The organism is Lelliottia sp. CFBP8978, from assembly GCF_034046055.2.
Taxonomy (GTDB): domain Bacteria; phylum Pseudomonadota; class Gammaproteobacteria; order Enterobacterales; family Enterobacteriaceae; genus Enterobacter.
This window is the reverse complement of the sequence record NZ_CM188253.1, coordinates 1,207,781-1,265,451: the sequence shown is the minus strand read 5'-3', so window position 1 is coordinate 1,265,451 and position 57,671 is coordinate 1,207,781. Positions and strand designations below refer to the sequence as shown.

General features: G+C 56.6%; 54 protein-coding genes (2 of these 54 running past the window's edge). 26 read left to right on the top strand and 28 right to left on the bottom strand.

All coding sequences use genetic code 11. The features are described 5' to 3' along the window. Both yldA and uspG read left to right on the top strand, forming a co-directional pair. Positions 1-11, top strand: partial view of a small membrane protein YldA gene (yldA, locus tag SOM82_RS05835; RefSeq protein ID WP_414672109.1) — the final stretch only. Its footprint begins 79 nt before the window's first position; 11 of the gene's 90 nt are visible here — the last part of the coding sequence; the start codon falls outside the window, past its left edge; its stop codon occupies positions 9-11. Between the two features lie 134 nt (positions 12-145). Beyond that, a complete protein-coding gene (uspG, locus tag SOM82_RS05830; RefSeq protein ID WP_154126646.1) occupies positions 146-574 on the top strand; it encodes a universal stress protein UspG in 429 nt (142 codons plus the stop codon). Positions 575-639: 65 nt separating this feature from the next. On the opposite strand, the gene ahpF is transcribed toward uspG, so the two are convergent. Then, positions 640-2,205, bottom strand: a complete 1,566-nt coding sequence (gene ahpF, locus SOM82_RS05825) for an alkyl hydroperoxide reductase subunit F (protein WP_154126645.1) — start codon at positions 2,203-2,205, stop codon at positions 640-642. Between the two features lie 150 nt (positions 2,206-2,355). Beyond that, positions 2,356-2,919: an alkyl hydroperoxide reductase subunit C gene (gene ahpC / locus SOM82_RS05820; protein WP_154126644.1), complete on the bottom strand. Its 564-nt coding sequence runs from the start codon at positions 2,917-2,919 to the stop codon at positions 2,356-2,358. A 635-nt stretch (positions 2,920-3,554) separates the two neighbouring features. On the opposite strand from ahpC, the gene SOM82_RS05815 reads away from it, so the two are divergent. Together SOM82_RS05815 and SOM82_RS05810 are read left to right on the top strand one after the other, a co-directional pair. Next, entirely contained in the window at positions 3,555-4,778 is a 1,224-nt protein-coding gene (locus tag SOM82_RS05815) for a phosphoadenosine phosphosulfate reductase (RefSeq protein ID WP_320459885.1), read from the top strand. Beyond that, positions 4,763-5,389, top strand: coding sequence for an IbrB-like domain-containing protein (locus tag SOM82_RS05810; protein ID WP_320459884.1), 627 nt, complete (start codon positions 4,763-4,765; stop codon positions 5,387-5,389). Before SOM82_RS05815 ends, SOM82_RS05810 begins: the two co-directional genes overlap by 16 nt. On the opposite strand, the gene SOM82_RS05805 is transcribed toward SOM82_RS05810, so the two are convergent. Next, positions 5,390-6,550: a pyridoxal phosphate-dependent aminotransferase gene (locus tag SOM82_RS05805; RefSeq protein ID WP_320459883.1), complete on the bottom strand. Its 1,161-nt coding sequence runs from the start codon at positions 6,548-6,550 to the stop codon at positions 5,390-5,392. It lies immediately after the preceding gene. Positions 6,551-6,675: 125 nt separating this feature from the next. Between SOM82_RS05805 and SOM82_RS05800 the strand changes: the two genes are divergently transcribed. From SOM82_RS05800 to SOM82_RS05790, 3 genes are read left to right on the top strand one after another with little or no spacing between them, the layout of a single operon-like run. Then, entirely contained in the window at positions 6,676-7,290 is a 615-nt protein-coding gene (locus SOM82_RS05800; protein WP_320459882.1) for a methylthioribulose 1-phosphate dehydratase, read from the top strand. Next, positions 7,287-7,976, top strand: coding sequence for an acireductone synthase (gene mtnC / locus SOM82_RS05795; RefSeq protein WP_320459881.1), 690 nt, complete (start codon positions 7,287-7,289; stop codon positions 7,974-7,976). Before SOM82_RS05800 ends, mtnC begins: the two co-directional genes overlap by 4 nt. Next, on the top strand, positions 7,973-8,515 hold the full coding sequence (locus tag SOM82_RS05790) for a 1,2-dihydroxy-3-keto-5-methylthiopentene dioxygenase (RefSeq protein ID WP_320459880.1): 543 nt from the start codon (positions 7,973-7,975) through the stop codon (positions 8,513-8,515). Before mtnC ends, SOM82_RS05790 begins: the two co-directional genes overlap by 4 nt. A gap of 90 nt (positions 8,516-8,605) precedes the next feature. On the opposite strand, the gene SOM82_RS05785 is transcribed toward SOM82_RS05790, so the two are convergent. Together SOM82_RS05785 and mtnA are read right to left on the bottom strand one after the other, a co-directional pair. Further along, positions 8,606-9,052, bottom strand: coding sequence for a hypothetical protein (locus SOM82_RS05785; protein WP_320459879.1), 447 nt, complete (start codon positions 9,050-9,052; stop codon positions 8,606-8,608). An 836-nt stretch (positions 9,053-9,888) separates the two neighbouring features. Then, complete coding sequence (gene mtnA, locus SOM82_RS05780) at positions 9,889-10,905, bottom strand: S-methyl-5-thioribose-1-phosphate isomerase (RefSeq protein WP_320459878.1); 1,017 nt, start codon at positions 10,903-10,905, stop codon at positions 9,889-9,891. A 105-nt stretch (positions 10,906-11,010) separates the two neighbouring features. Between mtnA and mtnK the strand changes: the two genes are divergently transcribed. Beyond that, on the top strand, positions 11,011-12,210 hold the full coding sequence (mtnK, locus tag SOM82_RS05775) for an S-methyl-5-thioribose kinase (protein WP_320459877.1): 1,200 nt from the start codon (positions 11,011-11,013) through the stop codon (positions 12,208-12,210). A 571-nt stretch (positions 12,211-12,781) separates the two neighbouring features. Here mtnK and SOM82_RS05770 read toward each other — a convergent pair. Then, positions 12,782-13,267 (bottom strand): GNAT family N-acetyltransferase, encoded by a 486-nt coding sequence (locus tag SOM82_RS05770; RefSeq protein ID WP_320459876.1) that lies wholly within the window; start codon positions 13,265-13,267, stop codon positions 12,782-12,784. 178 nt (positions 13,268-13,445) lie between these two features. On the opposite strand from SOM82_RS05770, the gene SOM82_RS05765 reads away from it, so the two are divergent. Continuing rightward, complete coding sequence (locus SOM82_RS05765) at positions 13,446-13,814, top strand: DUF596 domain-containing protein (protein WP_320459875.1); 369 nt, start codon at positions 13,446-13,448, stop codon at positions 13,812-13,814. A 226-nt stretch (positions 13,815-14,040) separates the two neighbouring features. Next, positions 14,041-14,517: a GNAT family N-acetyltransferase gene (locus SOM82_RS05760; RefSeq protein ID WP_320459874.1), complete on the top strand. Its 477-nt coding sequence runs from the start codon at positions 14,041-14,043 to the stop codon at positions 14,515-14,517. Here the strand turns inward: SOM82_RS05760 and SOM82_RS05755 are convergent. From SOM82_RS05755 to SOM82_RS05735, 5 genes are all read right to left on the bottom strand, one after another. Continuing rightward, entirely contained in the window at positions 14,507-14,647 is a 141-nt protein-coding gene (locus tag SOM82_RS05755) for a hypothetical protein (protein WP_320459873.1), read from the bottom strand. The two genes, SOM82_RS05760 and SOM82_RS05755, sit on opposite strands and share 11 nt — an antisense overlap. A 124-nt stretch (positions 14,648-14,771) precedes the next feature. Beyond that, entirely contained in the window at positions 14,772-16,016 is a 1,245-nt protein-coding gene (locus SOM82_RS05750) for an LVIVD repeat-containing protein (RefSeq protein ID WP_320459872.1), read from the bottom strand. 84 nt (positions 16,017-16,100) lie between these two features. After that, positions 16,101-17,165: a sugar ABC transporter substrate-binding protein gene (locus tag SOM82_RS05745; RefSeq protein WP_154126629.1), complete on the bottom strand. Its 1,065-nt coding sequence runs from the start codon at positions 17,163-17,165 to the stop codon at positions 16,101-16,103. 20 nt (positions 17,166-17,185) lie between these two features. After that, a complete protein-coding gene (locus SOM82_RS05740) occupies positions 17,186-18,181 on the bottom strand; it encodes an ABC transporter permease (RefSeq protein WP_320459871.1) in 996 nt (331 codons plus the stop codon). Continuing rightward, a complete protein-coding gene (locus SOM82_RS05735) occupies positions 18,178-19,680 on the bottom strand; it encodes a sugar ABC transporter ATP-binding protein (RefSeq protein WP_320459870.1) in 1,503 nt (500 codons plus the stop codon). Before SOM82_RS05735 ends, SOM82_RS05740 begins: the two co-directional genes overlap by 4 nt. Before the next feature lie 162 nt (positions 19,681-19,842). Here SOM82_RS05735 and SOM82_RS05730 point away from each other — a divergent pair, with 162 nt between their 5' ends. The 4 genes from SOM82_RS05730 to SOM82_RS05715 all read left to right on the top strand — a co-directional run bounded on the left by SOM82_RS05730 (position 19,843) and on the right by SOM82_RS05715 (position 22,615). Continuing rightward, the gene (locus tag SOM82_RS05730; protein WP_320459869.1) at positions 19,843-20,931 is read left to right on the top strand and encodes an oxidoreductase; all 1,089 of its coding nucleotides are present in this window, start codon (positions 19,843-19,845) and stop codon (positions 20,929-20,931) included. Between the two features lie 57 nt (positions 20,932-20,988). Then, positions 20,989-21,732 carry an SDR family NAD(P)-dependent oxidoreductase gene (locus SOM82_RS05725; RefSeq protein ID WP_320459868.1) on the top strand — a complete coding sequence of 248 codons (744 nt, stop codon included), beginning with the start codon at positions 20,989-20,991 and terminating at the stop codon, positions 21,730-21,732. 66 nt (positions 21,733-21,798) lie between these two features. Further along, a complete protein-coding gene (locus tag SOM82_RS05720; RefSeq protein WP_320459867.1) occupies positions 21,799-22,236 on the top strand; it encodes a type II toxin-antitoxin system RelE family toxin in 438 nt (145 codons plus the stop codon). Then, on the top strand, positions 22,211-22,615 hold the full coding sequence (locus SOM82_RS05715; RefSeq protein ID WP_320459866.1) for a helix-turn-helix domain-containing protein: 405 nt from the start codon (positions 22,211-22,213) through the stop codon (positions 22,613-22,615). Before SOM82_RS05720 ends, SOM82_RS05715 begins: the two co-directional genes overlap by 26 nt. Here SOM82_RS05715 and SOM82_RS05710 read toward each other — a convergent pair. The 7 genes from SOM82_RS05710 to entC all read right to left on the bottom strand — a co-directional run bounded on the left by SOM82_RS05710 (position 22,612) and on the right by entC (position 30,407). After that, positions 22,612-22,809 (bottom strand): YbdD/YjiX family protein, encoded by a 198-nt coding sequence (locus SOM82_RS05710; protein WP_100777263.1) that lies wholly within the window; start codon positions 22,807-22,809, stop codon positions 22,612-22,614. The genes SOM82_RS05715 and SOM82_RS05710 overlap by 4 nt on opposite strands. Positions 22,810-22,911: 102 nt before the next feature. Then, positions 22,912-25,017, bottom strand: coding sequence for a pyruvate/proton symporter CstA (cstA, locus tag SOM82_RS05705; protein ID WP_320459865.1), 2,106 nt, complete (start codon positions 25,015-25,017; stop codon positions 22,912-22,914). Between the two features lie 560 nt (positions 25,018-25,577). Further along, a complete protein-coding gene (gene entH, locus SOM82_RS05700; RefSeq protein ID WP_154126622.1) occupies positions 25,578-25,991 on the bottom strand; it encodes a proofreading thioesterase EntH in 414 nt (137 codons plus the stop codon). Next, positions 25,992-26,747: a 2,3-dihydro-2,3-dihydroxybenzoate dehydrogenase EntA gene (gene entA, locus SOM82_RS05695; protein WP_320460077.1), complete on the bottom strand. Its 756-nt coding sequence runs from the start codon at positions 26,745-26,747 to the stop codon at positions 25,992-25,994. Continuing rightward, entirely contained in the window at positions 26,747-27,601 is an 855-nt protein-coding gene (locus SOM82_RS05690; protein WP_154126620.1) for an isochorismatase, read from the bottom strand. The genes entA and SOM82_RS05690 overlap by 1 nt, the downstream gene beginning before the upstream one ends. A 10-nt stretch (positions 27,602-27,611) precedes the next feature. Next, a complete protein-coding gene (gene entE, locus SOM82_RS05685) occupies positions 27,612-29,222 on the bottom strand; it encodes a (2,3-dihydroxybenzoyl)adenylate synthase EntE (RefSeq protein WP_320460078.1) in 1,611 nt (536 codons plus the stop codon). Between the two features lie 9 nt (positions 29,223-29,231). Beyond that, complete coding sequence (entC, locus tag SOM82_RS05680) at positions 29,232-30,407, bottom strand: isochorismate synthase EntC (RefSeq protein ID WP_154126618.1); 1,176 nt, start codon at positions 30,405-30,407, stop codon at positions 29,232-29,234. A gap of 188 nt (positions 30,408-30,595) precedes the next feature. Between entC and fepB the strand changes: the two genes are divergently transcribed. Further along, entirely contained in the window at positions 30,596-31,555 is a 960-nt protein-coding gene (gene fepB, locus SOM82_RS05675) for a Fe2+-enterobactin ABC transporter substrate-binding protein (protein WP_320460079.1), read from the top strand. Positions 31,556-31,604: 49 nt separating this feature from the next. On the opposite strand, the gene entS is transcribed toward fepB, so the two are convergent. Then, on the bottom strand, positions 31,605-32,849 hold the full coding sequence (gene entS / locus SOM82_RS05670) for an enterobactin transporter EntS (protein ID WP_320460080.1): 1,245 nt from the start codon (positions 32,847-32,849) through the stop codon (positions 31,605-31,607). A 111-nt stretch (positions 32,850-32,960) separates the two neighbouring features. On the opposite strand from entS, the gene fepD reads away from it, so the two are divergent. The 3 genes from fepD to fepC are packed head-to-tail and all read left to right on the top strand — an operon-like array spanning position 32,961 to position 35,751. After that, complete coding sequence (gene fepD, locus SOM82_RS05665; protein ID WP_320460081.1) at positions 32,961-33,965, top strand: Fe(3+)-siderophore ABC transporter permease; 1,005 nt, start codon at positions 32,961-32,963, stop codon at positions 33,963-33,965. Beyond that, positions 33,962-34,954 (top strand): iron-enterobactin ABC transporter permease, encoded by a 993-nt coding sequence (gene fepG, locus SOM82_RS05660; protein ID WP_320460082.1) that lies wholly within the window; start codon positions 33,962-33,964, stop codon positions 34,952-34,954. The genes fepD and fepG overlap by 4 nt, the downstream gene beginning before the upstream one ends. Beyond that, a complete protein-coding gene (gene fepC, locus SOM82_RS05655; protein WP_154126614.1) occupies positions 34,951-35,751 on the top strand; it encodes an iron-enterobactin ABC transporter ATP-binding protein in 801 nt (266 codons plus the stop codon). Before fepG ends, fepC begins: the two co-directional genes overlap by 4 nt. A 178-nt stretch (positions 35,752-35,929) precedes the next feature. On the opposite strand, the gene entF is transcribed toward fepC, so the two are convergent. Genes entF through fes form a run of 3 tightly spaced genes read right to left on the bottom strand, consistent with a single transcriptional unit; the run spans position 35,930 to position 41,256 of the window. Continuing rightward, complete coding sequence (gene entF / locus SOM82_RS05650) at positions 35,930-39,805, bottom strand: enterobactin non-ribosomal peptide synthetase EntF (protein WP_320460083.1); 3,876 nt, start codon at positions 39,803-39,805, stop codon at positions 35,930-35,932. Continuing rightward, positions 39,802-40,014, bottom strand: coding sequence for an MbtH family protein (locus SOM82_RS05645; protein WP_320460084.1), 213 nt, complete (start codon positions 40,012-40,014; stop codon positions 39,802-39,804). The genes entF and SOM82_RS05645 overlap by 4 nt, the downstream gene beginning before the upstream one ends. A 36-nt stretch (positions 40,015-40,050) precedes the next feature. Continuing rightward, entirely contained in the window at positions 40,051-41,256 is a 1,206-nt protein-coding gene (gene fes / locus SOM82_RS05640) for an enterochelin esterase (RefSeq protein WP_501083555.1), read from the bottom strand. A gap of 256 nt (positions 41,257-41,512) precedes the next feature. On the opposite strand from fes, the gene SOM82_RS05635 reads away from it, so the two are divergent. Then, on the top strand, positions 41,513-43,756 hold the full coding sequence (locus tag SOM82_RS05635) for a TonB-dependent siderophore receptor (RefSeq protein ID WP_320460086.1): 2,244 nt from the start codon (positions 41,513-41,515) through the stop codon (positions 43,754-43,756). Between the two features lie 646 nt (positions 43,757-44,402). Then, entirely contained in the window at positions 44,403-45,062 is a 660-nt protein-coding gene (gene entD, locus SOM82_RS05630; protein ID WP_320460087.1) for an enterobactin synthase subunit EntD, read from the top strand. On the opposite strand, the gene SOM82_RS05625 is transcribed toward entD, so the two are convergent. Together SOM82_RS05625 and betT are read right to left on the bottom strand one after the other, a co-directional pair. After that, positions 45,040-45,204, bottom strand: a complete 165-nt coding sequence (locus SOM82_RS05625; RefSeq protein WP_320460088.1) for a hypothetical protein — start codon at positions 45,202-45,204, stop codon at positions 45,040-45,042. The two genes, entD and SOM82_RS05625, sit on opposite strands and share 23 nt — an antisense overlap. 396 nt (positions 45,205-45,600) lie before the next feature. Further along, entirely contained in the window at positions 45,601-47,634 is a 2,034-nt protein-coding gene (gene betT, locus SOM82_RS05620; protein ID WP_154126607.1) for a choline BCCT transporter BetT, read from the bottom strand. A 127-nt stretch (positions 47,635-47,761) separates the two neighbouring features. Between betT and betI the strand changes: the two genes are divergently transcribed. From betI to betA, 3 genes are read left to right on the top strand one after another with little or no spacing between them, the layout of a single operon-like run. Further along, positions 47,762-48,355, top strand: coding sequence for a transcriptional regulator BetI (betI, locus tag SOM82_RS05615; RefSeq protein WP_154126606.1), 594 nt, complete (start codon positions 47,762-47,764; stop codon positions 48,353-48,355). A gap of 13 nt (positions 48,356-48,368) precedes the next feature. Then, on the top strand, positions 48,369-49,841 hold the full coding sequence (gene betB / locus SOM82_RS05610; protein WP_320460089.1) for a betaine-aldehyde dehydrogenase: 1,473 nt from the start codon (positions 48,369-48,371) through the stop codon (positions 49,839-49,841). Positions 49,842-49,854: 13 nt separating this feature from the next. Continuing rightward, a complete protein-coding gene (gene betA / locus SOM82_RS05605; RefSeq protein WP_320460090.1) occupies positions 49,855-51,519 on the top strand; it encodes a choline dehydrogenase in 1,665 nt (554 codons plus the stop codon). 156 nt (positions 51,520-51,675) lie between these two features. Here the strand turns inward: betA and SOM82_RS05600 are convergent, their stop codons facing one another. Further along, positions 51,676-52,374 (bottom strand): GNAT family N-acetyltransferase, encoded by a 699-nt coding sequence (locus SOM82_RS05600; RefSeq protein WP_320460091.1) that lies wholly within the window; start codon positions 52,372-52,374, stop codon positions 51,676-51,678. A gap of 454 nt (positions 52,375-52,828) precedes the next feature. Between SOM82_RS05600 and SOM82_RS05595 the strand changes: the two genes are divergently transcribed. Beyond that, positions 52,829-53,284 carry a hypothetical protein gene (locus SOM82_RS05595; RefSeq protein WP_320460092.1) on the top strand — a complete coding sequence of 152 codons (456 nt, stop codon included), beginning with the start codon at positions 52,829-52,831 and terminating at the stop codon, positions 53,282-53,284. A 57-nt stretch (positions 53,285-53,341) separates the two neighbouring features. Here SOM82_RS05595 and SOM82_RS05590 read toward each other — a convergent pair whose 3' ends face one another. Next, complete coding sequence (locus SOM82_RS05590) at positions 53,342-53,821, bottom strand: cold-shock protein (RefSeq protein WP_320460093.1); 480 nt, start codon at positions 53,819-53,821, stop codon at positions 53,342-53,344. 251 nt (positions 53,822-54,072) lie between these two features. On the opposite strand from SOM82_RS05590, the gene SOM82_RS05585 reads away from it, so the two are divergent. After that, a complete protein-coding gene (locus tag SOM82_RS05585; protein ID WP_320460094.1) occupies positions 54,073-54,771 on the top strand; it encodes an RluA family pseudouridine synthase in 699 nt (232 codons plus the stop codon). Positions 54,772-54,864: 93 nt separating this feature from the next. Here SOM82_RS05585 and SOM82_RS05580 read toward each other — a convergent pair whose 3' ends face one another. After that, on the bottom strand, positions 54,865-55,401 hold the full coding sequence (locus SOM82_RS05580) for a DUF2058 domain-containing protein (RefSeq protein ID WP_154126593.1): 537 nt from the start codon (positions 55,399-55,401) through the stop codon (positions 54,865-54,867). A gap of 743 nt (positions 55,402-56,144) precedes the next feature. Between SOM82_RS05580 and SOM82_RS05575 the strand changes: the two genes are divergently transcribed. Continuing rightward, entirely contained in the window at positions 56,145-57,266 is a 1,122-nt protein-coding gene (locus tag SOM82_RS05575; protein WP_320460095.1) for a YbdK family carboxylate-amine ligase, read from the top strand. Here the strand turns inward: SOM82_RS05575 and SOM82_RS05570 are convergent. Further along, positions 57,253-57,671: the 3' end of an efflux RND transporter permease subunit gene (locus tag SOM82_RS05570; protein ID WP_320460096.1), read on the bottom strand. It continues 2,680 nt past the right edge of the window; the window shows 419 of its 3,099 coding nt (coding positions 2,681-3,099); its start codon lies off the right edge, out of view; it ends in the stop codon at positions 57,253-57,255. The genes SOM82_RS05575 and SOM82_RS05570 overlap by 14 nt on opposite strands.

Genomic DNA, 57,671 nt, shown 5'->3' with positions numbered 1-57,671 from the left:
GCCACTGGTAGTGAACCGCCCTCGCAAAATCATGTAAAAAACCTTAAATAAACGCAATACCTTGAAAAGTGCCAGACAGATATCAGAAACGCATAATATTTTATGTTTGAATGATTTCAGCGTTTATAAACAAGGAGAAACGGGTATGTATCAGACAATCATTATGCCGGTTGATGTTTTTGAAATGGAATTGAGCGATAAGGCCGTTCGCCACGCCGAGTTTCTTGCGCAGCAGGATGGCGTGATTCATCTTTTACACGTCCTTCCAGGGTCGGCCAGCCTGAGTCTGCATCGTTTCGCTGCCGATGTCCGCCGCTTCGAAGAACATCTGCAGCACGAAGCCGAAACGCGGTTACAAACGATGGTGGAGCATTTCAGCATCGATCCGTCACGCATTAAAACCCACGTACGCTTTGGCAGCGTGCGCGATGCCGTCAACGAAATGGCCAGTGAGCTGAAAGCCGATGTGGTGGTTATCGGTTCGCGTAATCCCTCCATCTCCACTCACCTGCTCGGCTCAAATGCCTCCAGCGTGATTCGCCACACCCATATCCCGGTGATGGTCGTGCGCTAACGCGCAAAAGAAAAACCCCGCTTTGCGGGGTTTTTGCTGTGCAGGTGTAGCCTTACTTTCTTTTATTATGCTGTTTTGGTGCGAATCAGATAATCAAACGAGCTTAATGACGCTTTCGCCCCTTCGCCGGTGGCAATGATAATCTGTTTGTACGGCACCGTCGTGCAATCGCCCGCCGCAAATACCCCTTTCACGCTGGTTTCGCATTTGGCATCGATCATGATTTCGCCCATCCGGTTGCGCTCAATCGCGCCTTCCAGCCAGGTGGTATTGGGCAGCAAACCAATCTGCACAAAAATCCCCGACAGCGCCACGTTGTGGACGTCGCCGCTGACGCGGTCGCGATATTCGAGGCCCGTCACTTTGCTGCCGTCGCCTTTCACTTCCGTGGTCTGCGCATTCAGCACGATATCGACGTTCTTCAGGCTGCGCACTTTATCCTGCAGCACCTGATCGGCTTTCATTTCCGGGGCAAATTCCAGCAGCGTCACATGTTCAACAATACCCGCCAGATCAATCGCCGCTTCCACACCCGAGTTACCCCCGCCGATGACCGCAACGCGTTTACCTTTAAACAGCGGGCCGTCGCAGTGTGGGCAGTATGTCACGCCTTTGGTGCGATACTGATCTTCGCCTGGGACGTTCATGTTGCGCCATTTCGCCCCGGTGGCAATAATCACGCTGCGCGCTTTCAGCACCGCGCCGGAGGCCGTTTCGATCTGGTGTAAGCCACCTTCCTGCGCAGCCGGAACCAGTTTGCTGGCACTCTGACTGTCAATGACATCGACTTCATAATCGCTGACGTGCGCTTTCAGCGCTCCCGCCAGCTTCTGACCTTCGGTCTTTGGCACAGAGATGTAGTTTTCAATATCGACAGTATCCAGCACCTGGCCGCCAAAGCGTTCGCCCATCAGGCCGGTACGAATGCCTTTACGGGCAGAATAAACCGCAGCTGCCGCACCCGCCGGGCCAGAACCGACAATCAGCACGTCATAGACGTCACGTTTATTCAGCTCTTCCGCCGCGCGTTTTTCAGCGCCGGTGTCCACTTTGGCAACGATTTCGGTCAGCGTCATACGCCCCTGACCGAACGCTTTACCGTTCATGAACACTGCCGGTACACCCATCACGTTACGATCGGTGATCTCATTCTGGAAAACGCCGCCGTCGATGGCGGTATGCTTAATGCGCGGATTCAGCACCGACATCAGGTTCAGCGCCTGCACCACGTCCGGGCAGTTATGGCATGAGAGCGAGTAATAGGTTTCAAACTCGAAATCACCGTCGATGTCGCGGATCTGCTCAAGCAGCGTCTGGGCTTCTTTCGACGGATGACCGCCGGTCCACAGCAGCGCCAGCACCAGTGAAGTAAATTCATGGCCCAGCGGAGAACCGGCAAAACGCGGCCCCTGTAGCGAACCGGGATTGGTGATCAGGAATGACGGTTTACGCACTGCCAGGCTGTTATCTTCTTTGAACGTCACTTTCGCGGACAGTTCGGCGATTTCCGCCAGCAGTTCCTTGATTTCTGCCGATTTAGCGCTGTCATCCAGCGTGGCAATCAACTCAACAGGTTTGGTCAGTTTCTCAAGGTAAGCCTTGAGCTGGGTTTTCATGTTAGTGTCGAGCATTTTTCTTCCCTCTCTTAAAACGTCATCATGCAAGCTGCCTCATGCGGGCGGCCTGAATGCAACTTGCATCATGGTGCTGGAATGAAATGGGCGCAGGCGCGCCCATTGGTGTAGGCCCGGGCAGGTAGAGTTCCGCCAGGCTTTACAGACTTAGATTTTGCCAACCAGGTCCAGAGAGGGAGCCAGAGTCGCTTCACCTTCTTTCCATTTAGCCGGGCACACTTCACCTGGGTGAGAAGCCACGTACTGCGCTGCTTTGATTTTACGCAGCAGATCGGATGCATCACGGCCGATACCTTCAGCGGTAACTTCGATCGCCTGGATGATACCCTGCGGGTCAACCACGAAGGTTGCACGGTCTGCCAGACCTTCGTCTTCACGCATGTTGTCGAAGTTACGGGTCAGGGCGCCAGTCGGGTCGCCAATCATCGCATATTTGATTTTCGCGATGGTGTCAGAGCTGCCATGCCACGCTTTGTGGGTGAAATGGGTATCGGTTGAGACAGAGTAAACGTCTACACCCAGTTTCTGCAGTTCATCGTAATGATCTGCCACGTCGCCCAGTTCGGTCGGGCAAACGAAAGTGAAATCGGCCGGATAGAAGAAGAACACGCTCCAGCGGCCTTCGGTATCTTTCTCGGTCACTTCGATGAATTCACCGTTTTTGAACGCCTGGTTTTTGAAAGGTTTAATTTTAGTGTTAATCAAAGACATCTGTACTTCCTCCGTGTTTTCGTTGAGAGGTAAGGTAACGAACTTTCTCTGATGCGGCTAATGCGTTTGCTGTATCAAATCAATCAGCCATACCTTACAACCCGAACAAAAGAATTTTACGTGCGGTTTGGAGTGTCCAAACGTAAAAAGGCCGCCTCAACGGGCGGCCCTGATACCTGAACTCCCCGCAGGTACATTCAGTGCCAGCCGAAGCTGGCGTTGCGTTGCGCTCTACATCACCTGAGTAAGGTTGTAACAGCGAGGGAATTACACCACTGGTGACATGATTGAGCAATCCGTGACAGGGACATTCTTGCCTATGGCTGTGATAGGCTTTTTCTTACTAAGAAAGTGAGAAATAAAAAATACCGTTTGATAAATAAAACATCCCATTCATTTTATTTATTATTAATTTATCCCATCACCTTAAAAAAGGCCAATAACGCCCGAAATTCCTAAAATGCATTACATCTATGAATGGAAATAAATCAATGTTAAAACATTATAATCGTGAAACATATTTTATTATTATTTTTCCCCGGTTTCTTTTTACATATTGGTCATTTGCTTTACTATCAGAGATGAATTTACGCGCCAAACGTATATAGCCGCCTAAAGCCAAAATGAGGTTGACCATGTCTATATATAAATACCCACTTGACCTTAACGTTCTGCAAGCTGCAACAGAAAGAATCGAATGGTCGCTCGATAACTTACCCCAGATTTGTGTCTCTTTTTCCGGAGGAAAAGACTCCACCATCATGCTGCATTTGACGGCGCAATTAGCCCGGAAGCGCAACAAGAAAATTTGCGTGCTATTTATCGACTGGGAGGCACAATTCTCCTGCACTATCGCCCATATCGAAAACATGCGAACACAGTATCGCGATGTCATTGACCGCTTTTTCTGGGTCGCCCTGCCCCTCACCACCCAAAATTCACTATCCCAGTTCCAGCCCGAATGGCAATGCTGGCAACCCGATACCCAGTGGGTTCGCCAGCCTCCTGACGATGCCATTACCGACCCTGCCTATTTTGATTTTTACAAACAGGGGATGACTTTCGAAGAATTTGTCAGAGAATTTTCCACCTGGTTTGCCCAAAAACGCCCCGCAGCCGTGATGATTGGCATTCGTGCTGACGAGTCGTATAACCGTTTTCTGACCATCGCCAATGCGCACAAAAAGCGCTTCGCAGATGATAAACCCTGGACCACCGTCGCTCCCGGAGGGCACGCCTGGTATATCTACCCGCTCTATGACTGGAAAACGGCCGATATCTGGACATGGTTCGCCAAAACCCGCAGCAGCTGTAACGCGCTGTATGAAATGATGTATCAGGCCGGTGTCCCGCTACGGTATATGCGGATCTGCGAACCCTTTGGCCCGGAACAGCGCCAGGGTTTATGGCTTTATCATGTGCTGGAGCCAGAGCGCTGGGCAGTCATGTGCGAGCGCGTCAGCGGTGTCCGGTGCGGCGGTATTTATGCAGGATATAACAACCATTTTTACGGCCATCGTAAAATACTCAAGCCCGACCATCTCACCTGGTCCGAATACGCGATGCTGTTACTCGATAGCATGCCACGAACCACCTCAGAGCATTATCGCAATAAAATTGCCGTCTATTTACACTGGTATCAAAAAAGAGGCGTCAACGATCTTCCCGAATCTCAGGAAGGTGATACGGGGACAAAAGATATTCCGTCCTGGCGACGCGTTTGTAAGGTGCTTCTGAGCAATGATTATTGGTGTCGGGCATTATCTTTCAGTCCAACAAAACCTAAACATTATCAACGTTACAGTGACCGGATTAAATCCAAACGCAAGGAATGGGGGATCTTATGCAGCAACGATTAATTAATGAAATGCAAAAATATCTTCAGTCACTTTCGGAAACGAATAAAATTGAGGCTATCAATTCTTTTCGCGAAGCTATTCACGAAATCAGTCCTTTTCGCGAACAGCCGGTGGATTGTGTGCTGTGGATTAAACAAGCCGATATTACCGCCAACGATTACAACCCCAATACGGTTGCGCCGCCCGAAAAGCAACTGCTGTTTAAATCGCTGGAGATGGATGGTTTTACGCAGCCAATCGTCGTGACCGAAGACCGACCGCGCCATTATGAGATCGTCGATGGCTATCACCGGCACGACATTGGCACTCACCGCGCGATCATAAAACGCCAGTTAAAAGGGTATTTACCGGTCACCTGTCTGCGCAAAGAGAGGCAGGAGAAGTTTGACCGTATGGCTTCGACCATCCGCCATAACCGCGCACGCGGACGACATCAGATTAACGCCATGTCTGACATTGTGCGGGAACTGGCCTTGCTCGGCTGGGACGACATAAAGATTGGCGCGGAGCTGGGAATGGATTGCGATGAAGTGCTGCGCCTGAAGCAGATTAACGGCCTACAAGAACTGTTTGCAGACCGTCGCTATTCAGAAGCCTGGACCGTGAAGTAATTACAGTTTATTCAGGCGCTCTGCCGCCGCTAACAGCGTCGATTCCTGCTTCGCAAAACAGAGACGAATCAGTTTATGCGGAAACGGATCGGCGCAAAATACCGATAACGGAATGGCGGCAACGCCGGCTTCTTTCGTCAGCCACTGGCAGAAACTGACATCGTCCAGATCGGAAATAGCGCTGTAATCCGCCAGCAGGAAGTAGGTTCCTTCACACGGCAGGATCTCCAGACGACTATCGCCTAACGCATTCACAAACAGATCCCGCCGCGCGCGATAAAACGCCGGCAGCTCGCGATAATGGGCCGGTTCAGCCCTTAGCATATCGGCCAGCGCCAGCTGCGCGGGCGTGTTGACCGAAAAGGTCAGATACTGGTGCACCTTACGCAGTTCAGCACCGATCGCCGCAGGCGCCACGCAGTAACCCACCTTCCAGCCGGTCATATGATAGGTTTTGCCAAAGGATGACACCGCAACCGCGCGTTCACGCAGCTGCGGATGCGCCAACACGCTGGCGTGCCCTTCGCTGGCAAAGCAGATGTGTTCGTACACTTCATCACTCAGGACGTAGATTTCCCGTTCAGCGATGGCCTGCCACAGCGCGGAAAAATCCTCTTTTTGCCACACCGTCGCCGACGGGTTGTGCGGCGTATTGAGGATCACCAGCCGGGTTTTCTCGCTGAGCAAGGCGGCAAATGCCTGCCAGTCCGGGCGGAAGGACGGCGGCTGGAGCGCGACGCGCTTGACCACGCCACCGGACAATGCAATCGCAGGCGCGTAACTGTCGTAGCTCGGATCAAAGCAGATAACCTCATCGCCGGTGCGTACCAGCGCGGTAATCGCCGCATACAGCGCTTCCGTTGCCCCCGCCGTCACCGTCACTTCGCTGTTGGCGTCAGGCTTGTAGCCATACAACTGCGCCGTCTTCTCGGCAATCGCGTCACGCAACGGCTGCGCTCCGGTCATGGGCGCGTACTGGTTCGCCCCCTGCGCAACGTGATACGCCAGACGCTCCTGTAAATAGCCAGGACCGTCAAAATCCGGAAATCCCTGTGACAGATTGATCGCGTTGTGCTGCTGCGCCAGCGCACTCATTTGCGTAAAGATTGTGGTGCCAAGGTTGGGGAGTTTGCTTTGCGGAATCAACGGGTTATTGCTCATTGTCTCATGCCTGCTTGTAATACTTATGTTGCTGACACTATAACACGATGTTAGTCTTTGGCAATCAAGACGCTTAGACGTCTATACACTATCAATATTCCTGGCCGACAGAGGGTAAAAGGAAGATGAACGACAACCTGCAACTCACACAACTCGTTGACGCGTGCCGCTGGATTGGCGCGAAAGGCTGGGCGCCGGCGACCGGCGGCAATATGTCCGTGCGTCAGGACGCCGCCCTGTGCTGGCTCAGTGAATCCGGTAAAGATAAGGGCAGCCTGACGCCGGATGATTTCCTGCAGGTGGAGATCGCCACCAATCGCGCGCCGTCTGGCCGTAAGCCGTCGGCAGAAACAGGGCTGCATACGCTTATCTATCGCCTGTTCCCGGAGGCCAACGCCGTTTTGCACGTCCATACGGTTAACGCCACCGTATTGTCGCGTCTGGTGAAAGAGCCGGAGCTGCGGATTAACGGTTTTGAAATGCAGAAATCACTGGCCGGACAGACCACGCATCTGGACACCGTTGCTGTCCCGGTCTTCGATAACGATCAGGATATTGACGCCCTCGCCTCCCGAATCGCCCATTACGCGCAAGAACGCCCGCTTAATTATGGTTTTCTTCTGCGCGGTCATGGCTTAACCTGCTGGGGACGCGATGTGGCCGAGGCCCGTCGCCACCTTGAAGGTCTCGATTTTTTATTTGAATGCGAAATGCGTTTACGACAACTGGAGAAAATATGATTCGCGCGATTGTGACGGATATTGAAGGAACCACCAGCGATATTCGTTTTGTCCACAATGTGTTGTTCCCCTATGCGCGCGAGCGACTGGCGGCGTTTGTCACCGCCCAGCAGTACGCCGAGCCGGTGAAATCCATTCTGGATAATCTGCGTGATGAAATCGCCAACCCGCACGCCAGCATCAGCGAACTGATCGACACGCTGTTCCGGTTTATGGATGAAGATCGTAAATCCACCGCGCTAAAAGCCTTGCAGGGCATTATCTGGCAGGATGGCTACGTCAACGGTGATTTCACCGGCCACCTCTACCCGGATGTGCTGCCCGCGCTGGAAAAGTGGAAAGCACAAGGCATTGATCTGTATGTTTATTCCTCGGGCTCTGTGGCCGCGCAGAAACTGTTATTTGGCTACAGCGACGAAGGTGATATTACTCATCTGTTCAGCGGTTATTTTGATACCCATGTGGGCGCAAAACGGGAAGTGCATTCTTATACCACTATCGCCGCGCAGACAGGCGTGGCCCCGTCGCAAATCCTGTTCCTCTCTGATATCCATCAGGAACTGGACGCCGCTGAACAGGCAGGCTTTCGTACCCTGCAACTGATTCGCGGTGATGAGGATGGCGCAAGCCACCACCATCAGGTACACCACTTCGACGAGATAAATCCGGAGCAGATCCCTTCATGAGCGCATTGACCCTTTATTCCACCACCGACGCCGGCCAGCCGCAGTGGCACAGCACCGATGCGGCCGAGATCGCCCAACAACTCAATGCAAAAGGCGTCCGTTTCGAACGCTGGGAAGCCGACCGCGACTTAGGCCGCGATCCCTCGCCGGAGACGGTAATTGAGGCTTACCAGCATGCAATTGATAAGCTGGTCGCAGAAAAAGGCTATCAGAGCTGGGATGTCATCAGCCTGCGGGCGGACAACCCGCAAAAAGAGGCCCTGCGCGCAAAGTTTCTCAACGAACACACTCACGGCGAAGATGAAGTCCGTTTCTTTGTCGAAGGTGCAGGGCTGTTTTGCCTGCATATTGATGACCAGGTTTACCAGGTGCTGTGCGAGAAAAACGATCTGATTTCCGTTCCGGCCGGAACACCGCACTGGTTTGACATGGGTTCTGAGCCAAATTTCACGGCTATCCGAATCTTCGATAACCCGGAGGGATGGATTGCGCAGTTTACGGGCAGCGAAATTGCGGATGGCTATCCGCGGCTGGCTTAAGAACATTGCCGGGTGGCGCGAACGTTGACCCGGCCTGCAGACGGGCATCAATACACAGGCCGGGTAAGGCATCGCCCCACCCGGTCTTTTTTACAGCGGCACGGTTTCCCCGTCAGTGCGTAACCAGCGCGGTGCTTTCAGCGTCTCGCTGTAAAACCCCACCAAATCCTGCAATAAATCGCCGGTCACTCTTTCCGCATCGGCTGACAGCGCCCCTTGCATCAGAAGGTGTGTGAGTACCTGGCAATAGCGCCCGAGCTGATCGGATTCCGGTTCAAACACGGGAACATTCAGCGGCAAATCCTCGACCGTTAAACTTTCGCGCAGATATTCCGGCACGGGTTCGAGCAGCGTCGGCTGCAACAGATCCAGACAGACCGACAGCCGTCCGCACAGCGCCATCTTTTGCGCCGGATCGTCGCACTCCACCAGCGCCTCAACAAACCGCTCGCAGTTATCTGCCAGCTCGGTGAAATCCGTGGTACTGGTGAAAGGGACAGTGAATAAAGAATGAATCAGGTTTGGGGTAGTAGCCATATTGGCAGCCTCCAGTATGTCGCATTTTACCGCCACCGGAGAGGCTAATCTCACGGGTGGCGGAACCGAGCGGAGTTAGCCTTACCGGCCATACTGGACACCGGCGCGTCTTGCGACGCCCCCGCCCGGCCCACCATTGAGGTGTAACCGTTCGCACGACATAGTAAACCAATGTCGCCAGTATGAAATACAGAAGGCTAATTCCGACGCCTGATTTTGCAGGCGCAGCAAAAAGATACTGCTATCACCATGAATTCACAAGGGTCTTTTCCTGAAGACGCCTCGCAAACCCGGATGTAAAGCGATGCAAATTGAAAACGCAGCACACATCTGAAAGGGATGCGCCGAAAGGGCGTGACCTGCAGGGATGCAGGATCGCGCCCGGCCCGAGAGCCTGAAGGAAAAAGCTGAGGGCACCACGAAGCGGCGATTTGGATCGCCGGGCGCCGGGATTGTTAAGGGGGTCTGTCGGTTACAGAGAAATGAGGAACAGAAGGTGAACGGAACCGCCGCTACAGCCGCATATTCCCCTCACCCTAACCCTCTCCCCAAAGGCGCGAGGGAAATACACCACTCCCGGATCCAGCACCCACCCGCTAATCAGCGCCCAACATTTTAGCCTATTTGCGAGTAAACAAAGCCCCCTCACCCTAACCCTCTCCCGAAAGGGGCGAGGGAAATACACCACTCCCGTATCCAGCCCCCACCCGCTAATCAGCGCCCAACATTTTAGCCTGTTTGAGAGTGAACAAAGCCGCTCACCCTCTTCCCGAAGGGGCGAGGGGAGTACACCACCGCCGTATCCAGCACCTATCCGCTAATCAGCGCCCAACATTTTAGCCTATTTGCGAGTGAACAAAGCCGCCAGGCCACACCACGCCCGTATCCAGCACCCAGCCGCTAATCAGCGCCGCTGGCGTCACGTCAAACGCCGGGTTGTATACGTTCGCGTCTTCCGGCGCCCACTGCACGGCACCAAAACTGCCGGCCACACCGGTCACTTCGCTGGCAGCGCGTTGCTCAATCGGGATCGCATCACCGTTCGGGCAGTTCGGATCCAGCGTGGTCTGCGGAGCCGCGACGTAGAACGGAATACCGTGGAATTTCGCCAACACCGCCAGTGAGTAAGTGCCGATTTTATTCGCCACGTCACCGTTGGCAGCGATACGGTCTGCCCCGACCCACACCGCATCCACCTGCCCTTTCGCCATCAGGCTGGCGGCCATCGAATCGGTGATCAGCTGATAAGGCACACCCAGCTCGCCCAGCTCCCAGGCTGTCAGCCTGCCGCCCTGCAACAGCGGACGCGTTTCATCGACCCACACATTCGCGACGTTACCCTGCTGATGAGCGACCGCAATCACCCCCAGCGCCGTCCCGACCCCTGCCGTGGCCAACCCGCCGGTATTGCAGTGGGTTAACAGGCGGCTTCCGGGTTTCACCAGTGCGCTTCCGGCGCGGGCGATAGCGTCACAGAGCTGCTTATCCTCATTAATCAGGCGCAGCGCTTCTGTCGTCAAGGCAGGAACAAAATCCTCCTGCCACAGCGCCTGCTTCATACGATCAAGATTGTTCATCAGATTAACGGCCGTCGGGCGTGACGCGCGCAGAGTGTCGAGCGCCACAGCCAGCTCGTCGCGGCTGTGGCCGTTTTCCGCCAGCAGCGCCAGCAGCAGACTCGCAGAGAGCCCAATCAGCGGCGCGCCGCGCACGCGCAGAGCGTGAATGTGCCCGACCAGCGCCTCTACCGTTGAGGCATCCAGCCAGCGTTTCTCCTGCGGAAGCGCCTGTTGGTCGAGAATAAATAGCTGATTATCCGTCACCCGCAGGCTGGTCGTCTGTAATGTCTGCATGTCGTTAATTCTCTGTTGCGTTGTTGTATCACATTGTGTCAGGATAAAATTCAGATGTATAGACGTCTAAATGTCTTTATTACCAGAACTGATGAGGAACAGGCAATGTCGCAATACCGTACCTTTACCGCCCGGGATGCCGTGGAGTATGCAAAGCAGTTTGGCGGCCTCGATAACCCATCATCGCTGGTGGACGCGCAGGAAGTGGGCGACGGCAACCTCAATCTGGTGTTTAAAATTTTCGACGCGCAGGGCGTCAGCCGCATTATCGTCAAACAAGCCCTGCCTTACGTACGCTGCGTGGGCGAATCCTGGCCGCTGACGCTGGACCGCGCGCGTCTGGAAGCGCAAACCCTGACAGAACACTACCAGCACAGCCCGCAGCACACGGTCAAAATTCACCACTACGACCCGGCACTGGCGGTGATGGTAATGGAAGATCTCTCCAGCCATAAAATCTGGCGCGGCGAGCTGATTAGCGGCGTCTACTATCCGCAGGCTGCACAACAGCTGGGAGAATATCTGGCCCACACCCTGTTCCACACCAGCGATTTTTATCTTCATCCCCACAGCAAAAAAGCGCAGGTGGCGAAATACATCAACCCGGAAATGTGTGAGATCACCGAGGATCTGTTCTTCAACGATCCCTATCTTATTCACGAGCGCAATAACTATCCGCAAGAGCTGGAAGCGGATGTCGCCGCGCTGCGCAATGACGATCAGTTGAAAATCGCCGTCGCCTCGCTGAAGCACCGCTTTTTCTCCCAGGCAGAAGCCTTGCTGCACGGGGATATTCACAGCGGCTCGATTTTTGTCGCTGACGGCAGCCTGAAAGCCATAGATGCCGAGTTTGGCTATTACGGTCCCATCGGTTTTGATATCGGCACGGCGATCGGCAACCTGCTGTTGAACTTCTGCGGTCTGCCGGGACACTTAGGTATTCGCGATGCTGCGGCTGCCCGCGAACAACGTCTGACGGATATTCAGGAACTCTGGAATACCTTTGCGGAACGTTTTCAGGCGCTGGCAGCAGAGAAAACCCGCGATGCCGCCCTGAGCGTGCCGGGCTATGCCTCGCAATTTCTGAAAAAGGTCTGGACCGATGCCATCGGTTTTTGCGGCACGGAGCTGATCCGCCGTAGCGTGGGGCTGTCGCACGTGGCAGATATCGACACCATTCAGGACGACGCCATGCGTCACGAATGCCTGCGCCACGCCATTACGCTGGGTAAAGCCCTGATTGTGATTGCCGACAGAATTGACAGCGCGGAAGAGCTGGTCGCGCGGGTGCGTCAGTATAGTTAGACGGGGCGCGCGTCGCGTAGAGATAGGGGTTCGGTACTGGACGAGATGCTAACACTTGCACACGGCACGCCGTCCACCACGTCGCGAAAGCGATTCAGCATGCTGTTCCCGGCGCCAAACCGTGATGAAACGCCATCACAGCAAAGGCCGGGATCAGTGTATTTAAAATCTTTAACGTCACTTAATGACCATTCGGGTCACACCAGGCACTCATTAACTGCAGCAAAATGTAGTTAAGCCCGAACACAATGAGCAGAGAGGATAAGATTGTCACCAGAACAATAGTCATCAGAAACTCCATGTAATCAGTTTTCGTCCTTCAAAATCTTAGATCGTATTTTTCATTTGTCACTGAACTACAGTTAATTTCCTCATCCAGATGACCCGCAACATTCTGTCGGGTGCAGACGAGCGCGCCCATGCCCTGGGAATGTACCGGAGAGCACAAGATCTCAGAGAGTCAGTATGGGTGGAATTTGCGACTGAGAGGCGGAGAACCTGAGCGCCGCAGAGAGATTTTGTTCAGGGTTAGCGGGGTGACAGGGGCGGACTTCTGGTCCAATTAATTCACTCAGGGCAATACCTTCGAGAAACAGACCGCTTCTGCCCTGCCTATGTATGGGCCGTAATTCTCAATACGGATATAACCATTTTTCTCGTAGAAATTTACGGCTCGATAGTTGATGCATCTGGTTTCCAGCCTAATTTCGTTATATCCCATCTCTTTAGCCGCAGTTTCAAGAAAAGTGAGTAAGGCAATACCCACGCCATGCACGCTTCGATCTGAAAACATTCTTTTAAGCTCGGCTACGTTTTGCGTTAATGACCGTATAGCGCCGCATCCTATCGCTTCACCATGACTATTCTTTGCCAATACCCATAAGGTTTTATCATCATTCATTGTTTCAACGGTGAAATTGCTTTTGCCGTTATCACCCGTAATAGCGGAAAGTTCTCCTGACAGCATTTCAATTAAGCGATGAGATTCAGAAGAAAATGGGTCTGATTTCTCTACTGTTATCATGATCATATCCTGGAAAAAGAGTGTATGCAGCATACGGTATCCTTCCCGGGAAAGCATCATCCCGAACGTACAACGCCATGCCTCGGAGGCGTGTTACCATAAGTGAACCACAACCCCATGCTTCCTCTGTAGCGGTGTGGATGTAACAACGGGGAGCAGGTCATGGGGGAAAAAACCAGATTAGTTGAAATATCGCTAAGGATTAACTGACATGATGGAAAATAACAAAAAACGCTATATCTCGGTTGTAAAAAGTTCTTACGGGTTATCACTGGGTTCTTTATGGCAGCACATCAGCATTGATTGCGCCGATATTTCAGGAGACTATCAGTTCAGAAAGAGAATATTCTTTGAATTGCTGACTCATTTACTGGATGAGAAGAAAATTAAATTAGCTGCAAACGGTGTGTATTTGACAGGTCCCATTTCAGAACAATTAGACATTCTAAAAAATGCCTGGCCGCCATACCCCTCTGACGATCAAGATGACGATCTGGACGAATTTGGAATGTGGTTTTTGGTTAAGGCGCCAGCGGGCCTGGTATGGCTAACACCTGATGGCCAGGAGGTCTGGACGTAGTCGGGTTCCCAGGTCTTTAGTGGACTTATCTCAATCCAATCTCATTTTAACCATAATCACCCGTCGCTAATACCAGCGCCATATACGCTCTTCGCTCAGAGTTGACATTCAGCGCTAAAAGCCTGTTCGCCTTGTGCCAGAAGTGAATGATATTGACGCTGCACCGTCGCAGCGCTACTAATAGTGTCAAAATTTTCTTTATATTTTATTGCCAGGGGAGTAAGGGATGATCGCGTTTCGTTCAATGACTGAAGAAGAGTATCCCGCTTTTCTCGAATATTTTATTTCTGATTATGCAAATGAGATCCAGTCTAACTACCGCCTTTCTCCGGCTGAATCTCTTGTACGAGCCACTAATGAGATATCAGAAACGCTGGCCGCGGGAGTTAACACTCCGGGACAAGTATTGTTATGTCTTGTTGAACGGTCAGACCCCACTGACAGGCATATTGGCTATCTCTGGTACAAGCCAGATACCACCATGAGTAGCGTTTTTATCTACGATTTTCATATCTTCAATTTCTGCCAGGGCATGGGGCTTGGTAAACAAACTCTTCGTGCGTTTGAAGAACATCTACGGGAGAAAGGTTTTAAAGAAATAAGATTACGCGTTGCTGGCGATAATGCCCGAGCCCGTCATATCTACGAGAGCAGTGGATTCGGTGTGACCGGTGTCAACATGAGTAAGGTTATTACGGACTGATGGTAAGAAAATCATCATGCCAGCTCCGCTGCTCGCTGACCGCGTCCTGCCGCACAGTCTCTTTGTCGATACTCAACGTTCCACCTTTGAACTGTGCGCTGGCTGGTCGCTGGATTTTAGGGTTACGCACCGGCAAATTTTCGTTGGACCTTTAGCCGCCAGAACAGACGCTCCCGGCGGTCAGCGTGAAAGCGAATGGACGGGGAAACAGGAACCCGGAAGTCATTCCGGGTTCCTGCTGCATACCGAACAACTCACCCCAAATATTCAATCACCGACAGGCCGCCGTTGTAATCCGTGCTGTAGATAATCCCTTCGGCATCGACGAACACATCGCATGACTGGATCACCTGCGGGCGATTTGGCCGGGTGTCCATCATTTTCGCCGGCGCAGCAGGCACCAGCGCACCGGTTTCCACCGGGCGGTACGGATTGGAAATGTCGTAGGCGCGCACGCCCGCATTCTGATACGTCGCGAAGATCAGCGTCGAACTGACAAAACTCCCCGGCCGGTTTTCATGCAGGTTATGCGGGCCAAAATGCGCCCCTTTAGCCACATAGTCACTCTCATCCGGCTGGGGGAACGTGGCGATGCTGACCGGGTTTGACGGCTCGCGAATATCAAACAGCCAGATCAGCTTTTCACCATCTTCCTGATTGTCGAGCACGGCTTCGTCGAGCACCACCAGCAGATCCCGGTCCGGCAACGGCAGCGCCGTGTGCGTTCCGCCGCCAAACGGCGGGCTCCAGTTACGATGGCTGATAAGCTTAGGCCGGGTCCGGTCCTTCACGTCCAACAGCGTTAAACCGCCGTCGCGCCAGCTGCCGTAGGCGGTATCGCCCGCCACAATCGCGTGGTGTAACGCGTAGCGTTTCCCCTCCTCCCATCCAGGCTGTTCGCCCGCCGCCTGATGCATACCCGGCAGCCACCAGCGCCCGGCCACTTCCGGTTTGCGCGGATCGGCCAGATCGATAGTCAGGAAAATGTAGTCGGTGAAGCCATCGATCAGCGCCGAGACATAGGCCCAGCGGCCGCCCACGTACCAGATGCGGTGAATGCCAATCCCGTCGAGCGACAGGAAGCTGATTTCACGCGGTTTGTCCGGGGTAGAGATATCGAATATCCGCAGCCCCGCGCTCCAGCCTTTGTCCTGCACATCGCTGACGGTGTGCCCCACCTGGCGCGTGTAATAGATCTTTTCATCGGCAAAACGGGCGTCGGCAAACAGATCGCGGGCGTTGATAACCAGCAACAGGTCGTCATGGGCCTGGAGATGCACATTCCACGTTCCCGGCGTCGCGGGCACATAGCCTGCCGCTTTGGGATTTTTCGGGTCACGGACGTCAACAATGGAAAACCCCTGCGACACCATATGCCCGATATACGCAAAGCCGCGATGCACCATCAACTGCACGCCGTCCGGGCGTCCGCCCTGGTCGCTGTGCCCAATCAGCCGCATATTGCGGCTGTATTCCGGTGTAGGTAAATGAGAGGACATATCCGTTCCTTTTGCCGGATGGCGGCTACGCCTTCTCCGGCCTACAGAACGTAGGCCCGGTTAGCGCAGCGCCACCGGGCAATATTATTTGCTCTTCGCTTCCAGGGTCGCAAACCACGGCGCGATGAAATCTTCAGTCTGGCCCCAGCCTGGAATGATTTTCCCTAACGAGGCGACGTTAACCGCCCCCGGCTGCGCCGCCAGCAGCGCCTGTGGGATCGCCGCCGCTTTAAAATCATAGGTTGCCGGCGTGGTTTCCCCGGCAATTTTGTTGGCAATCAGGCGCACGTTGGTGGCCCCAATCAGCTTCGGATCGACCGCCACGCTCACTTTCCACGGGCTGCCAGATTCACGCATTAACTGCAGGTCCTGGTTCGAAATATCAATGCTGTAGAGTTTGATCTCGGTACGGCCATTCTCTTTCAGGGCTTTATAAGCGCCCTGGCTGAAGGCATCCCAGGTTCCCCAGATCGCGTCGATTTTGCCTTTCGGGTATTTCGCCAGCACCGCGCCCACTTTGTTGGCCGTATCGCCCTGCACGTCCGATGAAACCGCGCCGATCGACTCCAGCTCTTTGATGCCCGGATACTCTTTTTGCAGCGCCTGATACGCCGCCTGACGGCGTTCCATCGGCGGGAAGCCCGCAACCCACAGCTTAATAATGTTGGCCTTACCGTTGAAATCTTTTGCCAGCTGGCCGAAGGAGAGATGCGTCAGAGAGGCATCGTCCTGCTGGGTAACGGTCACGCCCGGAATCTCACCGTTGACGGCAGTATCAAACACCGACACTTTGATCCCGGCGTCGACGGCTTTTTTCACCAGCGCGGTGGAGTACGGATCGCGGCCCTGAGAGAGGATAATTCCGTCATATTTCTGGCTGATGGCCTGGTTGACGAAATCCTGGAATTTGGCGTCGTCGCCGTTGCTTAAAAAGGTGCTGACCTTAAAGCCGAGCTTTTTGCCTTCCTGAATCGCGCCGGAGACAAACTGGGTGGTGTTATCGTCGGATCCGAGGTTACGGATCACCGCAATGCGAATCGGACCGTCGTGACTGGCGATCGCGGCCGGAACGGGCGCAGCCGTTGCCGCATAGCCCGGCAATGAACTCAATAATCCCAGCGCCACGAAAGAGAGTGCTATTTTTTTCATTCTGTTATCCCGTTGTGTTGTTAACGTTTTTGTATGTAGGTCATCGCCAGTGCCACTGCGAGCACCAGCCCTTTTATAATGTCCATGGCGTAATACGGCACCGAGAGCATCACCAGGCCGTTAGAGAGCACGCCTAAAATCACCGCGCCGACCAGCGTACCCAGCGCGTTCGGTTTGCCGGAACCCGCCAGTGAAAAACCAATCCACGCCGCCGCGACCGCATCCATCAGATAGCCGCCGCCCGCATTGACCTGTGATGAACCGATACGTGAGGCGAGCAAAATTCCGCCCAGCCCCGCCAGCAAAGAGGCCATCACATACGCCGCCACTTTGTAACGCGTGGTGCGAATGCCGGACAACCGCGCCGCTTCCGGGTTGCCACCGATCGCGTACATCCGTCGCCCGTGGGTGGTCAGCGACAGGCCCAGCTGCGCCAGCACCGTCACCACCAGCATGATGATCACAATGGTCGGCACCTGGCCGAGCAGGCCAAACGCCGCCGGAATCGCGCCCTCTGCCATGTCGCCGCTCGGCAGCACCATGTTCTCGGTAATCGATCCGCCGTAGCTGTAGGTCATCGCCACGCCCTGGATAACAAACAGGCTCGCCAGCGTCGCCAGCATGTCAGGAATGCGCAGAATGACGATCATAAAGGCGTTAAACAGCCCCACCAGCGTACAGAGCGCGAGGGTAATCAGAATCGACTCCGTCGTGCCAAAGCCGTGCCAGACAAACAAGGAGATCACCAGCGCATTGGCCAGCGATGCAGTCGATCCCACGGAGAGATCGAATCCCCCGACGGTCAACGAGATCGACACCCCAATCGCAATCACCGTCACAATGGCGATGGAACGCAGAATATTGATGATGTTATAGGGGTCGAGGAAGTTGTCCGATGCGATGCCAAAAATCGCCACCAGCGCGACAACGGTCAGCAACATGCCCCATTTGTAGAGAAAATCGAAAAACTGCTGACGGCCCGACGCCGTTGCATTCACTGAAAGGGCCTTGCTCACGACGCCGTTCCTCCGGTTGAATAATAAAGTAATGTCTCTTCGCGGGCCTCAGCCCCGGCGATTTCCGCCACGATGCGTCCGTCCCACAGCACGCAGATGCGATCGCACAATCCCACCAGCTCGGCGAACTCACCGGAGGCGTAGATCACCCCTTTGCCTTCGCGCGCCAGGCCGTCGATCAGCTGGAATAGATCCGTTTTGGCTTTGACATCCACGCCCTTGGTGGGCTCGTCAAAAATCAGCACTTTTGCCTCGCCGCGCAGCCATTTGCCAATCGCTACCTTTTGCTGATTGCCGCCGGAAAGACGACGCAACACCTGGCCCGGGCCTCGGGTACGCACGCCCACGCGGGCGATCACCTCTTCCGCCCAGCGCCACGCCTGACGATGCCCAAACAGGCTCCAGCGCGAGAAGCTGTTATCCGCGCTCACCGCCAGATTCATGCTCACCGGCTCGTCGATAAAAATGCCCTCTTTGCGCCGCTCTTCCGGCACCAGCGCCAGCCCGCGCAGCACAGAATCGGCCGGGTCGCGCGGCTGCCACGGCTGATGGTTCAGCTCCCCGCGCTCCACCCGGCTTTTCGTGGCGCCAAACAGCGCCTTGCACAGCTCGGTTTTCCCCGCCCCCGCCAGCCCGGCAATCCCGAGGATTTCGCCTTTGCGCAGATGCAGGGAGATATCTTTCAGCAACGCTTCGTCGTGCAGCCCTTCCACGCGCAGCAAGGTTTCATCGCTGTGCGGCGGTCGCGCCGGCGGATAAATATCGCTCAGTTCGTGGCCCAGCATCTTCTCGACAATCGCTTCGCCGGAAAGCGAAGCCATCGGCCCGGACTCAATCAGCTTGCCATCGCGCAGCACCGTTAAGGTGTCGCAAATCGCTTTCAGCTCGTGAATGCGATGAGAGATAAACACCACGCCGATCCCCTGCTGTTGCAGGCGTTTGACCACGGCAAACAGGCGCTCGCTTTCGTGCGCATCCAGCGGCGCGGTCGGCTCATCCAGAATCAGGAACCGGCAGTGATGGGACAGCGCGCGCGCCAGTAAAATTTGCTGCTTTTCCGCCAGCGTGCAGCTGTCGATAGTGCGGCGCACATTCATGGACACATCCAGCTGCGCCAGCGCCTGCTTTGCCTGCTCGCGGATCGCCCTCCAGCGGTAGCGATGCCCCGGCTGCGCCAGATTATCGAGCATGATGTTTTCCGCGATGCTTAAGCCGGGAATCAGCGCCACATCCACCTCCTGCTGCACCAGGTGAATCCCCAGCTGTTTGGCATCACGGGGTTCCCGAACCGAAACGGGCTGATTATTGATACTGATTTCACCTTCGTAGCGGTCGTGCGTACCGCACAGCACCGCCATCAGCGTCGATTTCCCTGCGCCGTTGGCCCCCGTCAGCGCATGGACAGAACCGCCCGTCAGGGTGAAATCCACGCGCGACAGCGCCTGAAAGCCGGAAAAGGCCAGGCTGATACCGCGCATCTCAAGGCGACTGGAACCCATCCGCTGTCATTCCTTCTTATTTAATATTTTGATTTATGGAATTTTTCACAGCTCGGGTTGACTGGCAATGATAGAAAAGGCATAAGATAAAGCTAAATATTATTAGCCATCCGGATGTCCAGACATAACATCAGGTTAGCGATTCGCAAAAAGGACACCCCCATGAGCAACACCGATATTCGCGTCGTACCCGGTCCGGCCAACTATTTCTCCCACAGCGGCAGCCTCGCGCGCCTGAACGATTTTTTCACCCCGGAACAGCTTTCCCGCGCGGTGTGGATTTACGGCGAACGCGCCATCGAAGGCGCGCGCCCGTTCCTGCCGGAGAGCTTCCACGCCGTGGGCGCGAAGCATCTGCTGTTTAAAGGACACTGCAGCGAGCGCGATGTCACTCATCTGGTGAATGAATCGGGCGAGGAGACGCGCGTGGTCATTGGCGTCGGCGGCGGCGCGCTGCTTGATACCGCCAAAGCGGTCGCCCGTCGCCTCGGCGTGCCGTTCGTCGGTATTCCGACTATCGCCGCCACCTGCGCGGCGTGGACGCCGCTCTCCGTGTGGTACAACGATGCCGGTCAGGCGCTACAGTTTGAGATTTTCGATGACGCCAATTTCCTGGTGCTCGTCGAGCCGCAAATCATTCTCAACGCTCCGGCGGAATATCTGCTGGCGGGCATTGGCGATACGCTGGCGAAATGGTACGAAGCGGTGGTGCTGGCGCCGAAACCGGAAACGTTATCGCTGACCGTCAGGCTGGGGATTAACGCCGCGCTGGCGATCCGCGACGTGCTGCTCGACAGTAGCGAACAGGCGCTGGCCGATCGGGCGCGCGGCGAACAGACCCAGGCGTTTCGCGATGTGGTCGACGCCATTATCGCCGGTGGCGGAATGGTTGGCGGGCTGGGCGAGCGCTATACCCGCGTGGCGGCGGCGCATGCGGTGCATAACGGTTTAACGGTTCTGCCGCAGACGGATAAATTCCTCCACGGCACGAAAGTGGCCTACGGGATTCTGGTGCAAAGTGCCCTGCTCGGTCAGGACGACGTGCTGGCGCAGCTGATCGCCGCGTATCAGCGCTTTCATCTGCCAACCACGCTTCGCGAGCTGGATGTGGATATCAATCATCGCGCCGAACTGGACAACGTGATCGCCCACACGCTGCGCCCGGTGGAGTCTATCCACTATTTGCCGGTAACGCTTACGCCCGAGACGCTTTACGCCGCATTAGTGAAGGTGGAAAACCTCAGCCGTTAATCGCCTCGACCGTCTATACCTAATGATGATTCTCACCACTCTCGCAACGAGGTCATCATGCAGATCGATTTAACGGGTAAGAAGGCGCTGGTTACTGGCGCCAGTCGTGGTTTGGGCCGTGCCATCGCGCTATCCCTGGCTGAGGCCGGGGCCGACGTGGTTATTACCTATGAAAAATCCGCCGATAAAGCCCAGGCCGTCGCCGCAGAGATAGCGGCGCTGGGGCGCAACAGCGAGGCCATTCAGGCAGATAGTGCCAGCGCAGAGGCCATTCAGGATGCCATTACGCAGGCGGCACGCACGCTGGGTGGGCTAGATATTCTGGTCAATAATGCCGGGATCGCGCGCGGCGGTCCGCTGGAGTCCATGACGCTGGCGGACATTGATGCCCTAATCAACGTCAACATACGCGGGGTGGTGATCGCCACCCAGGCCGCGTTGGTCCATCTGTCTGACGGCGGGCGCATCATCAATATCGGCAGCTGTCTCGCCAACCGCGTCGCCCAGCCGGGCATTGCGGTCTATTCCATGACGAAATCGGCGCTTAACTCCCTGACCCGGGGTCTGGCCCGCGATCTGGGACCGCGCGGCATCACCGTCAATCTGGTCCATCCCGGCCCAACCAACAGCGACATGAACCCGGAAGATGGCGAGCAGGCCGACTCCCAGCGCCAGCTGATCGCCACCGGCCATTACGGTCAGCCGGAAGATATCGCGGCGGCGGTCACCTTCCTGGCAAGCCCGGCGGCAGGGCAAATCTCCGGCACTGGTCTGGATGTGGATGGCGGCCTCAATGCCTGAGACTGTATTGCCGCCCTGATTCCACCTTTTTTGCACGCCTCTGTCGCCTGAGAGAGGCGCTTGCGAGTGGCCTCGCGGCCTTCTATTTTGCCTCTTCCACCAGCAAATTCTGTGCCTTACCGTGCCCATAAGAAATTCGGAAATTGTCTAATAGTCTTATTATTTCCTTATAAAAACTGTGGGTGTAAAGTGCGTAGATTCAAATCGATTTGTTGGTCAAAAAACGCAGAAAGAGAGCTCGCCAGGATTGAACTTCATGCGAAGAAACGCATTCTTCATAAGTTCTCTGAATTCAATGATCGATCGGCTCCCCCTCCGGACATCAGAAAATTAACGATTCCGGAAAATCACTACCGCCTGAGGGTGGGCAATTACAGGATTGTTTTCACCATAAGAGGTGATGCTTATGACGAGTGCCTAGTCATATCCGTTAAACGCAGAACCTCAACCGCTTATCTGCATGAGGAGATTGTGCCCTATGGCTGTTCAGCTAATTCAGGATGATGAAGGAACAACGCAGTTTGTGGTGATCCCCTGGCATGAATATTCGCGCATGTGTTTACAGCTGTCGGAAAACGATAACGAGAGGGATAGCGATCTGGAAGATATCGAGTGTGAGCACGATACCTATGATGATGTCGAGCTACCGGGTGATGTCTGCGACGTGATGCATAAAGAAAACGTCAGTCTGCAGGCTGCCTGGCGTATTTTGCGCGGCTTATCTCAACAGGACGTTGCCGACAAACTGGGCATCAGTCAGTCTGCCGTTTCACAGCTCGAGGCGCTGGACTCACGCCCGCAAAAGCGCACGCGTGAAAAACTTGCGGCCATTTATGGCTGCACGCAGGAGCAGATCAGTTTGTATCACCCGAAAGAGGGTTAACAGCACTTCGCCCCGCCTTTGCTGCCGTAACGGGCGTCCTGACGATCGCGGAAAAATTCCTCGTAGGTCATCGGCGTCTGGTCCGGATGCGTGACCCGCATGTGCTCGACATAGTTGTCGTAGTCCGGCACGCCAATCATCATTTTGGCGGCCTGGCCTAAGTATTTACCTGCTTTGGAGAGAGTGTCGAACATCGTTAGTTTCTCACTGATTTCCCCTCCCTCTCTCCCCAAAGGAGAGAGGGAACTGACAACACCCTCTCCCCTCTGGGGAGAGGGCTGGGGTGAGGGGTTTGGTTAATGCGCGCCTTTCGCCTGGGTCACAATCTCATCAAGATTTTGCGGCATCGGCTCATAGGGCGTCTCTTTCGCTGTCGGTTTGTCTTCTTTCAGTGCCGCCAGCGCGGTTTTGAGAGAGTACAACGCCAGCACCACAACCACCACCATAAAGAAGATGGTCAGCCCGGCATCCAGACGGTTATTAAACACCAGCTGTGACAGCTGCGACTCGGTGTATTGCGCCGGGATCTTGCCGCTGTCGATCATCGCCTGGAACTTGTTAGCGATAGCCAGGAAGCCGACTTTGTTATCCGGGCTAAACGCTTTCTGCCAGCCTGCGGTCAGCGTACAGATCAGCAGCCACGCGGTCGGCAGCAACGCCACCCAGGCGTAACGCTGGCGCTTCATTTTGAACAGCACCACGGCGCAGAGCATTAACGCCATCCCTGCCAGCATCTGGTTAGCGATACCAAACAGCGGCCACAGCGTGTTGATCCCGCCGAGCGGATCCACCACCCCCTGGTGCAGGAAATAGCCCCACGCCAGCACGCACAGCGCCGTCGCTAACAGGTTTGCGGGCAGCGAATCGGTGCGCTTCAGCCCCGGTGAAATCCCCCCCAGCAGATCCTGCAGCATAAAGCGCGCCGCTCGCGTTCCGGCATCGACCGCCGTCAGGATAAACAGCGCTTCAAACAGAATCGCGAAGTGATACCAGAACGACACATCCATCAGCCCGCCGAGCGCGCCGTGCAGAATATAGGCCATTCCCACGGCCAGCGTCGGCGCACCGCCCGCACGGGAGATAATCGACTGTTCCCCCACTTCGTTAGCAATATGGGTCAGGGTTTCCGGCGTGATGGCAAAGCCCCAGCCGCTCACCACCTGCGCCGCAGAGGCTACCACGTCAACGGTTCCGGCCGGGGCCAGCACCGCCATTGGGCTGTTCATCGCAAAGTAGACGCCCGGGTCGATAATACAGGCGGAGACCAGCGCCATAATCGCGACGAAGGATTCCATCAGCATCCCGCCGTAGCCGATCAGACAAGCCTGATTCTCATTGGCCAGCATCTTCGGCGTGGTGCCCGAAGCAATCAGCGCGTGGAATCCGGACACCGCGCCACAGGCGATAGTGATAAACAGGAACGGGAACAGATTACCGCTCCAGACCGGGCCGGTGCCGTCAATAAATTTGGTCAGGGCAGGCATGGTCAGCGTCGGGCGCATAATCAGAATGCCGATAGCCAGACCGACAATGGTGCCGATTTTGAGGAAGGTGGAGAGATAATCGCGCGGGGCCAGCAGCAGCCACACCGGCAGAACCGCTGCGATAAAACCATAGCCCACCAGCATCCAGGTCAGCTGCACGCCGGTAAAATCAAAGTACGGCGCCCAGGTTGGGCTTTCCGCCACCCAGCCGCCGGAGATAATCGCGAACACCAGGAAAAACAGGCCAATCACCGACACTTCACCGATGCGCCCCGGACGGATATAGCGAATGTAGATCCCCATAAACAGCGCCAGCGGAATGGTAAAGGCGACGGTGTAGGTCCCCCACGGGCTGTGGGTGAGCGCTTTCACCACGATCATCGCCAGCACCGCCAGAATGATCACCATGATCATAAAGGTGGCGATCAGCGCAATCACCCCGGCCGTCGCGCCCATCTCCTCTTTCACCAGCTCACCGAGCGAGCGCCCGTCGCGACGTGTCGAGACAAACAGCACCATAAAGTCCTGCACCGCCCCGGCCAACACCACGCCCGCCAGGATCCAGATCATCCCCGGCAGATAGCCCATCTGCGCCGCCAGCACCGGCCCGACTAGCGGCCCCGCCCCGGCAATCGCCGCAAAATGGTGACCGAACAGCACTTTTTTATCGGTTGGGACATAATCCAGGCCATCGTTATGACGAACCGCAGGCGTCATGCGCGTGCCATCTACCGCCAGCACTTTGTCGGCAATAAAGCGGCCATAAAAACGATATGCGATCAGATAAATGCAGACGGACGCGACCACGATCCATAGCGCATTGATCTGTTCACCACGATTGAGGGCGATATAGCCCAGAGCAAATGCACCCACAACGGAGAGCGCAGCCCAGATGAGGTATTTCCCTGGATTATTCATGGTCAAATTCCATCAGTGAAGGGGAAGATGTTACATTTTGTATCTATAACACCCCTTATGGATTTAACAACCTGATAACCCAGAAAAAGGGAGGTACGCTGGGGGATTTACACGACAGTGTTAAGCGGATCACTGTTGATGGCAGAGGGAAATTTCGCTGCGTGACAGTGGTCGCCCCCTGTCTCTGTCTCTGCTCTGTCTCTGTCTCTGTCTCTGTCTCTGTCTCTGTCTCTGTCTCTGTCTCTGTCTCTGTCTCTGTCTCTGTCTCTGTCTCTGTCTCTGTCTCTGTCTCTGTCTCTGTCTCTGTCTCTGTCTCTGTCTCTGTCTCTGTCTCAGTAAGGCATCAGAGCGCAGGAATCTTATTCCTTCACCCTGTTAGTTCCCAAAGCCTGTTTTGTTCCCTCGCATTTTATTCCCTCTCCCTGTTTTGTTCCTTCGCCTTTTTATTCCCTCTCCCTGTTTTATTCCTTCGCGTTTTTGTTCCCTCTCCCTGTTTTATTCCCTCTCCCTCCGGGAGAGGGTCAGGGTGAGGGGATCAGCCCGCAGAAAAGCCAAACAAACTACCCCAGCACCATCGTGCTCAAGCGGCAGGTACAGCAGCGTCGGCCCTGCTCGTCGAACACCACGATTTCCCAGCTCTGGCTTTGACGCCCAAGATGCAGCGGCTGACACACGCCGCGCACTTTGCCCTGCGACACCGCACGGTGGTGAGTGGCGTTCAACTCCGTACCCACCACATTTTGCCCATCGCGGGTCATCAGAAAACCGGCCATTGAGCCCAGCGTCTCTGCCAGCGCCGCCGACGCACCGCCGTGCAGCAGACCAAACGGCTGATGGGTTCGCGCATCCACCGGCATTTCGGCTTCCAGCGTCTCATCGCCCATGCGGGTGTAATGAATCCCAAGGTGCGCCACCAGAGTGTTAAGACTGGTCGCGTTCAGCTCTTCCAGCGATAAATGGCGTTTCCAGATCATTTATGCCCCCAGCGTTGAGCCGCCATCCACCACAATATCCTGCAGCGTGATGTGGCTTGCGTGATCAGAAGCGAGGAACAGCACGGTGCTGGCGATCTCCTGCGGACGGGCAATTTTCCCGAGCGGGATCCCCAGCTTAAACTGCTCGCCAAAGCCGCGAATCCGCTGTTGTTCAGCGTCGTCACTCACCCACAGCGTGCGTTGCATGTCGGTATCGGTAGAGCCTGGCGAAACAATATTGCAGCGCACGCCGCTGCCGGCCAGTTCAAGTCCGACCGTCAGCGCCAGGCTTTTCAGCGCCGCTTTCGACGCACCGTAGGCGCTCATGCCGATGCGCGGCGTGTGCGCGGCATCCGAGGCCACCGTGACAATCGCCCCGCCCTGCTGACGACGAAACTGGCTCATCGTCTGCTGGAACAGATTAAAAGCGCCGCCGACGTTAACCGCAAATGTCTGCTGCCAGTCGTCCTGCGAAAGTTGATCGGTGGCCCCCATGCGCAGAATTCCCGCCGCGTTGACCAGCACATCGAGGCGATTCATCGTGGACAGCACCCGCGCGCACACCTCGCTGACCTGCGCCGCATCGGCCACGTCCAGCACTTCGGTTGCAAACGGATAAGCTTTATCCGCGAAAGCGAGATCAAACCCCGTCACCTCCGCGCCCGCGTCGGCGAAGGCCTGCGCGGTGGCGTAACCAATGCCCTTACCGGCGCCCGTCACCCAGACGGTTTTGCCGCTAAAATCGAATCCGGCCATCACTTCACCTCGCGGGAAAGCAGCGCCCACCAGGCGTCAATGGTCGGATTTTTAGCCAGCATCACGAAGTCGATATCGCCGTGCACTTTGCGCCAGCGGGCCGCCAGCGCCATCATGCGCACCGAATCCAGACCGTAATCGATCAGGTTCTCGTCATCCATCGGCTCGTCGGATTCATCCAGCAGCGGCAGCACCACGGCACGCAGCGCCTCTTTGCTGGCAGGCACGGACGGCAGCAGCTCGTCAGTCATCACCACGCGCCCGGTCCGGCCCGCCACATAGTTAAGCGACATCAGATGCTCTTCACGGCTGAAATCGGCCAGCGCATCGGCGATAAAGAACGGTTTGATATCACGCATAAAGGCGTCGGTGGCGGTGGTCATGCAGCCAATGTGCGCGTAGACGCCGGTGATCAGCAGCTGATTGCGGCCGGTCTCCTTCAGCATCTGCTCCAGCGGCGAGCGGTGGAAGGCGCTGTAGCGCCACTTCACCAGCACCGTATCGGCTTCGTCCGGGGCCAGCGCGGCGACAATCCGCTGCTGCTCCGGTGAACGGGTCAGGCCCGGCCCCCACATGTCATTCAGCAGCGCGCGGTCTTCATCGCTTTGCTCTTTTGGCTGCGCGGTGTAGTAGACCGGAATGTTGTGTTTTTTGCAGTAATCACGCAGTTGGGCGATGTTCGCCACCACTTGCTCCATCATCGGGCAATTTTCGCCCCAGAAATTGAGGAAGTATTCCTGCATGTCGTGGATTAACAGCGCGGCGCGCTCCGGCTCAAACGCCCAGCTCACCTTGTTGTTCGGCAGTTCAGCCGCCGTCGGCAGCGCGTAACCGGTTAATTTTGGAATGGCCATTTTTAACTCCTCAGCCCTGGGCGCGTTCAGCCAGCCACAGGCGCAATTGTTTCTTGTCCACTTTTCCTACCGGCGTCAGCGGGAGCGCGTCCACGCTCTCAACGCGATCCGGCAGCTTGAATTCCGCCACGCCCTGCTCACGCAGAAAACGGCGCACTTCCACTGCGCGCAGAGGGCTTTTCACCACCAGATACGCGCAGCTTTTCTCGCCCAGCAGGCTGTCTTCCATACTGACTAATGCCGCATGGATCACCGCCTCATGGCGCAACAGCAGATTCTCGATCTCTTCGGCGGCGATCTTTTCACCGCCACGGTTAATCTGATCTTTTTCACGACCCTGCACGGTGATATAGCCCTGATCGTCGATAGCGATCAGATCGCCGGAACAGTAAAAACCGTCGGCGTCGAAGGCGCTGGCGTTATGCTCCGGACTGTTAAAATAGCCGCGGAAGGTATACGGCCCGCGCGTCATCAACCGACCCACTTCGCCGCGAGGCAGCGGATTACCGTGCTCATCCGCGACCCACACCTCATCATCCGGGCACATAGGACGGCCCTGGGTGTTCATGATTTTTTCCGGCGTGTCATCAAGCGCGGTGTAATTCACCAGCCCTTCCGCCATACCAAACACCTGCTGCAACTGACAGCCGATCTCCGCCGGTATACGCGCGGCAAGCGTAGCGGAAAGCCGCGCGCCGCCCACCTGCAACAGCGCCAGAGACGCGAGCTGTGCATTGCCCGCGCCTTCGGCAATCGCCTGCAACCACAGGCTGACGGCGGGTGGCACTAGCGAGGTGACGTTAATTTGATGCTTTTCGATCAACGGGAAGCAGAGCGTGGCGCTCGGATCGTTTGCCAGCACCACGCAGCCACCGGCCAGGAAAACGCCCAGCGATCCCGGAGAACTCATCGCGTAGTTGTGCGCGGCAGGCAGCGCGTTCAAATAGCGCGTGTCGCTGTTGATGCCACAAATCTCGTTGCTGCGACGGATGCTGTAGTAGTAGTCGTTGTGCGTGCGCGGGATAAGCTTTGGCGTCCCGGTACTGCCGCCCGAAAGCTGGAAAAAGGCCACTTCGTCAGCCGGAGTTGGGCTGGCGACAAAGTTATCCGCCGGGCGGTCAATCGCAGCTTCCAGCGCGTGTTCCCCCGTATCACCGCGCAGCAACACCACGCGCACGGAGCGATGCTCATCGACAAACGTATTGAGGAATGCGTCGTTGGCAAACAGCGCATGCTGGCGATCGGCAATCAACAGCGCCGGGGCAATTTGCATGGCGTAGGCGTTGAGTTCGCTGCGCTGATGGCTAAAGAGCGCATTGACCGGCGCGACACCGACCTGCAGCAGCGCAAAGAAGGTGATGTAAAACTCGGCGACGTTGCCAAGCTGCACCAGCGCCGTTTCGCCGCGCTTAATCCCCTGCGCCTGCAATGAAGAGGCCAGTTGATTCGCGGCCTGATGAAGCTGACGGTAGGAATAACGACGCTCGCCGTCGATCACCGCCACGGCGTCACTGTCAGCATGACGGGTTAAAATATCGGTCAGCGGCAGGTCCTGCCAGTAGCCTTTTTCACGGTAGCGCCGGGCAAAGTCTTCGGGCCAACGGGTAAAGGGGATCGTCATGATTGTTCCTCAGTGCAAACCAAACACATTCAGCATGGTGGAGAGTTTGACGCCGGTTTCACGCCATTCGCCGACAGGTGAAGAGGCCGGAACGATCCCCGCCCCCGCAAACAGGCGAACCGTTTTCTCGTGCAGTCGTGCGCAGCGGATCGTCACCACCCACTCGCCGTTGCCTTCGCTGTCGCACCAGCCGACAATGCCGCCGAACAGTTCGCGGTCGAACGGCTCCAGCTCCGCAATCAGCTGTTTTGCCGCCTGGTGCGGGAAACCGCTCAGGGCGGGAGTCGGGTGCAGGAGACACGCCAGCGTCAGCGCGTTTTCATTTTCACGCGCTTCACCTTCAATTGGCGTTGCCAGATGCCAGAGCGTCGGCGTGGTGATGAGCTGCGGTGAGGAGGGCATCGCCAGCTTGTGGCTGCGTTTTTCCAGCACACTTTTCATCGCCTGGGTCACCAGATCGTGCTCGTGGCGGTCTTTTTCTGACGCCAGCAGTTTGTTACCGGCTTCTCTGTCCAGCATGTCATCCGGCTGACGACGCGCCGAACCGGCCAGCGGCAGCGAACTAAAGTGCGCGCCTTCTTTACGCAGCAACAGCTCAGGACTTGCGCCCAGCAGAACGCCGCCGTCTTCAAGCGGTACATGGAAGTTAAAGCTCGCCGGATTTTGCGCGATCAGCTTTTCCAGCAGCGCGCCGCTGTCAATGTTCTGGTCCGCCGCAATATCAATCAGGCGAGACAGCACCACTTTATTAACCCGCGGCGTTGCGGTCAGCGCAGCGGCGCGCGCCACCATCTCTTCAAATACCGGTTGTGCGGGAATTTCGGTGCGATTCGCCACCGTCAGCGACTGCGCGTCGGAAAGATAGCGCGCCGATTTTTGCCGTGCCGGACGGGAAAAACTCTGCCAGCTTTGCGGAATAAACAGTGAAGACGGTTTGCGGGTATCAAAAGGGATCGCGCCGACCATCACGGGATGGGTGATCCCACTGGCTTTCGCATGGTGAAATGCCTGCGTCAGCTTTTGCTGGAACGCGCTCGCCGGATCCTCGCCGCCTGCTGCGGGCTCAGAAAAACGGGCAAAACAGCCTGATGTGGTAAAACTGCGATAAGGCGACATAAAGAAAAAGCTGTCTGATTGCAGCGTGGTCGCGGGGTGTTGAACTTCCTCAGCCAATGACGTATCCATATCATCCTCCTCAAAATGATAAAAGCAGTAAGAATAATTATCATTTATATTTTCGATGGCTAACCTAATAGCAGAGCGCGACGGTGTCAACCGCCGACAGCGCATCTTGTGCGACTATCGCTTGCATACCTGCCGTGCATTTATGAAAATGAGAAGCATTAACTTCAACAAAAACAGGATGCCGTTTAGTGAAACTCCCCGCTGTTTGCCGTAACACGCTGCTTTTAACCGGACTTTTTGTTTTAGGACTAACCTCAGCGACCGCCGCCGACTGGCCTCGTCAGGTGACCGACAGCCACGGCGTGCATACGCTTGAAAGCAAACCGACGCGTATTGTCTCCACCAGCGTGACCCTCACCGGCTCGCTGCTGGCGATTGACGCGCCGGTCGTGGCCAGCGGCGCAACCACGCCCAACAACCGCGTGGCGGATGCGCAGGGTTTTATGCGCCAGTGGGGTGATATCGCGAAAGCACGCAAACTTTCGCGTCTGTATATTGGCGAACCGAGTGCGGAAGCGGTGGCCGCGCAAATGCCGGATCTGATCCTGATCAGCGCGACCGGCGGCGATTCGGCCCTCGCGCTGTACGACCAGCTTTCCGCTATCGCACCGACGCTCGTCATTAACTACGATGATAAAAGCTGGCAGACGCTGCTGACGCAGCTCGGCACGATCACCGGGCAGGAAAAACAGGCCACCGCGCGCATCGCGGAATTCGATCAACAGCTGGCGCAGGTGAAACAGCAAATGAAGCTGCCGCCGCAGCCGGTCAACGCCATCGTCTATACCGCCGCCGCACACAGCGCGAACCTGTGGACCACAGAGTCTGCGCAGGGCAAATTCCTGCAACAGCTCGGCTTCACGCTGGCTGAACTCCCCGCCGGATTGCAGACCTCGCAAAGCCAGGGAAAACGTCATGACATTATCCAGCTCGGCGGTGAAAATCTGGCGACGGGTCTGAACGGGCAAGGATTGTTCCTGTTTGCCGGCGACCAGAAAGATGTGGATGCGATCTATGCCAATCCGCTGCTGGCTCATCTGCCTGCGGTGCAAAACAAGCGCGTGTGGGCGCTCGGCACGGAAACCTTCCGTCTGGATTACTACAGCGCGATGCTGGTGTTGCAGCGTTTAGAGGCGTTATTCAAATAGCGAAGACGGTTGTGCCCAGTGGCGGTGGCGCCTGACCGGGCACTGCATTTTATACTTCTTCAATCACAACGGGTTCCTGACGGAACCGGCGCAACTCTGCCAGAGTGATCAATAAAATCACCCCGACGATGGCCAGCACAGAACCGCTGCTGCTTGCCGACGCCACCGGAGTCATAATCACACCCAGCCCGCCTAAAATCGCGGCGCCAATCGCATCTCCCGTCACGTTCTGCGCGGTCCACAGGCCGTTAATCCGTCCGAGCATCCCTTCCGGGGTTTGGGTCTGAATCAGGGTGTATTGCAGCAGAGAACTGATTGCACTCAGCCAGCCAAACAGCGCCAGACACACCACGCCCAGCGCCCAGAATGGCATCAGGCTGAAGAAGGCAATCGCAATAAACGACGCGAGCGTGGCCGAAAGCATAATCAGCCCGGGACGCGCGCTCTGCGCAAGGTTGCCGCTGGTCAGCGCACCGAATGCCGCACCGAGCGGGATCGCCGCATACAGCAGGCCAATCTGCGAGGCGCTCATCTGCCACTCCATCGCCAGCGCCGGATAGAGCACGCGCACCGCGCTTGCCATCGTCAACAGCCCGCCGAGGAGTGCGATCCCACCAATCAGCGGATTGCTGAACAGAAAACGAATCGCCGCCATCAGCGATTTCAGCGGATGTTCACGCGGCTGCGGCGGAGGAGGCAAAATCGGCAGACGCAGCAAAGTGAGCGTGGTGATAAAGGTCCCCGCCGCCGCCAGCCCATAGTTCCAGGCCACGTTGCCGGTCGCCAGCAGCAGGCCGCCGACCATCGGCGAAATCACTGAACCCAGGCGCACGGTGAGCATGGTTATCGCCCCGGCCTGCATTAAATTTTCTCGCCCGACCAGCGCAGGCGTCGCCGCCAGCAGCGCCGTCACGCCCAGTGACGCAAAAAAGCCATCCCACAGACCCAACGCATAGATCGCCACCAGCGACGGTTCCGGCAGCAAGGCATTGAGACATAACCCGACAAAGCCCACGCCGCAGGTGCCGCGCGCCAGCAGGATCAGTTTTTTACGCTCGTATCGATCCGCCAGCACGCCGCCCACCATCAGGCCAATAAACATCGCGCTGCCCGTCAGGGTGACAGAAAGCCCGACCAGCCAGCTGGATTGCGTCATGGCCTGGATTTGCACCGGTACGGCCACGCCAAGCAGACCAAGGGATAAAATAGAGATAAAACGGGCGATAAATACCGCGCGAAACGCCGGATGGGTCCTGAGCAGGCTGAGGTTGAGCAGCCAGGATTGTTTAGTCATAACAATGCCTTCAAATCTAACTTTCTACCAATTCCATGGCCGCACATGCTAACATAGCCAAATAAGATAGATAACGATAATTACTATCATTATCAAATCATGGATGTTGCTATGTCGTCTTCTCCTTTAACGATGCGCGTCATTGCCGTGCCCGTTTTATTAGTGTTGCTATTCATTGCTGTGGCACTCAGCCTGCTGGTCGGCGCAAAACCGCTGCCCGCGTCGGTGATTGTCGACGCCCTTTCCGGCTCCTGCCAAAGCGCAGACTGTATTATTGTGCTGGACGCCCGACTCCCGCGAACGCTTGCCGGATTACTGGCCGGTGCGGCGCTGGGGCTTGCCGGCGCGCTGATGCAAACCCTCACCCGCAACCCGCTGGCCGATCCCGGCATTCTGGGCGTCAACGCCGGCGCCAGTTTCGCTATCGTGCTGGGTGCGGCGCTGTTTGGATTCTCCTCTCCCACTGAACAATTGATGATGGCCTTTTGTGGCGCGCTGACGGCATCGCTGTTGGTCGCCTTTACCGGCAGCCAGGGCGGCGGGCAATTAAGCCCGGTGCGCCTGACGCTGGCGGGCGTGGCGCTCGGCGCGGTGCTGGAAGGATTATCGTCGGGTATCGCCCTGCTCAATCCGGACGTCTGGGATCAGCTGCGCTTCTGGCAGGCCGGTTCGCTGGATATCCGCACGCTGCAAACCCTGAAAGTCGTCACGCTGCCGGTGCTGATTGCCGCCGCCGTGGCGCTGTTCTCCTGCCGGGCGCTGAACAGCCTGAGTCTGGGGACGGATACCGCGACCGCGCTCGGCAGTCGCGTAGCGCGCACGCAGCTGCTGGGTTTACTGGCGATCACCGTGCTGTGCGGCAGCGCAACGGCGGTCGTCGGACCGATTGCCTTTATCGGCCTGATGATGCCCCATATCGCCCGCTGGCTGGTGGGGGCCGATCACCGCTGGTCGCTCCCCGTCACCCTGCTCGCTACCCCTGCCCTGCTGCTGTTTGCCGATATTGTGGGTCGTCTGCTTGTCCCGGGCGAGCTGCGCGTGTCGGTGGTCAGCGCCTTTATCGGCGCACCGGTGCTGATTTTCCTGGTTCGTCGTCAGCGTGGAGGTGTGCTGTGATGGCTCCGTCCCGACGTTTAGTGTTCTCGTGTTTCCTGCTGATCGCGGTCAGTTTGCTGATTGCCGTCTGGAGTTTACGCAGCGGCGCAGTCACGCTGGATTTCACCCAGGTATTTCATGCCCTGACCGGCAGCGCGCCGCGCAATATCACCATGGTAGTCACGGAGTGGCGCTTGCCCCGCGTGGTGATGGCGATTCTGGTGGGGGCCGCCCTCGGCGTGAGCGGCGCGATTTTCCAGTCCTTATTACGCAACCCGCTGGGCAGCCCTGATGTCATGGGCTTTAACACCGGGGCGTGGAGCGGCGTGCTGGTAGCGATGGTGCTGTTTGGTCAACATCTCGCGGCGATCGCGTTTGCGGCAATGGCAGGGGGGATTATCACCTCGCTGATCGTCTGGCTGCTTGCCTGGCGTAACGGTATCGAAACCTTCCGCCTGATCATTATCGGCATCGGTATTCGCGCCATGCTGATGGCGTTTAACACCTGGCTGCTGCTGCACGCCTCGCTGGAAACCTCCCTTTCAGCCGGATTATGGAACGCAGGCTCGCTCAACGGCCTGACGTGGGCCAAAACCCTGCCTGCGACGCCGATTATCGCCCTGATGTTTATCTGCGCCTGGCTGCTGGCGCGCAGAATGCGGCTGCTGGAGATGGGCGATGACAGCGCCTGTGCGCTGGGCGTCAGCGTGGAGCGCTCGCGCCTGACCCTGATGCTGGTCGCGGTAGTACTCACCGCCGCCTCTACCGCCATCGCGGGCCCGATTTCGTTTATTGCGCTGGTCGCGCCGCACATCGCGCGACGCATCAGCGGCACGGCTCGCTGGGGCATGACCCAGTCGGCGCTGTGCGGCGCACTCTTACTGCTGGCCGCCGATCTCTGCGCCCAGCAACTGTTTATGCCTTATCAACTTCCGGTGGGAGTCGTGACCGTCAGCCTGGGCGGTATCTATCTCATCGTCTTGTTAGTTCAGGAGTCCCGCAAGAAATGAATGCGCTGACCACCCGCTTGCGCGGCGAAAAACTGACCCTCGGTTACGGTAAAAAAACCGTGATCGACGCGTTAACCGTGGCGATTCCCGATGGTCACTTTACGGCGATCATCGGCCCAAACGGCTGCGGCAAATCGACCCTGCTGCGCACCCTGAGCCGTCTGATGACGCCCCAGCACGGCAATGTCTATCTTGACGGTGAGCAGATCCAGCGTTTTGCCAGCAAAGACGTGGCGCGGCGTATTGGCCTGCTGGCGCAAAACGCCACGACGCCGGGCGATATTACCGTGCAGGAGCTGGTGGCGCGCGGGCGCTATCCGCATCAGCCGCTGTTTACCCGCTGGCGGAAAGAGGACGAAGAGGCAGTGACTCGCGCGATGCGGGCGACGGGCATCACCGATCTGGCGGCGCAGAGTGTCGATACCCTTTCCGGCGGTCAGCGCCAGCGCGCGTGGATTGCGATGGTGCTGGCGCAGGAAACAGCGATCATGCTGCTCGACGAGCCTACGACCTGGCTGGACATCAGCCATCAGATTGATTTGCTGGAATTGTTGAGCGATCTCAACCGTACCCAGGGCTATACGCTGGCGGCGGTGCTGCACGATTTGAATCAGGCGTGTCGTTATGCCACCCATCTGATTGCCCTGCGCGACGGCAAGATCGTGGCGGAAGGTGCGCCAAAAGAGATTGTGACGCCGGATCTGATCGAGCGGATCTACGGCATGCGCTGCATGATTATTGACGATCCGGTGGCCGGAACGCCGCTGGTCGTCCCGATGGGCAAACGAACCGTCTGATCCCCTCACCCCGACCCTCTCCCATAGGGAGAGGGAGAAAACATTAAAAATGGCAACCGGGTTGCCGTTTTGCTTTTACCTCGCCCTCACCCACAGGGAGAGTGAGAACCCTATGGCAGATGGAGGACAGTTCCCTCTCCCTTTGGGAGAGGGTTAGGGTGAGGGCAATAGCGCGGATCTACCCCAAAAGTCCCTTCAGTATCGGTCCAATCTGCCCGAACGCCTGCGGGGAGATGATATCCACATGAGCGCAATCCTGGCGATACACCTCAAGCTCACCCACCCACTCGGCCCATGCCTGGTGCGGGTCCATGGTGCGCGTACGCTCGGCGACAAACAGCGTGGCTTTACCGTCAAACTTCGCGCTATGGGCCGTCGTCAGCAAACGCACCGCATCGGCATAGTTGCCTTCAATAGCGCTAAACAGTTCGTTCGACGCCTGCCCCTGCTGGGCCGCCACAAAGGCCTGGCGCTCGCGCTCGATCTCCGCCAGCACTTCCGGATCCAGCCCGTTAGCCTCTTTTTCCGCCCAGTTTTGCGTTTCTGGCGGCCAGGTATCCAGCAGCCCGAGGAAAGCCACCTCTTCACCGTCCTGGCGCAAACGCGCGGCAATCCCCTGCGCTAACGTCCCGCCGAGCGAATAACCGAACAGATAATACGGCCCCTTCGCCTGCTGCGCGCGTAGCGTCTGCAGATGATGTTCGATCACCGCATCGAGCGTGGCGCATTGCGCCATCGGGCCCTCTGGCCGTGGCGACTGAATTCCGGTAATCGACCAGCGCGGGCTGAGATAACGCGCCAGCACGCTGAACTGCCAGGCAAACCCCGACGCCGGATGGAAACAGAACAGCGTCGGACCGTGACTTTCTCGCAGCGGAAGAATCGCTTCATAGCCCAGACGCTGCGCCTGTTCATCGTTCAACGACGAGTCCAGCAGCGCACTGAGCTGATTCACGGTTGAGGCAACCATAATTTGTCCCGGCGTGACTTTGCGCGAAAACGCACGGCTGAGCTGCGCCGCCAGACGCATCGCCAGAAGCGAGTGGCCGCCAAGGGCAAAGAAGTCCGCTTCGATATCATTCACGTCACAGCCGAGCAGCGTCGAGAACGCCTGCGCCACCGCGATTTCGGTGTCTGATTCCGGCGCACGGCCCGAGGCTTTGCTGGTCAACTCCGGCAGCGGCAGCGCTTTGCGATCGAGCTTGCCGTTAGCGCTGAGCGGCAGATCGCTGATTTGCAGCAGCACCACCGGCACCATGTGCGGCGGCAGCTGCGCTTTCAGCGTCTCCAGCAGCGCATCGCGATCCAGCGGCAGGCCAGATTCCGATACCACATATCCCACCAGCTGACGCGCATCGCCGCCGGTTGCAGCCGCCTGGTTGAACACGCAGGCATGGGCCACCGCCTGCGCCACATCAGGCAGTGACTGCATCGCCCGATCAATCTCACCGAGCTCAATACGCTGACCGCGAATTTTCAGCTGATCGTCACTGCGTCCGAGATACTCCACCGCGCCGTTTTGCAGCCAGCGCGCAACGTCGCCCGTGCGGTACATCCGCTCGCCCGGGGCAAACGGATCGGCAATAAAGCGACTGGCAGTCAGATCCGGGCGACCCAGATAGCCCTGCGCCAGCTGAATGCCCGTCAGATAGAGATCGCCCGCCACCCCGAACGGCACCGGGCGCATCATCGCATCCAGGATCCGCAGGCCGGTATTCCACACCGGGAAACCAATCGGCACGCTGTTGCCCTCGACCGCCGCCAGCGCCTCACCGAATGCCGGATACCAGCTCACGTCGACGGCGGCTTCCGTTGGACCATACAAATTATGCAGCGGCGCGTGCGTGAGCTGTTCCCACTCGCGGCACAGCCCGGCGGGCAGCGCCTCGCCGCTACAGAACACCTGTTTCAGGCTGGCGCAGCAACCGGCATTTTCCGGCGTTAATGACGCGACAAATGCCGCCAGCATCGACGGTACAAAGTGAGTGGTCGTCACGCCATAATGAGCGAAGAAGTGCTGCATCGCCTGCGGATCGCGGTGCGCTTCCGGCTCCGCCATCACCAGTTTTGCCCCGGTGATAAACGGCCACCAGAATTCCCATACCGACACATCAAAACTGCACGGCGTTTTCTGCGCCACCACATCACGCGCGTCCAGCGGATAGTGATTTTGCATCCACAGCAGACGGTTAACGATGGCGGTTTGCCCGACCATTACCCCTTTCGGACGCCCGGTGGAGCCGGAGGTAAAGATGATGTAGGCGGTCTGTTCCGGCGTGCTCAGATTCAGCGGTTCGCTTCCCTGCGCCGGCAGGAGTTCGCCGTAGCACAGGCTTTCCAGCCCCGGTACGTCGCTAAAGCGTGGGAGCTGATCGGCGGTGGTAATCAGCAACGACGGGCGCGCATCTTCCAGCATCATGTGCAGGCGATCGTCCGGATAACCGGTATCGAGCGGCAGCCAGGCCGCGCCCGCTTCAACAATACCGTGCAGCGCCAGGGTCAGGAATACCGAGCGCGGCAGCGCGACCGCCACGCTGTCGCCGGGCCTGACACCGCGTTCGTGTAGCACGTTCGCCAGCGCGATAATTTGCTCGCGCATCTGGCGATAGCTCAGTTCAATATGGGCATCCGCCAGCGCCGGGGCCTCCGGCGTTTTTTGCACCTGTTCCGCCACCAGCGCACTCAGGGTGGTGGTCGGGATCGTCACTCCGGTGTCATTAATCCGCGCCAGCTGTTGATACTCTTCCTCAGAGACGGTTTCCGCCTCGCCGCAGCGGAGCGACGGATTCACCGCAAACTGCGTCAGCAGCGCATTCAGACGGGCAACGTGACGGGTGAGCGTCGCTTCGTCGTAACGCTGTTTGTTCGCCAGAATCTCAATGCTCAATCCCCCCTGCTCGTCCGGGAACAGCGCCAGTTCTAGATCGTTCACCGGACCGGTCGCCAGGGTATGCGTCGTCGCCGCGACGCCGTCGATATCCAGCTGATAGTCAAAGACCTTCACGTTCAGCACCGGGCCAAAGAGCGCTTCGTCTCCTGCCGCCCGGCCGCTGTCGCGTACAATTTGCTCGGCATCGTAGCGCTGATGACGACGCATCTTTTTGAGCTGATTTGCCAGACGTAACGCCAGCTCCGGCAGCGTCTCCTGCGGATGGATGTTAATCGCCATCGGCAGCACGTTCAGCACCGGACCGGTGGCGGTCAGCGCTGCCGATCCCATGCGACGCATAAAGATAAAGCCCGCGGCGTAGTCCAGTCGCCCGGTCAGGCGGCCCAGCCACAGCGCCACCAATGCCAGCGCCAGATCGGTTCGCTGAACCGGCCCCGCCGCACGGCTAAGCTGGCTGAACGCGTGGCGATCGGCGACCAGTTTCAGGCGCAAAATATCGGTGGTGGCCGCGCGGCCCGGGAGCGGTGCGGGAGAAAGAGAGACGGGCGGCGGCAGCTGTTTGCGCTGTTCAGCCCAGAATGCGCCGTCGCGCTGATACGCTTCGCTGTGGCGATAGCGCTGATACTCTTCCACCACTTCTTCGAATGGCGTAAACGGCGACGCTGGCGTGTCTTCGCCTTTCGACCGTGCGGCATAAATGGCGGCGATCTGGCGGGTAATAGCCGGAAAACTGAAGCCATCCACCACTAAATGGTGATAACGCTGATACCAGTACCAGCGATGGTTATCCAGCTGAATCAGGCACTGAAATGCCAGCGGCTGACCGCTGTCAATGCGCAGATTTTGCTGAAGATCGGCCTCCATCAGCGCCACGGCGGCGGCATGGGGATCGGCGCTGTCGCGCAGATCGACCCGTTGCGGCTCGGCGAACGTCATGGCGTCATCGATCCACTGCCACACTTCGCCGTTATCTTCGCTAAAGCGCGTGCGCAGCGTGTCGGCCTGCATCATGCCTGTGACGATCGCTTTCGCCAGAAGCGGCGCGTTAATTTCGCCGTTCAGTTCAACGTAGTGCGCCACGCTCCAGGCATTAGGCAGCGTGGAGAGTTGTTCTGCCATCCAGATACCTGGCTGAGCAGCCACCAGCGGGAGACGCGTGCTCATGCGTTATCCTCCGCAAAATATGAAGGCACGAGAGTTTGCCAGTGTTCGGCCAGCCAATGCTGACAGGCTTGCTGGGATTGCGGCGCACACACTTCACGCCAGCCCGCAGGCTGTGCGCACTGCGCGGGCCACAGGCTGTACTGACCGTTTTCGTTTTGCAACACCGAGAACTGCCCTTGCGGATTATCGAAGGGATGACTGAATTCCATACCAAACTCCTGTCGAAAAAAATCGCCTGCCTGGCGTTAGTGAATGAACGGCTGCCAGAGGGTAATCAGCCCCTGAGTCAGCCCGCCACGCCAGCAAAGCGCATCATGTCCGCCGTCAACCTGACGCCAGAAAATCGACTGCTGTGTGTGTTGTAGTTGGGCGTAAATGACCTGATTGGCGCGGAAAATCAGCGGCTCGCGCTGTCCCGCTTCAAGAACGATGCGCAGATTTTGCGCGGATTTTTCACCCGCTTTGAGTTGTTCGATAAGCAGCCCGTCCTGCTGTGCACCGCGATGTGGCCACCAGTAGGAACCCGACTGACTGAGCACACAGCCAAAACGCTGCGGCCAGTTCAGACCGGCATACAGCGACGAGAGTCCGCCAAAACTCTGACCGGCAACAACGGTACGATCGGCGCGATCGCTGAAAGGCGTGGTGGCGCGGATCTGCGAAAGCAGTTCGTCCTGCACCGCCAGCCAGAAATCGGGATTGCAGGGCAATTCACGACTGCGATGGGCGGTGTCGATCGCATCGATCAGCACATAGACCGCGGGCGGCAATTGCCCCTCATTTGTCAGCGCCGTCAGTGCCGGCCAGACGGGCATACTTTCGGCCCAAAACTGCCCGTCGAGCAGTATCGCCAGCGGGCGTTCAGCCGGGTTTTCCTCACCCGTGGTGAACACCCAGACGCGACGAGAATTCCCCAGTCGCGGGCTGTGCCACTCTATACATTGCGGGGGAAGATAAGGCGTATCGGGACAATTCCAGCCGGGCTGGACGGGGGCCTCCGGCATTTCCAGCGCCGACACCGGGTGGCCGCGCCCACCGCGCCAGCTTTGCGCATTCAGCGGATCGGCAACCGCGTCAGGCAGCAGTTTGCGCCATCCTTCGCGCAGCGCCATACGATCGGGCACATCACCGGTAAAGACCGTTTCGTCAAAATCCTGCGCGCGCCGGGAGGGGATAAAACAGTAGCTGCCGCGCCACTCGGAGCTGAATTCTCCCTGCCATTGCCAGACGTCGGTTCCGGCAAGGCGCGTTAACGTTTGGGGTCGGGCATTTTGATGGTGATCGGTGACGCCGGTGATGTAAATCCACACCCGCTGTACCGTGGACGTCGATTGCGTCCCGGCCGGATCGCGCCACCAGAATGTCACACGATAATGATCCCCTTCGCGTACCCATTCCGGACCTGTTTTTGACTGCCACCAGGCATCACTTCCCGTTGTTAACGCCGTCACCCGTTTAACCTCATGTTTTTCGCGTCTTTTTTGCGACAAGACAAAAATTATTGATAATATTATTGATAACTATTTGCATTTGCAATAGCGTAGTGCCCGCGCTGTGGGAAGCGCGCTCATAAAATAACCATGCCATGCATTGTGTGCGCTCGAGGACAGGGCTGCTTACACAACGTGCCGGTGACAAGTCATGCCGCCTCCTCTCCCGTTCGGGAATGGAGCCAAGGGGATGCGGCAACGAAAAGCAGGACGTACAATGAATAACAAGATTCACTCCCTGGCCTTGCTGGTCAATCTGGGAATTTACGGCGTTGCCATGCCCGCGATGGCAGACGACAAAACCACCAGCAGTGCCGCGCACGAAGATACCATGGTGATCACCGCCGCCGAGCAAAACCTGCAGGCGCCGGGCGTTTCAACCATCACTGCCGATGAAATCCGTAAAAATCCTCCCGCTCGCGACGTGGCAGAAATTATCCGCACCATGCCGGGCGTTAACCTCACCGGGAACTCCACCAGCGGTCAGCGCGGTAACAATCGCCAGATCGACATTCGTGGCATGGGCCCGGAAAACACCCTGATTCTGATCGACGGCAAGCCTGTCACCAGCCGCAACTCCATCCGTCTGGGCTGGCGCGGCGAGCGTGATACCCGTGGCGATACCGGCTGGGTTCCGCCAGAGATGATTGAACGTATCGAAGTCATTCGTGGCCCGGCAGCGGCTCGTTACGGCAACGGCGCCGCGGGCGGCGTGGTGAACATTATCACCAAAAAATTCGACAGCGAGTGGCATGGTTCATGGAACACCTACCTGAACGCGCCAGAGCATAAAGACGAAGGTTCCACCAAACGCACTAACTTCAGCCTGAGCGGCCCGCTGGGCGGCGATTTCAGCTTCCGCATGTTTGGTAATCTGGATAAAACCCAGGCCGATGCATGGGATATCAACCAGGGTCACCAGTCCGAACGTACCGGCGCGTATGTCGATACACTGCCTTCTGGTCGTGAAGGGGTTGAAAATAAAGACATCAACGGCGTGGTGCGCTGGGACTTCGCTCCGATGCAGTCGCTGGAATTTGAAGCGGGCTACAGCCGTCAGAACAACCTGTACGCAGGCGACACCCAGAACACCAACAACGATAATGCGCTGGTGAAAAAGAATTACGGCAAAGAGACCAACCGTATCTATCGCCAGAACTGGGCGGTGACCTGGAACGGCGGCTGGGATAACGGCATTACCACCAGCAACTGGGCGCAGTACGAACACACGCGTAACTCCCGTCTGGGCGAAGGGCTGGCGGGCGGCCTGGAAGGGCTGTTCAATAGCGACAAATTCACCGATACGGATCTGTCCGACGTCACCCTGCACAGCGAAATCAACCTGCCGATTGATTTCCTCGTTAACCAGAATCTGACGCTGGGCACCGAGTGGAACCAGCAGCGCATGAAGGATTCCACCTCCTATACGCAACCCCAGCAAGGCGGCGCAATCCCGGGCATGAGCGACGACCGCAGCCCGTACTCCAAAGCGGAGATCTTCTCGCTGTTTGCCGAGAACAACATGGAGCTGACCGACAGCACCATGCTGACCCCGGCGCTGCGTTTTGATCATCACACTATCGTGGGCAACAACTGGAGCCCGTCCCTGAATCTGTCGCAAGGGCTGGGTGATGACTTTACGCTGAAGATGGGCATCGCGCGGGCTTACAAAGCCCCGAGCCTGTACCAGACCAACCCGAACTATCTGCTGTACAGCAAAGGCCAGGGTTGCTACGCCAGCCCGGATGAAACGGGTTGCTATATGCTTGGCAACGACGATCTGAAAGCGGAAACCAGCATCAACAAAGAGATTGGTCTGGAGTGGAAACGCGACGGCTGGCTGGCGGGTGCGACCTGGTTCCGTAACGACTATCGCGACAAAATTGAAGCGGGCTATGCGCCAATCGGCCATACCTCGGCCGGGAAAGTACAGACCGATATCTACCAGTGGGAAAACGTCCCGAAAGCGGTGGTAGAAGGTCTGGAAGGGACGCTGAATGTTCCGGTAAGCGATGCCATTAACTGGACCAACAACATCACCTACATGCTGCAAAGCAAGAACAAGGAGACCGGCGATCGCCTGTCGATCATCCCGGAGTACACGCTGAACTCAACCCTGAGCTGGCAGGTACAACAGGATGTGTCGCTGCAATCGACCTTTACCTGGTACGGTAAGCAGCAGCCGAAGAAATACAACTACAAAGGTCAGCCTGTGACCGGCTCTGAGAAGGACGAAGTAAGCCCTTACAGCATCGTTGGCCTGAGCGCGACCTGGGACGTTACCAAATTCGTCAGCCTGACCGGCGGTGTGGATAACGTCTTCGACAAACGTCAGTGGCGCGCGGGTAATGCCCAGACCACGGGTAACGACAAAACCGGCGCTTATATGTACGGTGCAGGAGCGTACACGTATAATGAGCCGGGCCGTACCTGGTACATGAGCGTAAACACGCACTTCTAAGGTAAAAGCAAAACGGCTACGCCAGTGACCGTTTTTAGTGTTTTCACCCTCTCTCCGCAAGAGATCGCCGGGGTGAGGTCCAGGTAAAAGCAAAACGGCCACGACAGTGGCCGTTTTTAATGTTTGCCCCCTCTCCCTGTGGGAGAGGGCCGGGGTGAGGGCAAGGTAAACGCAAAACGGCCACGCCAGTGACCGTTTTTAGTGTTTGCTCCCTCTCCCTGTGGGAGAGGGCCGGGGTGAGGGCAAGGTAAACGCAAAACGGCCACGCCAGTGACCGTTTTTAGTGTTTGCTCCCTCTCCCTGTGGGAGAGGGCCGGGGTGAGGGCATCAGGCCGCACAAGGTAAAAGCAAAACGGCCACGACAGTGGCCGTTTTTAATGTTTGCCCCCTCTCCCTGTGGGAGAGGGCCGGGGTGAGGGCATCAGGCCGCACAAGGTAAACGCAAAACGGCCACGCCAGTGGCCGTTTTTAATGTTTGCCCCCTCTCCCTGTGGGAGAGGGCCGGGGTGAGGGCATCAGGCCGCACACGGTAAAAACCAAACGGTAACCGCGTTGCCGTTTTTAGTGTTTGCTCCCTCTCCCTGTGGGAGAGGGCCGGGGTGAGGGCATCAGGCCGCACAGTTTAAAAACATGTAAGGGCAAAACAATGCACACCACCCACACCTCTTTTCTGCTCGCCGGTCAAACCGTCCATCGCATTACTTTCGATCCCGCGACTTTTACCGACATCGATCTGCTTTGGCTCCCCCACCACGCAGAACTGACCGATGCCGGACGCAAACGCAAAACCGATCATCTTGCCGGACGACTTGCCGCCGCCCATGCGCTGCGGGATTGTGGGATCACCGCCCTCCCCGCCATCGGCGTCAACGGCGAACCGCTGTGGCCCGCGGGGATCGTCGGGAGTATTACTCATACCGCAAACTGCGCCATGGCGACGGTATCTGACCGCACGCATCGTCTCGTCGGGCTTGATTGCGAACTGATCCTGGATCCGCAGGAAGCCGAAAACATCAAAGACGGTATTCTTTTTGAGACAGAAGAATCTGTTTTACGTCCGGTTGACATCCCTTTTTCACAGGCACTTACCCTGGTTTTCAGCGCCAAAGAGAGTTTGTTTAAAGCACTCTTCCCCTGCGTGAAGGAATACATGGGATTTGACTGCGCGCGAGTGACAGCGCTGGATGAACAGCATCTGACGCTGGCGCTGACCCGGCCGCTGGCAGGATTTTCTGCAGGCGACTGTTTCACGATCTACTGGCAGCGCGAAAACGAGCGAATTATCACGCTGATTTCTCAGCAATAGCCGCCCTGCACGAGGCAATGCCCCCATGAAGCGAACGGGGATTTTTTTTGCGTACCTGCTCGCGAATTTCCTGCTGATTTTCCAATACTGCAATTTCTGTTTGGGCAATAGCCCGCTCTGGCATAGAATTCTTCGCAGCCATAATCAACTCCCTTTAGTTGTTTGTGGTTAGCGGTATAAGGGTGCTGGTACACCTTTATACCGCGATCTCATTTATAACCTTTTACCTGCCTTTACAGCTCGTGTTGCCTGGGTTAACGAGAACTATCATACCGCTATGGATAAATGCACAGCCCGGTTAATTTATTAAAAATATAAAAAATGCGAGACCGCTCGGGGAAAATATGAAAGGGTGGCTTTTAATTTCATGAATAAAGCTGACAAATAAATCACTCAGCAGAATATTAGTTATTATTCAGCTCGCGAATTATAGCCCGCCTTTCACTCAGAATACTTAAATCCATATATAAAAGAAAAGGACCAGAGATGATTCATCTCTGGTCCCGCTTTCTGTATTCAACAATGTTCAGCGAAAAGTTTACACATCCGGGAACATCACGCTATTTCCCGGCGCTTCGCGGTGAAGATGGATAAAGTTCAGGTGTCGTTCGTACTGATCGAGAATATCGGTGATCACCTGTTCCTTGCTGTAATCCATCAAATCGTTACCCTGGCTGCCTTCCAGCAGGAAGGTTTCCAGCCGATAGTAGGTCGATTTTCCGCTACGCGCGCGATAGGTAAAGCCCGGCACCGAGTACTGCTGCGGCCAGATCTGGTAGATGAAGTTCTGCTCATCGCCCATATGCACCAGCAGATCCAGATGCCCTAAATGCTCGCCCTCTTCCGCCGGCAGGTTCTTCAGCTCGACGTGCGCGCCACGCAGCTTCAGCTCCTGCGCGACCTCTTCCATCGCCGGGAAACAGACCGTTTCCATCATCTGTTTGGTGTAGCGCGTGCCCGGATAATTCATCAGGCGCGACAGCCGCTTCTTCCAGCTCAGACGGTCCTGGGTTCCCATCGGACGCGGCGCGGTGTCGCGGTTAGCGCTCTCACGCCGGTAATCTTCGACCTTAAGCGATTTATACAGCCCCGCCATCACAAAGAAGATGACGAAACTGAACGGCAGGCCCATGATCACCGTGGTGTTTTGCAGCGCCGAAATCCCGTTAGTCATCAGCATGCCCAGCGTCAGCAGACCGATCACCATCGACCAGAAGATACGCAGCCAGTTGGGCGCATCGCTGTTGATGTCCTTCAGCTTCGAAGTGAAGTTGCCCAGCACCAGCGCGCCGGAATCCGCCGACGTGACGTAAAACAGCAGACCGGTAATCGTGGCGACCGAAGCGCTAAAGGTAAACGCCGGGTACTGCGCCAGCAGGCTGTAGAACCCGCGCTCCGGGTGCGCCATCGACTCCTGGGCAAACGCCGCATCGCCATGAATGATTTCATACAGCGCGCTGTTCCCGAACACCGACAGCCATAGCAGCGTAAAGGTAAACGGAATAATCAGCGTCCCCATCACGAACTGGCGGATGGTGCGCCCGCGCGAAATACGCGCCAGGAACAGCCCGACAAACGGCGACCAGGCCACCCACCACGCCCAGAAGAACAGCGTCCAGTTGTTCATCCACTCGACCGGCCGGTCAAAGGCGAAGCTGTTGAGGGTCATGCCCATAAAGCGGTTCACGTAATCGCCCACGTTCAGCACCAGGGCGTTGAGCAGGAACGACGTGTCGCCCATAAACAGCACAAACAGAATCAGCCCCAGCGCCAGCGCGACGTTCAGCTCGGACAGAATACGAATGCCCTTATCGACGCCAGAGGTCACGGAGATGGTGGCGATAATCACCGACAGCGCAATCAGCGCCGCTTTGGCCGCCATCGAATCCGGGATATCAAACAGCACGCTCAGGCCGTAGTTAAGCTGGACAACGCCAATCCCGAGGGTCGTCGCGATACCAAAAATGGTGCCGATAACGGCGGCAATATCCACGCTGTGACCAATCGGTCCGTTAATTTTTTTGCCAAAGATGGGATAGAGCGCCGAGCGGATCGTGAGGGGTAAATTATAACGATAGCTAAAGTATCCCAGCGCCATTCCCATCAGGGCGTACATCGACCAGCCGGTTAAGCCGTAGTGGAACAGCGTCCAGACCATCGCCTGACGCGCGGCCTCCATCGTCTGCCCCTGCCCTTCCGGCGGCTGCATATATTGCGTGATCGGCTCTGCCACCGAGAAGAACATCAGGTCAATACCGATGCCTGCGGCGAACAGCATCGCCGCCCAGCTCAGCAGGCTGAACTCCGGTTTTGATTGCTCCGGCCCGAGCTTGACCGAGCCAAATCTTGAGCAGGCAATGCACACCACAAAGACGATATACAGCGTGGCAGCCAGTAAATAATACCAGCCGAAGGTTTTTGAAACCCAGTTTAAGGTTCGACCAATCCACAGCGCGGATAAGTCGCTGAAGAAGATCGTCATCAGGGAAAACAACAAAATCAGTCCTGCCGAAGTGTAAAACACCACCGGATTGATTTTGTCCTTTTCTCTGCTTTGTGAAAGGTCTGTCATCCAGTATCCCCACTCTTTTTGTAACTATTGAAAACAAAATCCGCAACAATTAAGACACATTTTATATTGAACGTCCAATCAAAAACCGCTTTAATGGTTAAACAATGCTGATGAATGGAGCGGCAAAATGCCCAAACTGGGGATGCAGCCAATCCGGCGCAGGCAACTGATCGACGCCACGCTGGAAGCAATAAATGAAGTGGGTATGCACGATGCCACTGTCGCGCAGATTGCCCGTCGGGCAGGCGTATCGACCGGCATCATCAGCCACTACTTCAGGGACAAAAATGGCCTGCTGGAAGCCACGATGCGCGATATCACCAGCCAGCTTCGCCACGCGGTGCTGAGCCGTTTACGCGCTCTGCCCGACGGCAGCGCTGAGCAGCGTTTGCAGGCCATTGTGGCCGGCAATTTTGACGAAACGCAGATCAGCAGCGCGGCCATGAAAGCCTGGCTGGCCTTCTGGGCGAGCAGTATGCATCAGCCGATGCTGTACCGCCTGCAGCAGGTGAGCAGCCGGCGTCTGCTGTCGAATCTGGTCAGCGAGTTTGCCCGCGTGCTGCCGCGTGAAAAAGCGCAGGAAGCCGGCTACGGCCTGGCGGCGCTGATCGACGGACTGTGGCTACGCGCCGCGCTCAGCGGTCATGCTCTGGATAAAGGCCGTGCGCAGGCGCTAACCGGCCATTTCATCAGCCAGCATTTACCGATCGTCACCGAATAACCGAGGAGAAATTATGTCCCGAATGGCGGAACAACAGCTTTATATCAACGGTGGTTATACCCCCGCCACCAGCGGTAGCACCTTCGAGACCATCAACCCGGCCAACGGCGAGGTGTTGGCGACCGTACAGGCCGCCGGACGCGACGATGTGGATCGTGCCGTAAAAAGCGCCCGGCAGGGGCAAAAAGTCTGGGCGGCGATGACCGCTATGGAGCGTTCGCGCATTTTGCGCCGCGCCGTGGATATCCTGCGCGAGCGTAACGACGAACTGGCCCATCTGGAGACGCTCGACACCGGCAAGCCGCTTTCCGAAACCACCAGCGTCGATATTGTGACCGGTGCGGATGTGCTCGAATATTACGCCGGGCTCATTCCGGCGCTGGAAGGCAGCCAGATCCCGCTGCGCGACACCTCTTTCGTCTACACCCGTCGCGAGCCGCTGGGCGTGGTGGCGGGAATTGGTGCGTGGAACTACCCGATTCAGATTGCCCTGTGGAAATCCGCGCCAGCGCTGGCCGCAGGCAATGCCATGATCTTTAAACCAAGCGAAGTGACCCCGCTGACGGCGCTGAAGCTGGCCGAAATTTACACCGAAGCCGGTCTGCCGGATGGGGTATTTAACGTGCTGCCGGGCGTGGGCAGCGAGACGGGACAGTATCTGACTGAGCATCCCGGTATCGCCAAAGTGTCATTTACCGGCGGCGTGGCCAGCGGCAAAAAAGTGATGGCTAACTCCGCCGCTTCGTCGCTGAAAGAGGTGACGATGGAGCTGGGCGGCAAATCTCCGCTGATTGTGTTCGACGATGCAGATCTCGATCTGGCCGCCGATATCGCGATGATGGCCAACTTCTTCAGCTCCGGGCAGGTGTGCACTAACGGGACGCGCGTATTCGTTCCGGCAAAATTCAAAGCGGAATTTGAGCAGAAAATCCTGGCGCGCGTGGCGCGTATTCAGGCCGGTGATGTATTCGATGCATCCACCAACTTTGGTCCGCTGGTCAGCTTCCCGCATCGCGAAAACGTGCTGCGCTTTATCGAACAGGGCAAACGCGAAGGCGCACGCGTGCTGTGCGGCGGCGACGTGCTGAAAGGCGATGGATTTGATAACGGCGCATGGGTTGCCCCAACCGTCTTTACCGACTGTCGCGACGACATGACCATCGTGCGCGAAGAAATTTTCGGGCCGGTTATGGCGATCCTCACCTATGAAAGTGAAGCTGAAGTGATTCGTCGCGCCAATGATACCGACTACGGTCTGGCGGCGGGCATTGTCACCACCGACCTGAACCGGGCGCATCGCGCTATCCACCAGCTCGAAGCGGGTATTTGCTGGATTAATACCTGGGGGGAATCCGCTGCCGAAATGCCGGTGGGCGGGTACAAACACTCCGGTATTGGCCGCGAAAACGGCGTGATGACGCTCCAGAGTTACACCCAGGTGAAGTCCATCCAGGTTGAGATGGGTAAATTCCAGTCCATATTTTAACCGGGAGGTTTATTTGCAATTTGACTACATCATTATTGGTGCCGGTTCTGCCGGCAACGTACTGGCGACACGACTGACGGAAGATCCCAATACCACCGTACTGCTGCTTGAAGCAGGCGGTCCGGATTACCGTTTTGACTTCCGCACGCAGATGCCTGCGGCACTGGCCTTCCCGTTACAGGGTAAGCGCTATAACTGGGCGTATGAAACCGAGCCTGAGCCGTTCATGAACAACCGCCGGATGGAGTGCGGACGCGGGAAAGGACTGGGCGGTTCATCGCTGATTAACGGCATGTGCTACATCCGTGGTAACGCCATGGATCTGGACAACTGGGCGACCGAGCCAGGGCTTGAGCACTGGAGCTATCTCAACTGCCTGCCCTACTACCGCAAATCAGAAACGCGGGATGTGGGCCCGAATGACTGGCACGGTGGCGACGGTCCGGTGAGCGTCACCACCTCAAAACCCGGCGTGAATCCGCTGTTTGAAGCGATGGTTGAAGCGGGCGTGCAGGCCGGTTATCCGCGCACGGACGATCTCAACGGCTATCAGCAGGAAGGATTTGGCCCGATGGACAGGACCGTGACCCCGCAGGGTCGCCGCGCCAGCACCGCCCGCGGTTATCTGGATCAGGCTAAACCGCGGGCTAATTTGACCATCCGCACTCACGCCATGACCGATCACATTATTTTTGACGGCAAGCGTGCGGTGGGCGTCGAATGGCTGGAAGGTGACAGCACCATTCCGAACAACGCGACGGCGCGCAAGGAAGTGCTGTTATGCGCCGGGGCGATTGCTTCGCCGCAGATCCTGCAACGCTCAGGCGTCGGCAGCGCTGAACTGCTGAAGCAGTTTGCGGTTCCGCTGGTTCATGACCTGCCCGGCGTGGGCGAGAATCTGCAGGATCACCTTGAGATGTACCTGCAATATGAGTGTAAAGAACCGGTCTCCCTCTACCCGGCGCTGCAGTGGTGGAACCAGCCAAAAATTGGCGCGGAATGGCTGTTTGGCGGCACGGGCGTCGGCGCAAGCAACCACTTTGAAGCGGGCGGTTTTATCCGCAGTCGCGAAGAGTTTGCGTGGCCGAATATTCAGTACCACTTCCTGCCGGTTGCGATTAACTATAACGGCTCGAATGCGGTGAAAGAGCACGGCTTCCAGTGTCACGTCGGCTCCATGCGCTCGCCGAGCCGTGGGCATGTGCGCATCACCTCTCGCGATCCGCACGACCACCCGGCGATCCTGTTCAACTATATGTCTCACGAGCAGGACTGGCAGGAGTTCCGCGATGCGATCCGCATCACCCGTGAAATCATGCACCAGCCGGCGCTGGATAAATATCGCGGCCGCGAGATAAGCCCGGGCGTGGAGTGTCAGACCGACGAACAGCTCGACGAATTTGTGCGTAACCACGCCGAGACGGCATTCCATCCGTGCGGCACCTGCAAAATGGGTTATGACGAAATGTCAGTGGTCGATGGCGAGGGCCGCGTCCACGGGCTGGAAGGGCTGCGCGTGGTGGATGCCTCAATCATGCCGCAGATCATTACCGGCAACCTGAACGCCACCACCATTATGATTGGCGAGAAAATTGCCGATGCCATTCGCGGTCGCGAGCCGCTGGCGAAGAGCACGGCGGCCTATTATGTGGCGGATGGGGCGCCGGTCAGGCGTTGAGTCGCATTTTCCCCTCACCCTAACCCTCTCCCCAAAGGGGAGAGGGAATAAATACACCCTCGTACCCTTGGAACGATTACCCCCGCACCTTTGAACAGAGGGAGCGATTACCCCCTCGCCCCTTTGGGGAGAGGGCTGGGGTGAGGGGTATTCCTTTTAAATCCGAAATTCCTCAAGCCTTTTAACCTGCCGCCCTTCCCCGTCGAAATTCTCCGCCGCCAGCCAGCCACGCAGTTCCGCATCGCGTTCCGCCCACTCGGTATCCAGAATCGAGAGCATATCGCTGTCGCGATTGCGCCCTTTGCGCACCAGTTTTTGCCGTAGCCGCCCTTCCCAGACAAAACCCAGCCGCTCTGCCGTTTTACGCGATGCGACGTTCATCGAATCACATTTCCACTCCAGCCTGCGGTACTGATGCGCAAACGCGTTTTTCAGTAACAGCCAGACGGTTTCAGTGCCCATTGCGCTATTTCTCATCTTTCGCGACCAGGTGACGTGGCCGATTTCCACCGAGCCCATCAGGCGCTCAATCGCCATATAACTGACCAGCCCAACCGCACGATCTGTGCGCAGGTCGATAACCGCAAAGGGTACCAGCCCGTCATCTGCCACCTTATCCTGCAACCATTCGGCGGTGGCTGCCACGCTGGCAGGCTGCGTACTGGCAAGCCACGTCCAGTCGCTGTCATCACCCAGCGCATAAGCCTCGAAAAGATCGACCGCGTGGCGCGAGGCGTCCAGAGGCTCAAGACGACAAAATCGCCCGTTAAGGGCTGTGCGGGTCAAAACGCCAGCCCCTTTCCAGTCGGGCACAGTATCGTTAACAATCTGACCATGTTGATTAATTTCTGGCACGCCGGTGTCTCCCTGTCTGGTGATGTAGTGGTTATATCAGGACAAAAAGCAGACGAACAATAATTTTCATTCTCTGCGCTTAATAGACAATCCATCTGCCTTATACCCTGCTGGTACAAGGCGAGCACCAAATGGGCCAGATTCTGGAAAGCGCCTCGCAAATCGGAAAGTAACCTGACGAAATACGGGGGTGAAGGCTTTTTTTTGTCAGCGGCTGGTCGTAAAGTGCCTGCGTTGCGGCACATCCGCAATCGGGCGTAGGAACCCGTTATTCACGACACGACAATTTTTGTCGCGACAGTGCTCACCCCGTTAAAATGACGGTAGCGCTGGTGGAGCAGCCGCAAGGCTGGCCGTTTCGTCGTGTACGGTATTCCTACCTCCGTCAGCGCTCCCCCCAGAGCACAGGAACTTATTGCGGTGGTTTGGATAAATACCAGAAAAGGAATATCACATGACGACTTTCCCAACCCTGTCTTATGCACAATCTGAAGAAGACATCGTTCAACAGCTTATTACCCTCCCCCTCCCCGAAACCGCAGATTCGATTGCGGTGGCTGACGCCTGTGCCGCAATGGTCTGCGCGCTGGTCGAAACCGATGATGCCGATAAACGCAGCGCCTTATGCCAGCGGTTGCTGGAGGCACTCGGTCAGTTACGCGAACGCTGCGATACCGGGCTTGCACCGCATCTGATTGAGCAATTAATCGCGGGTGAGAGAACCACCTCCTGCGTGCCGGACTGCTGGCAGGAAACGGCGACACAGGTGGAGTATGCGCAGGCTTTAACCCAGGCCATTCTTGGTGGAACGCTGCCAGCCAACGTGGCGAACGAGTTAACGAGGTTACTGCATGATATGGTCTGGTTGCTGGCGGAGTTTGTGAGGGAGCCGGCTGTCACGGCGCACTAAGCGCAGTAAGTGATGCCGAAATTCTGCGTCTACCGCGTGCAGGATTTCGGCACAGGATCACTTGAGCAGTTTTACCGTGGCATCAATATCGATCTCATCTTCCGAGAAGATGAACGTCGTGCCCTGGAAGGTGGTGATCGCCAGTTTTTTCAGCGAACGCATTTCACCCGGTTTCGTGGTTGATTTCGGTCTGATATTACTCAGCAGTAACCCAACGGACAGCACGGCATTTTCTTTATCAATCCGGGTTTCAACAGGCACTTCTTCGCTGTAAACAAGGAAAGACTTGATCGACGTGAGCTTAAGGCGCTCGCCTGCGATAAAGATGTATTTGCTTTCCGGAATCACTTTCACCGCAAACGCGGATAATCCCTTGTTGTTGGTCGTGGGCTCGAAAGTGACCGCCGCATCTTTCTTAATCAGCTCAGGGTTGGCGACCTTAATCACATGAAAATAGCGGTTATCGCCGTTTTCATCTTTGATAAATCCAAAACCTTTATCTTTAAACCACGTTGTGATTGTTCCGTTCATCGCCATTACCGCCTGGTTAATCGTTTATCAACTCAATTTTTGCAGCGCGCAGTGTAAAGCACAATGCCTGCGCAGACCACGCCTTTGGCTTAAGTCTGGATGATAAATTTACGATCGGCGAGTGTCAGCGTCAGGGGAAAGGGTAAAAATGCGAAATACGCGGGTAGCGTCCCCTGCACGCTTCATCAGATAGCCAGATTCGTCAGTCGCCCGAAAATTGGGTATGATCCGCACCCACTCTCAAGCCGGTCAGCCTGATGTCTACGATTATTGATACCTTTATTGCGCCACCGTGCCACGACCAGATAGACATACTCTGGCAGGACGAGCATCTGGTGCTGATCAATAAACCCGCCGGGCTGCTCAGCCTCTCGGGGAAAAATCCGCAGAATCTGGATTCGGTGCATCATCGGCTGGTCAGGCAATTCCCGGGGTGTACCCTGGTGCATCGCCTGGATTTTGGGACTTCCGGGCTGATGGTCATTGCCCGCAATAAAGCGATTAATGCCGCACTCTGCCAGCAGTTCAGCCAGCGGACGGTCACCAAGGTGTACAGCGCGCTGCTCTGTGGGCATCTGGAAGAAGACGAAGGAGTGATAGACGCGGCGATTGCCAAAGATCCGGCGCTGTTCCCGCTGATGTCGCTTTGCGAAATCCACGGTAAGCCCGCTCGCTCCCGCTATCGGGTCATTGAGCGCTTTTATCTGGAGGCTGAAAACGGGACGTCGCTCCCCTTAACCCGGGTACAGCTCACGCCGGAAACCGGGCGTACTCACCAGCTTCGCATTCACTGCCAGCGGCTAGGTCACCCAATTCTCGGCTGTGACCTGTATGGCGGTCGCCTGCTGCCAGGCAGCGAACAGACGCCGCGGCTCATGCTACACGCCAGTGAGCTGGATTTTGTGCATCCCATTAGCGGAAAAGAAATTAATGCCCGGCATGCCAGCCCGTTCTGAATGTGATGATAACGTTCTGGACGCCACCGCGAAGATGACCGGTACGGTGGCTTAATCACTTTGCTCGTCTGGCCCGACAGCCGTAACCGTTTGTTACCACATCAAATCATCGGGCACTTTAAAATCAGCATACGGATCGTCTTCATCCTGCTCTTCCTGACTGAGTGCGCTATTTAAAACAATACTGTTCGCATCACGCTGCGCAATTTTATCGGCGACACTCGCCGGGATGATGACATATTGGCTCTCGCCGCTGTTATCCACCAGACGCGCAATGGCGAGACGGCCACTAATCAGCTGAGTTTGCGTCAGCTTATCGACCGTCATTTTCTTAATCAGATTATTATCGGTGAAATTGAAATCAATATTGCCTCTTGAAATGTCAATCCGGTTCATTTCAATCAACTGCTTTACCTGAGCTTTATATTCTTTTGATAACGCAGCCTGTTTTTGTTGTTCGCTCAACTGCTTATCACGCTCAAGCTGGGCTTTTTTATTTTCTTCGACAGCCTCTCTCGCCTCACGAGCCTGAACGCGTGATTTTTTTGCCGTTCTCTGGACTTTGGCCATTTTTTTGCTGGTCACTAATCCAGCCTTTAACATTTGCTCTTGTAAGGTCAGTTTTGTCATCTTCGTTTCTAAACCAGTTGAATAAGTTGCGGGATTATACCTGGAATGCCCGCTGCGGGGCCAGACGCTGAGGTAACCGATAACAGGATTATACACAACACGTCGCCAGGCGTGTCTGCTTCTGCACCAACGGCGCGCCCGGAGAGGGGCGACACTATTCTTCCCCATGCGCAATACCGAATTATTCAGGGATGACAACATAAAAAGCATGGCTACGGTCAACCAGAAATAGTGCTGCAGGATTGAGGAAAAATTCTGGAAGTTCATGATCCTTTCGGCAACAGGATCCGTGACTGCCAATGCTGATGCGCCAGGTGTGTGCGGAATATCACGTAGTCGACTTGAGGATAGTAAGACCTCTCATATACAAATCAACAAAACCGTCTTGAAATAATGCTGAAAATTTTTTTGTCTGTGGTGTCTGGTTTGTTGTTTGTGAGTTGGGTGTATCAATTTGATGGGGTATTATTTTCATTAAATCCCCTGGTCATTCTGACCTATTATGTTTAATCCCTAACCTTTTAACCGTAACTGTTCGTGGTGTGCCGGCATAGATTACGCCATTCACGTCTTTATCAAATCCATATCGGCTTTAGCACATCCTCATCTGGCACACGCCTGAGTCCTTTTACACTGACCGCGGGCAAACGTTAAACATTCCCACCTTTCCCTCGTGACAGCCCCTCCGCCACAAAAGCAAGCCAATGGCTATACTCAAAGCATCCCAGCAAACGGAGCGCGCCATGTCCCTACCCGACTTCCACGTTTCTGATCCTTTTACGCTTGGTATCGAAATCGAGCTGCAGGTGGTTAACCCGCCAGGCTTCGATTTGAGCCAGGACTCGTCGGCGCTGATTGCTGCAGTTAAAAACGACATCAAAGCCGGTGAGGTCAAACACGACATCACCGAAAGCATGCTCGAAATCGCGACCGGCGTGTGTCATGACATTCACCAGGCAGCCGCGCAATTTTCCTCCATGCAGCAGGCGATCCTGCGTGCGGCGGCAGAGCAACATATCCAGATCTGTGGCGGCGGCACGCACCCTTTTCAGAAGTGGCAACGCCAGGAGGTCTGTGACGATGAGCGCTATAACCGCACGCTGGAGATGTTTGGCTATCTGATTTTGCAGGCGACGGTGTTCGGCCAGCATGTCCATGTGGGGTGCCGAAACGGTGATGACGCGATCGACCTCCTTCACGGGCTGTCGCGCTTTGTGCCGCACTTTATTGCCCTGTCGGCCTCTTCGCCTTATATGCAGGGCAGCGATACAAAATTTGCCTCGTCGCGGCTCAATATTTTCTCGGGATTTCCGGATAACGGCAAAATGCCGTGGGTCAGCAACTGGCAAGAGTTCGAAGGATTATTTCGCCGCCTGAGCGCGACCAGCATGATCGACAGCATTAAGGATTTACACTGGGATATTCGCCCCAGCCCGCATTTTGGCACCGTTGAGGTGCGGGTGATGGATACGCCGCTCACGCTGTCGCATGCCATTAATATCGCCGGGCTTATTCAGGCCACGTCGCACTGGCTGCTGACCGAGCGCCCGTACAAGCATCAGGAACAGGACTTTCTGCTGTATAAATTTAACCGTTTCCAGGCGTGCCGCTATGGGCTGGACGGTGTGTTGACCGACGTCCACAGCGGAGAACAGAAAACCATTGCCGAGGATATTGCGTGGCTGCTGGAGCGCGTTGCGCCGTCAGCCGAGAAGCTGGGCGGCGCAAGCGCGATTGCGGAAATCGCCCTGATGTTAAAACAGGGCAAAAGCGAGGCCCAGCGGATGCGGGATTTTATCGCCGATGGCGGATCGCTGATCTCGCTGGTACAAAAGCATTGCGAACTGTGGGCTACTCACCCGTAAGTTTATGCCCCCACTCGCGCAGCCGCTGGAACAGCACGAACAGCGCCGGAATGAACACGATGCCCACCATGGTGGCCACCAGCATCCCGCTGAACACCGTGGTGCCGATAATCCGCCGGCTTTGCGCCCCGGCCCCAGTTGCCAGCATCATCGGCAGTACGCCGATAATAAACGACACGGCGGTCATCATCACGGCGCGGAAGCGGCGCGAGGCCCCTTCGCGGGCGGCGTCGATAATCGCCAGCCCTTCCTGGCGGCGCGTTCGGGCAAACTCGACGATCAAAATCGCGTTTTTGGCCGCCAGCGCAATCAGTAAGACCAGCCCAATTTGCACATACACATCGTTGGCATAGCCCGCTATCCATAGCCACACCAGCGCTCCGCCAAGCGCAAACAGCACCGAGA

Coding starts and splice junctions, on each gene's coding strand:
- uspG (WP_154126646.1), top strand. CDS start 146: ATGTATCAGACAATCATTATGCCGGTTGATGTTTTTGAAATGGAATTG.
- ahpF (WP_154126645.1), bottom strand. CDS start 2,205: ATGCTCGACACTAACATGAAAACCCAGCTCAAGGCTTACCTTGAGAAA.
- ahpC (WP_154126644.1), bottom strand. CDS start 2,919: ATGTCTTTGATTAACACTAAAATTAAACCTTTCAAAAACCAGGCGTTC.
- SOM82_RS05815 (WP_320459885.1), top strand. CDS start 3,555: ATGTCTATATATAAATACCCACTTGACCTTAACGTTCTGCAAGCTGCA.
- SOM82_RS05810 (WP_320459884.1), top strand. CDS start 4,763: ATGCAGCAACGATTAATTAATGAAATGCAAAAATATCTTCAGTCACTT.
- SOM82_RS05805 (WP_320459883.1), bottom strand. CDS start 6,550: ATGAGCAATAACCCGTTGATTCCGCAAAGCAAACTCCCCAACCTTGGC.
- SOM82_RS05800 (WP_320459882.1), top strand. CDS start 6,676: ATGAACGACAACCTGCAACTCACACAACTCGTTGACGCGTGCCGCTGG.
- mtnC (WP_320459881.1), top strand. CDS start 7,287: ATGATTCGCGCGATTGTGACGGATATTGAAGGAACCACCAGCGATATT.
- SOM82_RS05790 (WP_320459880.1), top strand. CDS start 7,973: ATGAGCGCATTGACCCTTTATTCCACCACCGACGCCGGCCAGCCGCAG.
- SOM82_RS05785 (WP_320459879.1), bottom strand. CDS start 9,052: ATGGCTACTACCCCAAACCTGATTCATTCTTTATTCACTGTCCCTTTC.
- mtnA (WP_320459878.1), bottom strand. CDS start 10,905: ATGCAGACATTACAGACGACCAGCCTGCGGGTGACGGATAATCAGCTA.
- mtnK (WP_320459877.1), top strand. CDS start 11,011: ATGTCGCAATACCGTACCTTTACCGCCCGGGATGCCGTGGAGTATGCA.
- SOM82_RS05770 (WP_320459876.1), bottom strand. CDS start 13,267: ATGCTGCATACACTCTTTTTCCAGGATATGATCATGATAACAGTAGAG.
- SOM82_RS05765 (WP_320459875.1), top strand. CDS start 13,446: ATGATGGAAAATAACAAAAAACGCTATATCTCGGTTGTAAAAAGTTCT.
- SOM82_RS05760 (WP_320459874.1), top strand. CDS start 14,041: ATGATCGCGTTTCGTTCAATGACTGAAGAAGAGTATCCCGCTTTTCTC.
- SOM82_RS05750 (WP_320459872.1), bottom strand. CDS start 16,016: ATGTCCTCTCATTTACCTACACCGGAATACAGCCGCAATATGCGGCTG.
- SOM82_RS05745 (WP_154126629.1), bottom strand. CDS start 17,165: ATGAAAAAAATAGCACTCTCTTTCGTGGCGCTGGGATTATTGAGTTCA.
- SOM82_RS05735 (WP_320459870.1), bottom strand. CDS start 19,680: ATGGGTTCCAGTCGCCTTGAGATGCGCGGTATCAGCCTGGCCTTTTCC.
- SOM82_RS05730 (WP_320459869.1), top strand. CDS start 19,843: ATGAGCAACACCGATATTCGCGTCGTACCCGGTCCGGCCAACTATTTC.
- SOM82_RS05725 (WP_320459868.1), top strand. CDS start 20,989: ATGCAGATCGATTTAACGGGTAAGAAGGCGCTGGTTACTGGCGCCAGT.
- SOM82_RS05715 (WP_320459866.1), top strand. CDS start 22,211: ATGGCTGTTCAGCTAATTCAGGATGATGAAGGAACAACGCAGTTTGTG.
- SOM82_RS05710 (WP_100777263.1), bottom strand. CDS start 22,809: ATGTTCGACACTCTCTCCAAAGCAGGTAAATACTTAGGCCAGGCCGCC.
- cstA (WP_320459865.1), bottom strand. CDS start 25,017: ATGAATAATCCAGGGAAATACCTCATCTGGGCTGCGCTCTCCGTTGTG.
- entH (WP_154126622.1), bottom strand. CDS start 25,991: ATGATCTGGAAACGCCATTTATCGCTGGAAGAGCTGAACGCGACCAGT.
- entA (WP_320460077.1), bottom strand. CDS start 26,747: ATGGCCGGATTCGATTTTAGCGGCAAAACCGTCTGGGTGACGGGCGCC.
- SOM82_RS05690 (WP_154126620.1), bottom strand. CDS start 27,601: ATGGCCATTCCAAAATTAACCGGTTACGCGCTGCCGACGGCGGCTGAA.
- entE (WP_320460078.1), bottom strand. CDS start 29,222: ATGACGATCCCCTTTACCCGTTGGCCCGAAGACTTTGCCCGGCGCTAC.
- entC (WP_154126618.1), bottom strand. CDS start 30,407: ATGGATACGTCATTGGCTGAGGAAGTTCAACACCCCGCGACCACGCTG.
- entS (WP_320460080.1), bottom strand. CDS start 32,849: ATGACTAAACAATCCTGGCTGCTCAACCTCAGCCTGCTCAGGACCCAT.
- fepD (WP_320460081.1), top strand. CDS start 32,961: ATGTCGTCTTCTCCTTTAACGATGCGCGTCATTGCCGTGCCCGTTTTA.
- fepC (WP_154126614.1), top strand. CDS start 34,951: ATGAATGCGCTGACCACCCGCTTGCGCGGCGAAAAACTGACCCTCGGT.
- entF (WP_320460083.1), bottom strand. CDS start 39,805: ATGAGCACGCGTCTCCCGCTGGTGGCTGCTCAGCCAGGTATCTGGATG.
- SOM82_RS05645 (WP_320460084.1), bottom strand. CDS start 40,014: ATGGAATTCAGTCATCCCTTCGATAATCCGCAAGGGCAGTTCTCGGTG.
- SOM82_RS05635 (WP_320460086.1), top strand. CDS start 41,513: ATGAATAACAAGATTCACTCCCTGGCCTTGCTGGTCAATCTGGGAATT.
- entD (WP_320460087.1), top strand. CDS start 44,403: ATGCACACCACCCACACCTCTTTTCTGCTCGCCGGTCAAACCGTCCAT.
- SOM82_RS05625 (WP_320460088.1), bottom strand. CDS start 45,204: ATGGCTGCGAAGAATTCTATGCCAGAGCGGGCTATTGCCCAAACAGAA.
- betT (WP_154126607.1), bottom strand. CDS start 47,634: ATGACAGACCTTTCACAAAGCAGAGAAAAGGACAAAATCAATCCGGTG.
- betI (WP_154126606.1), top strand. CDS start 47,762: ATGCCCAAACTGGGGATGCAGCCAATCCGGCGCAGGCAACTGATCGAC.
- betB (WP_320460089.1), top strand. CDS start 48,369: ATGTCCCGAATGGCGGAACAACAGCTTTATATCAACGGTGGTTATACC.
- SOM82_RS05595 (WP_320460092.1), top strand. CDS start 52,829: ATGACGACTTTCCCAACCCTGTCTTATGCACAATCTGAAGAAGACATC.
- SOM82_RS05590 (WP_320460093.1), bottom strand. CDS start 53,821: ATGGCGATGAACGGAACAATCACAACGTGGTTTAAAGATAAAGGTTTT.
- SOM82_RS05585 (WP_320460094.1), top strand. CDS start 54,073: ATGTCTACGATTATTGATACCTTTATTGCGCCACCGTGCCACGACCAG.
- SOM82_RS05580 (WP_154126593.1), bottom strand. CDS start 55,401: ATGACAAAACTGACCTTACAAGAGCAAATGTTAAAGGCTGGATTAGTG.
- SOM82_RS05575 (WP_320460095.1), top strand. CDS start 56,145: ATGTCCCTACCCGACTTCCACGTTTCTGATCCTTTTACGCTTGGTATC.